Below are 57,671 nucleotides of genomic sequence, written 5' to 3'. Positions count from 1 at the left end.
AGGTGGTATTGGGCTGTAACGTATCCTTGATTTCCAGGGTAACGGTATGGAGCTTGGCTATTACAATGGGCGTTGCCTTCAGGGTGGGCGAAACGATCAGTTTATCGTTTACATTGTCCAGCTCCACATATTCATCAAAAATAAAAGACACTTTTTTACTCTTGAAATGAAGGGAGGAGTCACGCGGTGTTACCTGCAGCAGCACCGGGGGTAAGCTATCCCTGGGACCGCCACTGGGCGGCACAATGTTGGCGCATCGCGTAAATGTGATGGAAACGGTAATAAACATCAGCCAGAAAATCCAGCTCCTGATATATTGATTCATGTACCTGGTCGTATTAAGTAGGCTACAAACTTACGAACTCATTTAAAGAATTACGAATTTGCTACCTTCCGGATGGTAGATCCATCTATTTTCCTTAATCTTATACATGGCCAGCATTTATTCAATACAGTGTACCCAGGTAATTCCTGCCCCGCTGGAGGAGGTATGGAACTATTTTTCAAACCCGGCTAACCTGCAGCATATTACGCCTGCGGCTATGCGTTTTACCGTTACTTCGGCCCCTTATACCGGACAGGTGTATCCAGGACAGGTGATTATCTATAAAGTATCGCCGCTGGCGGGCATTCCGCTGGAGTGGATGACGGAAATTACGCATGTATCTTACCTTTCTTATTTTGTAGATGAACAAAGAGCAGGGCCTTACAGCATCTGGCACCATGAGCATCACTTTGAGCAGGTACCCGGCGGCGTTAAAATGACCGACCTGGTACATTACCGACTGCCCCTGGGCTGGTTGGGAAAGTTGGCGCATCGCCTGTTTGTAAAGCAACAGCTGGCATCGCTGTTTGAATACCGGCATAAAACCGTTGAAAAGATCTTTGGTCCACCGGTTTCATAGTACAGGTGGGTGATGAACCGCTCCTTTGCGGGATATCGGTATTAAAAAGGTAAAATTACCCACTGAGTGTTTACGGGTACCGGCCATCCATTCGGTAGCCGACCGCTGGGTATACCGGATAGTAGTCCGTTTTATTACAATCCCTACCCCATAATCTATCCCCGCTACCAACATCCGCATATGTGTACGTTGCTCGGCTTTCTGTGCGGCAAGCTGGCTGTCTGTGCTACTAAAAAGCCCTCCCTGTAGGAGGGCGTTGTAGGCAACAAAGTTCAGCTGAGGCCTGGCCATTATATATAACTGAAATTTACGGTGGGTGGCGGAGGCGAGGTCCCGGTGGCCAAAGTAAGGGTTAATCAGCCCATATCGTATATACAGGGAAGCTGTTACGCTATTCACCATTAACCCCAGTCTGGCAGTGCCGCCTCCTATAACTTCCAGGCTCTTGGCCGGGTTCCACAACATTGCTTCACAAGTGAAGTTGTAGTTGAGTAACGGGGCATTGGGCAACTGGTTGCTCCAGCCTTTAGGAGGCTGATAATTAATAACATGATGTACCAGCGTTTGCCCTTCTTTCGATAGTGCCCAGGGGCCCATCACTCCCAACAGGAATTCAGCATGGAAGCTACGTTTCCGGTCCGGATTATAGGAAGTAAGCCCATGGCTCACAAAGAGGCCTCCGGCATAATAAAAATCATCGGGTTGGTAAGTGGTAGCAGCAATGTCATTCGGCGTCATCGTTACCTGCATCACCTGCCAGCTAAACACGTTGATGGCATTTGGGCCCGCTTGGGGCAATATCCATTTATCAAGAAATACCGATGGCTTCTTTTTCATATAGCTGTACCCGATAGCGCTCCCATTGCTGTAGGCCCGGTCGGTGCCCCGCCCCCATAAATTAAAGTAATCATCATCCTCGTATATACGTATCTGTTTAGTAGCATCCTGCGTAATCTGTGCCGGTGCTGTTTCAGCTAAAACACAGAGCAGTAACCAAATGATACAGCATTTCATACGGTTGGCGTTGGCGTTAGTGTATAACCTCCTGGAAAGAAGGCCTGTTATTGTTGTGTGGTAATGGTTTTAGTCAGGTTGTCGCCGGTAAACAGCTTAAAAGTGTTTTTCCCTGTTTTAGGAATGGCTCCCAGCCATAGTGGTACGATAGCGGCGCTATTTTTATCCGGGCTGGAAGTGGCAACAAAGTGCATTTCTGCATTGTTGGTCATATCGTCGGAGGTAGCTGACTCCAGCTGTATCTGGGTATTGTAGTAGGTAGCGGGCATGGAGGCGGCCACCACCACCTGGGTACCAAAATCAGGCTGGTCAATGGTGTTATTCATGGTTTTGGCCATACCAAACAAGCTATCAAAAGACGCCTGGTTATCAATTAACCAAAAAGTAAGACTATCCGTTACCTTGATCGTATTTTTCAGGAAGTAGCCGGAAAGTGGCTTTACATCCAGTTGGCTGGAATTAATGGGTTGCACCGACAGGGTGGTATCGGTATCATTTCCTGCTTTTTTATTATTGCTGGCGCAGGAGATGATAGCCAATAAGGAGGCTGCCAACAGCGTAATTTTAATGTACATGGAGGACGATATTTATTACTTGTAATAACATTAAATTGCCCCGAATAGTTTTGCGGGAGATAGAGATTAACAGCCTTCCCGCATGTTAAGAGGTCGTTATCTTCGTATGCTCGTAATTGTTTTAGTAGCTATCAGAATACCTTGAATATTTCGAATGCGTCTTTCTGTAATTGTTCCCGGTGATCGGGATGGGCAATATTGATCAGTGCGTGCGCACGTTGTTGAAGGTTTTTCCCCAGCAGATGTGCGATACCATATTCTGTCACTACATAGTGTACATGCGCCCGCGTAGTTACCACGCTGGCGCCGGGTTGCAGTCGCGACACAATCCGGGACATACCTTTAGACGTAACGGATGGAATGGCGATAATGGGTTTTCCCTTTTCCGAAAGGGTAGCACCGCGCATAAAGTCCATTTGTCCGCCTACGCCGCTATATTGCCGGAACCCGATTGAATCGGCGCATACCTGCCCAAAAATATCTATTTCTATTGCACTGTTGATGGCAGTTACCCGGGGATTTTTCCGGATTGTAGCGGGATTGTTCACATATTCTACATCCATCAGCCGCATAATGAGATTGGTATCCATAAAATCGTACAGGCGTTGACTGCCAATGGCAAAGCTGGAAATGAGGAGGCCCGGATGTACCGATTTGTATTTGCCGGTAATAACGCCTTTTTTCACCAGGTCTATCACCCCATCGGAAAACATTTCCGTGTGTATACCCAGGTCTTTATGAGTGGTGAGGCATTGTAATACGGCATTGGGAATACCGCCAATACCCATCTGTAAAGTGGCCCGGTCTTCAATCAGGGAGGCCACATGGCGGCCTATGGCCAATTCTGTTTGATTGGGTGGGTTTATTTGTTGGGCGTAAATAGGGTAATCCACTTCCACAGCCGCATCAATCCGGGAAATGTGAATAACGCCGTCGCCAAGTACACGGGGCATATGAGGATTCACCTCTGCAATGATAATCTTAGCCATATCTATAGCCGCCTTGGTTACGTCGCAGGACACGCCCAGGGTGCAATAACCGTTTTTGTCGGGAGGGGATACTGAAATCATCGCTACATCAATGGGAAGTTCATTGCTCCTGAAATACCGGGGTATTTCGCTGAGAAACATAGGGATATAATTGGCCCGTCCCTCGTTAACGGCTTTGCGGATATTTTTACCTACAAAGAAGGTATCTACATAGAAAGCATGTACATGCTCAGGTTCGGCATAAGTAGCTTCCCATTCGGTATGAATACTTACCAGGCGTACCTTCTGCAGTTCGTGGCTGCGGGCTGTCATAGCTTTTACCAGTTCTCTTGGTGTAGCGGCGGCGGAATGAAGAAATACGGTATGCCCCGATTGTATAAGTGATACTGCGTTTGAGATAGTTGTGTAGGACATGTATATATTAGTTTGCTGCAAAATTATCGTGCAAAAAAAAAAGTAAATATGAGCAAAGTCATATTGTAGATTTGATTCTTGTCACTTGTTTCATGTCAACAAATAACCTATTGATTTGTTGGACAATGTGCTTAAATAACGGATATGGATATACTGAACTATCGTTGGGTGGAGGAGCCTGATGCAGTGGCCATCACGGAAGTTACTTTATTAAGTTACGGACAGTTTGAATCGGTGCTGGCGCCGGAGTATTGGACGCAAATGAAGCATAGCCTGTCTGATGATGCCAAGTTACGGGAGTTGATGCGCACTTCTGCCACCCTGGTATGTGAGGCGGGTAATCAACTGGCCGGGGTGTTATTCCTCACACCTTCCGGGTATCCGGCATACCCCTGTCCGGCAGAATGGGCTTATATCCGTCGTTTAGGGGTAGATCCCCGGCTCCGGGGACGTGGAATCGGACGTCGTTTAATGGAAATGGCTATTCAACAGGCGCGTGCCAATGGAGAGCAGTATCTGGGGCTACATACCAGCACTATTATGCCCGATGCCAGGCATTTATACGAGCAGTTGGGCTTTAGCATAGCCCGGGAACTAGCGCCTATTTTGGGGCAGCAGTATTGGTTGTATCATATGCTACTTTCATAAAAAGTTATCCATTTTAGCTCAATCGGTGGATAAATATTGATCATATGTTATGACACTTAGATGGGATATTTGGTCTATATTAGCAATCTAAAAAATCCGGTACACAACATCTTTGCGGCGAGGTTTGGCACATATAAGTGAGCAGGAGCTAATAGAACGCTTATTGGTGGAAGACCCAGCGGCGAGAGCATTGTTATATGACCGGTATGCAGGAGCATTATACAATATGGTATTGCAATTGGTACCCGTTAAACACAGGGCAAATGAAGTCATTGTAAAAGTATTTAACTGGGCCTTTCATCACATTGGAACGTTTCATTCATCCGGCTACCAAACGCTGTTTGCATGGCTGATGCGCAAAGCAAGAGAATTCGCCATTAAAGAAGTTGTACCGGAAAGCGCGTTAACCGGCACGGAACTAATAAAACAGGAAGAAGGTATTTTGCAACGGTTTTACCTGGTGCTACCAACAGATCAGCAGCAGGTGTTCAGGCTTTCTTATTTTAAAGGATTATCAATCGCAACGATAGCTCGCCTACTGGCTTTGCCGGAAGAGCAAATAAATGACATCCTGGGAGATGCTATGAGATCTTTCAGACAATTCCTAAAAGATACTTGGAACTAAAATTCTACATAGAAAGCGGTATTATCGAGTCCTTCGTGTTGGGCCTGGCTTCTGAAGCAGAAGTGGAAGAGCTGCAGCATATGAGAAGGCTTTATCCGGAACTCAATACGGAGGTGGAATTCGTTGAGCGCAGGCTGGAAAGAGCTGCATTTGATGAGCCCGTTTTGCCTCCTGCAGAAATCCGCGATCGTGTATTGCAGAAAATCCGCTGGGACCACAATAGCGGAGGCCATTTCGGCGATAATAATTCCAACTATACCTTTATCAATATCCAACCTAAAGACGGTGACCATATTACGGTACATCGTTGGTGGAAAATCTTCTTTATCATCTTCTTTATTATGTCCAAGGTTTTCCTGTTCCTGGCCATTTTTTACTATCTCAAATACCGTCAATCACAGGAACAGCGCAGCGACTTACTGCCTGCACATTATCAACAGGAGCAGGTACAAAGCAGGAGTTTGTAATTTTTACCTCCGAAAATCGTTATTTAAAAAAAATATAAATTTGACAATCCACCGAGGGGTGATTTACCGTATTTATAAATATGGTATTAATTAACCATATTTAATGGTGGCTGGTTTTTGTAAACTAAGGGTTTGAATATTAGCGACTATATCGAAAGTGGCATTATTGAGCGCTACGTGCTTGGCCTCACTTCACCAGACCAGGAAGAAGAGTTGTTACACCTGCGCCTCATTTACCCGCTGCTGGATATTGAAATTACTGCTGCTGAACTGAGGATTGAAGATAAATTACAAGAGGAGGGGCAAGTACCGCCTGATGAGCTGAGAACCTTGGTTTTACAACGCTTCAGAACCGATAAGAGGAAGGAAGAACAGACCTGGTGGAACTATAACACCCATGAGCCTACGAATCCCGGGAACACTTATATCCGCCTCGAGCCTTTCTGGAGCCGACGCATTACCGTGAGTATCTGGTGGAGATGCGGGTTTATCGCCATGGCAGTACTCACCATGTCATTGGCCGCCAGCACCTGGTACTTTCATCAGCGCGCCCAGCAACTGGAAGAGATATTAATAAAGCTCAAAGTGGCGGCCATCACTCACTCCACCGACATAACCCATTAATAACCCGGCTTCATTTGGTACGTTTATTGTAAATGCAGAACTTGCCGCCGTATTCGTGCTGTTATAAACCTTATTTGATAACTGCGTGTTGAATACTATGGCATTTAAACACACAAATTAATTTCCCATGAGAAAATTTTCATTTGCAGCATTACTGATGGCTATCGTGGCCGTTTTTGCATCTTCCTGCTCCCCTAAACAAGGCGTAACACAAGACATTACCAAAAGCTCCGTAAAGGGTAACTGGGTGCTGACTGATGTTAAATATGAAGGTATTCCGGATAACGCCAAGGTAACTGTATTCGACGAAGCCAGTGCAAAATGCTTTGTCGGTAGCCAATGGACACTCCCTGATAACTGGGCCGGCGGTTCCTACGCACTTTCTTCTACAGATAACGGGTGCAGCCCCGTTACACAGAAAATTGCCTGGACGCTCACCAAATCCAACGGCGTTACCCTGTTTGGCTTCAAGAAACTCTTCTCAGGCGATAAAGCCAAAAACGTAACAGAAGGATACCGCATGGAAGTAACCGGCGCGGGAAGCATGATGACCTGGAGAGCAAATGTGAACTTTGAAGGTAAAAACGCCGCTATTATCTATACACTGCAAAGGAAGTAATATAAATAAAAGCTAAAAAGCAAAAAGCTAAAAGCAAAAAGCTATGAAAGCGAATGCAGAATGCGATTTTTAATATCCGCAAAGACCATTCACTTTCATAGCTTTTTGCTTTTAGCTTTCTGCTTTTTGCCTCCTCCATTGTGTGCTATTAACGTTATATTTAGAAAGGAATCATAAAGCACCAATATGATGAGCACGCCGCATTCTCAAATTCAGTTCCTGGCCCATGCCAGCTTCCGGATTAATACCCCCGAAGGTCGCGTTATCCTGGTAGATCCCTGGTATACCAACAATCCATTTTTACCAACAGACATCGCGATCCCGGAACAGGTAGACCTGATCCTGATTACGCATGGTCATCGCGACCACCTTGACAGTAGAATAATAGAACTGATCCGTACCAAATCACCGAAAGTAATTGCCAATCCAATTGTACGCTATTACTTACAGGAACAGGGTGTGCCAGAACATACTTTTGAACAAATGAATGCTGGCGGCACCATATCCGTTATGGACCTTAAAATTACCATGACAAATGCTTTTCATTTTGCCCAGGTGAACCTGCCAGACGGCAAAATCGGCTATCCACATACTACCAACGGATTTATTATCTGGATGAGCGACGATATTTCTGTGTATTATTCCGGTGATACCTCCGTGTTTGCCGATATGGAATTATTAGGAGAGATATATGAACCGGATATTGCTATTTTGCCAATAGGCGACAGGTATACCATGGGGCCACTGGAAGCGGCTTTTGCTATTAGGTTGCTAAAAGTAAAACATGTGATTCCCTGTCACTATGGTACCATGTCCACCTTAACAGGCACGCCGGAGAAATTGAAAGCATTAACAGAAGACATTGCGCGCCTGGTCATTCATACACTCAAGCCAGGAGAAATACTGGATACTTCAGTGGTGAAGCCTGGAAGCCATTAGCGAAGCTATAGGAATGATTAAATAAGAATTATGTTACCCCTTGATACTGCACGCTTATTAATATATCCCTGCCGTTTGCCCTTGCTGACGCAGATCTATCTCCGTCATCCGGATGCCGGAGAAGTAATACAGGCACATATTCCGGACGAATGGCCACAGCAAGACCTGAGGGAGCAATTGCCGCATTTTATTGAGCTCCTGCAACATGACCCAGCCTCTTATCCCTGGATGCTCTGGATTATTGTGTCCAAAGCCGATAAAACAGTGTTGGGAGATATTGGATTCAAAGGACGGCCCGATAAAAACGGGGTCGTGGAAATAGGATACGCCCTGTTGCCACCTCACCGGGGACAAGGTTATATGAAGGAAGCCGCTACCGCGCTGGTAGCATGGGCTTTCCAGCAACCCCATGTCAGAAAACTGATAGCAGAATGCGATATTACCAACACATCTTCCAGGAAAATATTACAGCACCTGGGAATGAAAGAAACCATGACTTCGGGGGAAATGTTGCACTGGCACCTGCTTAATAAATAACGTAGGTAGATGCCCGTTATTCCGTCATGTTTTGCCGCGCAAACCGGATAAAAAGCTGGCAAAGCTTATCCTGCAAACCCTGTAGGTAAGTGAAATGGAGCTTTCTCACCAGCTTGAAGTTTTTTACCGGCAAAATGGTAAACTCTCCCAGCTCCAGTTCGCGCTGTACAGCCTGCAGGGAAATAAAGGCAGCACAGGGCGAATGGTGAAGGTATGATTTGATACTTTCTGTACTACCCATGTACATGGCTACATTCAGGTCGGTGATCTTTAATTTTAATCGTTTCAGCTCTTCGGTAATTACCTCGAGCGTACCAGAACCATGTTCCCGCATCAGCAGGGGAATGGTTTTCAGGTCGGTGGCGGTAAGGGGTTCTCCATTGCCATAACGGTGTTTTACATTTCCTACCAGCACAATTTCATCTTTCGCAAACTCTACGTATTTCAGTAATGGATTTTTGGAACTGCCCTCTATAATACCCAGCTGTATTGTTTTTTCAAACAGTGCCTGCTCAATCTGCTCGGTATTACCGTTGGTCAGGGATGTTTTTACATCCGGATAACGTTGGTTGAACTTGGCCAGCAGCGGCGGTATAAGGTATTGGGCAATGGTGGTGCTGGCCCCTATGGGCAGCAAACCACCCTGCATATGTTTTAGTTGATTGACGTCGTATTCCAGGTTGCGATAGTCGGTAAAAATGATTTCTGCGTGATGCATGACTAGCATACCGGCGCGGGTTAATTTAATTTTGTTGCCTATCCTTTCAAAGAGGGCCATTCCCAGTTGTTGTTCCAGCTCATGAATATGCTTGGTCACAGCAGGTTGGGAAATATATAACTCCTCTGCAGCTTTGGTAAAGCTTAGGCGTTTGGCGACGGTATGAAATACCCTGAGTCTGAAATCGAACATGCAATAAAAATACAAAATAACCTTACAACTCAGGCGGGGCAAAGCCAAAGTGTTTATAAATCTGTTGTCCCCGTGGCCCCATCAGGAATTCCATAAAGTCTTTTGCGGCCTGTGGATGGGGGGCTGATTTAAGAATACCTGCCCAATAAGTGGCCCTGATATTCTCTTTTTCAGGGATCTTCACCAGGCTTATGGGGTGCCCGATCATTTGCTGGTACCAGGCTTCGGTAAGCCATACCGGGCCGGCATCTGCCTGTTTATACAGGATACGCAGCGGGGTTTCCCGGTGATGAATTTTGGTCAGGTAAGTACTGCCTTTGGCGGTCTTATCTTTCATCACGGCTTCTTTCAAAGAGGGGCCACCGGCCTTTACATAGGCTTCTTCTATACGTTTCCCAATGCCTTCCCAGGCCGGGTTAGGCATGGCTACCCGTACATCTTTGCGGCCCAGGTCTTTCAACCCGCCAATCTTTTTCGGATTGCCCTTTTGTACCATAATGGCCAGCGTATTGTCGGCATAATTTCTTACCACAGAAAAGCTGTCCTTTAGCTGATCAATGCGGCTTTTGCCGGCAGTATAAATATCTGGCTGTATGGCTATACGAAGGTTACCCATCACCAGGGAGCCGGTAAGAATCTGCTGTGCCAGTATGCCTGGGGGCAACGTTTCCGCAAATACCCGTTGGTATTGAGGATATACCTGTTTGAAATCATGGATAAGCGAGTCTATCACCATAAACTGGTTGCCGGCAAAGAAAATAACCAGCTGAGGATCGATGATATCGCCGTACAGGTCCGGCGCATTGTCGATACCAGGTACGGTAAACGATACACCAGCGGCTGGTGGCGTATTCCAGGGCGGGTCAAACTGGTGATCCTGGGCATATAGTTCTCCGGCCAATAATACCATTACTATCAGCCATGTTGCAAAATACTTCATGTGTTTTCGTTTATGGGTGTACGTAATGCCAGCCTTCAGACTGTTTGATAATTAATTCGCCATTACCGCTGGGCGTATATTGAATGAAAGGAAAAAGCTCGTCTTTGGTGATATTCCTTTCCCGCATGGTGTTTTCGCATTCCACCAGGATAACGCCCTTATCCAGGAGGTCTTGCAGCAGCGATTCATAAGGCTTATCCTTTTTATAGGCAGTAATGCCACCGCCATGGGCTACCAGTTCTATAGTTACTTTATTTTGCAGGCGGGGATCCTCCAATGCATTCTTTATGTTACGCAATGTATTGCGAATTACTTTATCATCGTCACTGTTGAGCTGATAAACAGCTTTGTACTTTGATTTGCGCTGGCTCATGGCGTACTGGGTACCCAACAGGCTAAAAAGACAAAGGAGAAAAACTAACTTCTTCATAAGGCGTTTAATGTTTACGATTAATGTTGCATGGAAATATAGGGCCCGTATTTATGCCGTGTTTCAGAGTATTTGTCTGCATACGGACCAAATGGAAAATCAATAGGTTTTTGTTTGATGTCCTTCCAGTCGGCCGACTGGTCTTTATGCGGCCTTGGCTGGGAGTTAATAAAGGCAGCTACATCCCAGGCCTCTTCGTCAGAGAGCCTGGTGCTGTTGTAATCTACGCCAAAAGGCATATTATATTTTACATAACCCGCAAAGGTGCTCAGGCGATATAGGCCGGCGCCATCGTTGTAGCTATGGGGGCCCCACAGCGGCGGATACACGTAGGTAACACTATCAGGATTCTTTACGCCTTCTCCCTGGTTGCCATGGCAGGTTTTGCATTGCTGTGCATATACTTTAGCGCCATTTTCCGGGCTGGCTGCGCGCGACAGCAGCGCCAGTTTGGGAATGCCGCTACCGATGGGTTTTTCATCAGTAGTTACGCCGCTACCCAGCCATTCGATATAGGCTTTGATGGCGCCCATTTCCCGCGAATTGCTGTCTGGTGCAGTCCCATTCAGGCTGCGTTCAAAACAGTCGCTGATGCGCTTATTCAGCGTTTCCAGACTGTTGGATCTTGCCCTGAATTTAGGGTAGGAGCGGGCAGTGGTACTGTAGTTATTGCCGAAAGGTTTGGTGCCGGCCTGCAGGTGGCAGTTCTGGCAATTCATACCATTGGTGAGCGGGCGTATGCTTCCATTAGGCCCGAAGAACGTGGCTGTTTCGCGAATTAATGCCTGTCCGTAGAGCACGGTGATACCGGCTTCTCCGTTGGGCAGCGTGCTGGCGGCCGGCGGCTGCCAGGGCATAGCTGCTGGCTCGGATGCGACTGCTGTCGGGCCGGAATAGATAAGTGGGCGAACGGATAACAAATAGGTTTCTATACCTACCAATAATGCTAAAATAAGCAGGCATATCAGGGCTCCGGATAAGACCCGCTTATAACGTTGAACTTTTCTGGCTTCCATTTGAAATTACAGGTTGGTGGAATGATGCTACAAAGGTAGTCGTCCCCCAAAGCGATGTCAAATAACTAATAACTATTACTAATAACATTTAGTTATGGACACCTGGTAACAAAAACGTGAAGCGATAAAAGTAAGTAAAAATATTTTTAAAAGAAAACCCCGTACAGCAACGGCTGTACGGGGCTCTGGAAATTAATTATTTAGTGTTAGTCAGACGACCAGGTTATGCTTTTTTCTTGCCAGCGTTCTTGTTGTTTGATTTGTAACGCATGTCAGGAGTACCGTCTTTTTTAGTTGGACCTGCAGGAGCGGCAGCAGCTTTATTGGCTTTAAAGCGCTTATCAGGAGTACCATCTTTTTTGGTAGGACCAACGGCAGTAGCAGGAGTCGCAGGAGTAGCAGGAGTTGCAGCAGTGGCTTTTTTCTCTACTTTTTCAGCTTTCTTCTCAGCTTTTTCAGTTTTAGCCTTAGTTGCCTTTACTTCTTTTTTTGCTGCAGTTGCAGGTGCCTGTGCCATTACGGTGAAACCCATAAACATGGCCAGTAATCCGGTGAGGAGCTTTTTCATGATCAAATATGTTTTATGAAAATTTAAGCTTTTTTCTCCATTGCTGTATCCGCCAGGCTTTATTTTTAAGCAATATTTAATAATTAATTCTTATCTACCCACATGCCGTTTTCGCGGATCAGGTTAATAAGTTCATTCACCGCTACGTCGCTGTTAAGGCCTCTTTTCACGATTTCTTTTCCTCTGTACAGGGTAATTTTTCCTACACCGCTGCCTACATATCCGAAATCGGCATCGGCCATTTCACCGGGTCCATTCACGATACAGCCCATGATGGCTATCTTAACGCCTTTCAGGTGATGGGTTACTGCCCGTATCCTGGCAGTGGTTTCCTGTAGGTCAAACAGGGTGCGGCCGCAGGATGGGCAGGAGATATATTCTGTTTTGGAAATACGGGTGCGGGTAGCCTGTAAAATACCAAAGGCAATGTTGTTGAGCGAGGCCATTTCGCCAGCAACAGGCGACTGATTGGTCAGCCATATGCCATCGCCGAAACCATCCAGCAGGAGAGCGCCCGCTTCGGTAGCGTGGTGGATCAGGTGTTCATCGGCCGTAGGCTGTTGACTGATACTTTGTATGATTACCGGCACTTTGATATTGTCTGTCAGCAGAGAAATAAATAAATGCCTGATGGCCGCCATAGCGTTGCTGCCGGTAGCAGTGGCCACCAGTATGGTATTGGCGGCAATGGCCGGTTGCTGCAACTGGCGGAGTAATGACTCCTGGACAGCGTCACCGCTGTTACAGTCGTACTGTACAAAGTTCACCGGCGCAGTTTTACCATTGGCCAGGGCTTGTACATATTGTTCGGCGGTAAAGTAAGGTACTATTTCAGTGGAAGAAGCTGTATGCTGCCAGTGGTCAGCATCTACCACCACGCGAAGGGTGCCTGGCAAGCCGAAGCCAGGAACCTGTTTGCCGGTATATAAATAATCTGCTGCTGCATCTCCGATGTTCCATTTATCGCTGGGGGCATCGTATACATAGCCGATAGCCTGCAAGTGTTCTGGTGCAAGAGTGCCCTGCTGGCTGTAATCAGCTACTACCACCGGTACTTGTTTGTCGCCGGTATTTTCTACGGCCACGCTCTCTCGGCGTTGGTATTCAAACGGGGAGTAGGGTACCTGTGTAACTGGTTGGAGCGCAATGGTGTCCTGGCGGTTAGTATAGCGTTTCACGATATCCTTACATACCGGGAGTTCAAATTCAGGATCTTCTGTGAGAGATACGCGAATAGTATCACCTACGCCATCTTCGAGCAGCGTACCGATGCCGATAGCCGATTTAATGCGGCCATCTTCACCATCGCCGGCTTCAGTAACGCCCAGGTGCAGCGGGTAGCAGTGTCCCAGCTCCTGTTGCATGGTTTGTACCAGCAGGCGGTATGCCTGCACCATTACCTGCGGATTGCTGGCTTTCATGCTCAGCACTATATTGCGATAATGCAGATCTTCTGCGATGCGTAAGAATTCCATGGCGCTTTCCACCATACCCATGGGGGTATCGCCATAGCGGCTCATGATGCGGTCGCTCAGGGAACCATGGTTGGTGCCTATGCGCATAGCAGTACCGTATTCTTTACAGATCTTTACCAGCGGGGAAAAGCGTTCCCGGATACGGTCTATTTCTTCCTGGTATTCGCTGTCGGTATAATCAATCTGTTCAAATTTCTTTTTATCTACATAATTCCCGGGGTTTACACGCACTTTTTCCACGATACGGGCGGCAATTTCCGCGGCATTGGGGGTAAAGTGAATATCGGCCACCAGGGGAGTAGTATATCCTTGTTTGCGAAGTTCATTCTTGATAACCAATAAGTTATCCGCCTCTTTCTTACTGGGGGCGGTAATTCTTACCAGCTCAGCGCCTGCTTCAATACAGCGGATGGTTTGGGCTACAGTGGCCGCAGTATCCATGGTATCGGTGGTGGTCATTGTTTGAATGCGCACCGGGTTAAAGTTACCGATGATCAGATCCCCCACCTTCACTTCCAGGGTGGCCAGTCGCTTATATTCTGTTAAAGAGTTGCAATAGAGTTGCATACATTTTTGTTTTCCTGCGGAGCAAAGTTAGTAAACATGTAGGGTAAAAATTTGCTAAAAGTGGCGCTCCGAAAGCCGGCAATTTCCGCTACGGCTTAAAGCTACATTAAATTCCACGAACGGCGGAAGCAGGGAACCGGAAATAGGCGATAAAGGCGTAATTTCGGACTTCCATATGTTAGTGAATAAAAGCATAGATATTCCTTATCAGCAGCTACCTTTCAAAGGGCAGTTCAATGTAGCGCCATTGGGTACATTCCGCAATGAGCTTACTGACCAACCCCATCGCCACGATCACTTTCAGATTATCTGGATCACCAGGGGCAAAGGCAGACATATGGTGGATTTTGTTTGGTATGAAGTGGAAGATAATATGATTTTTCTGCTTCGTCCAGGACAGGTACATCAGCTGGACTGTGAGCGGGAAGGCCATTTCCTGTATTTCACGGAACAGTTCTATTTTACCAACAAACACGATAAGGAAACGCTCTACGACTTTACCAACTTATTCGATAACTGGCATGGATATGCTCCCATCACCATCAGCGACCATACCTCCACATCGTTGCATGGCCTGATTTCCCTCATGGCGCAGGAAAAAACCACGGCGCCTCATTGCAGCCAGGGGATTGTAAAACATTACCTCAACGCGTTCTTGTTGCTTATTGAGCGGGAAAAAAAACGCAATGCGGCTGAAACCATGATGCCTTTTACCCACGACGCCCGCGTAGTGCAACTACGCCGCCTGCTCGAACAACATTACAGAACAGAGCACCAGGTGGGTTTTTATGCCAACGCCTTTGCCCTTACGCCTAAAAGATTAAACGAAATCACCAAGGAAACGGCTGGCCGCACTGTTACCGAACTACTCCACGATCGTATTGTACTCGAATCCAAACGCAACCTGGCCTTTAGTCATAAAAGTGTCAAGGAGATCTGCTATGAGCTTGGATTTGAGGACCCTGCTTACTTTAGCCGGTTTTTTAAAAATAATACAGGTATCTCCCCACAGGATTTTCGGGACATGATGTTCAAATAGTCCAAGTCAATGGATAAATAGTCCTAACACCCTCCTTTTACCCCGGGGTATATTTGCGTACTTATTTGCCAACCCTTATCAACGGCAATTTTTAGACGCTATAGATTAATATATGAACATCTGGAAACCGCTTTTCCTGCTGGCATTGTCGGCAGGTTGCAGTACAGCGGCTGTGATGGGTCAAACCCGCCCGCTAACCCTGCAGGAAGCATTACAAACAGGCCTGAAAAATTATCAGTCCATTAAGGCTAAAGAAAACTATGCCAAAGCAGCTACAGAAAACATCAGCGCAGTTAAAAGAGAATATTTACCTGATCTGAATCTTGCCGCCCAGAATAGTTACGGTACCGTAAATGGAGAAAATGGCCCCACCTGGGGATATAAAGGCTGGACTACTGGCGCTTCGGGGCCAGCCATGACATCGCAAAACTGGAATGCCGCCTTCGGCGGATTATACCTGGCCAATATTAGTTGGGATGTGATCACTTTTGGTCGTCAACATGCCAAAGTACTGGCCGCCAAAGAACAACTGAATACCAACCAGGCCGACCTGGAACAGGAAAAATTTGAACAGCAGGTACGCATCGCCGGCGCCTATCTCAACCTGCTGGCAGCACAGCGGCTTAGAGGATCTATGGAATCTAACCTCAAGCGGGCGGAAGACCTCCGGCACCTCATCGTTTCCAGGGCTTTAAATGGCCTCACCGCAGGGGTAGACAGCTCTATTGCCAACGCAGAAGTATCCAAAGCACAGCTAACACTCATAGATGCCGTGAACTATGAAAATGCGCAACGTAATAAGCTCGCGGAAATGATGGATGTACCCGACCAGGATTTTACACTGGATACCACGTTCGTGACCAAAATTCCTAATCAGCTGCTGGAAACTGTATCAACACAGGATTCAGTGTCGCTAAAGGAGCAACCCTTGCTCCGCTTATTTGGCTCCAGGATATCACTGAGCGAAGCCAATCAACAGCTGCTCAGCAAAAATGCCATGCCCCGCCTGTCATTTATGGGAGTCATGCAAACCAGGGGCTCTGGCTTTGATTACGACTACGGCGTTGCCAACCCTTCGCATTTCAGCCAGGGGTACTGGTCAGGCGTAAAACCGCAGGTTGCCAACTATCTCGTTGGACTGAATCTTTCCTGGACAGTGACCGACCTGTGGCGCACCCATGCCCAGGTAGCCCGTCAGCATTACACTACAGAAGGACTTAAGAACGAATACAACCAAACATATAATCGTCTGCAACACCAGCTGCAATTGTCGGAACAACAGATAGAAAATGCGGTGAAGAAATACCGGGAAGCACCCATTGGCCTGAAAGCTGCCAGTGACGCCTTCTTACAGAAAAGTACGCTGTATGAAAACGGGTTATCCAATATCGCAGACCTGGCCCAGGCCCTTTATAATATTAATCGCGCAGAAACAGACCGCGATATTGCCTACAACGGCGTATGGCAGGCCATCCTGTATAAATCCGCTACTGTAGGGGATTTACAATTGTTTCTCAACCAGCTTTGAGTAGATGTGAAAGTGAGCGTTAAACAGCCAATCATCATTTTTTGAACAAGTATTTATGAACCTGATTAAAACCGCATTACAAAAGCCAATAGCCGTCATCGTAGTCGTGATGGGATTATTGTTTTTTGGTATTAAAGCAACGCGGGATATTAAGATAGATATTTTTCCCGACCTCAACCTGCCGGCCATTTACGTATCACAGCCCTATGGTGGTATGTCGCCGCAACAAATGGAAGGGTTTATTGCTACCAACTACCAGAACCTGTTCCTGTATGTAACCGGGGTAAGAGATATTGAGGCCAAGAACATACAAGGCCTTACCATGATTAAAATTTCTTTTTACGAAGGGACGAATATGGCGCAGGCGGCGGCGGAAGTGACTGCCATGGCCAATCGTGCATTTTCTGCGATGCCGGCCGGTACACAACCGCCTTTCATTATCCGTTTTGATGCTTCTACTTTACCCATCGGGCAGCTGGCGCTCAGTAGTCCCAAGCGCTCTAACAACGAACTGCAGGATCTGGCCATGACCGTGGTACGCCCATCTTTCAGCCGTATTGCGGGACTCACCTCCCCGGCGCCATTTGGAGGAAACTCCCGTACTATTGTGATTCATGTGGACCCGGAGCAGATGCGTAGTCACCATCTTACGGCCGATCAGGTCGTAGCTGCCATCAAAGACAATAACCAGATATCTCCTGCAGGTAACGTACGTATCGGAGATATTACCTACCTCACACCCACCAATACCGTTATCCGTACGGTAAAGGAATTTGAAAATATTCCGCTGGTTATGGGAGATGGGCCTACCGTGTTTGTAAGAGATGTGGCGAAGGTCGAAGATGCGGCAGATGTAACCACCAGCTACGCCGTGATCAACGGAAAACGCGCTGTTTATCTCCCCGTTATTAAAACCGCAGATGCCTCTACCTGGACGGTGGTAAACAACCTGAAAGCGGCATTGCCCAATATCCAGAAACTGCTGCCGGAAGATGTGAAAGTATCTTTTGTATTTGACCAGAGCGTGTATGTAATCAATGCAGTAAAAAGCCTGATCAGTGAGGGGGTTATAGGGGCGGTATTGACGGCTTTGATGGTGCTCTTGTTTTTGGGTGACCGCCGCAGCGCCTATATCGTTATCATTACCATCCCGGTTTCTATTATCGTTGGGGTAATGTTCCTGAAACTGGCCGGACAAACCATCAACATCATGACGTTGAGCGGATTAGCACTGGCTATTGGTATCCTGGTAGATGAGTCAACGGTAACCATTGAAAATATTCACCAGCACCTGGAAATGGGCAAAACGAAGGCCCAGGCGGTATGGCATGCATGCCAGGAAATAGCTTTTCCCAAGCTGTTGATCCTGTTTTGTATCCTGGCGGTATTTGCGCCTTCCTTTACTATGGTGGGCGTGCCCAGGTCGATGTTCATGCCATTGTCGCTGGCTATCGGGTTTTCTATGATCGCTTCCTACCTGCTATCGCAAACATTGGTACCCATCCTGGCCAACTGGATGCTAAAGGCAGAAAAATTCCAGCATCACGCCCGGCCACATGTGCATAGCGATGATCCGCATAAAACCGCGGGCTATATTGAAACAGAGATTGCCGATGAAAAACAGCACCAGCAAACCATTTCAGGCTTCGACCGGTTCAAGCTGCGTTTCATAAGCTGGCTGGAAACATTACTGAAAAGACGCAAACTGGTAATAGGTGCTTATTTTATTGGTATTATCGCCATTGTAGTGCTATGTGTAAGCGTTATAGGCCGTGATATATTACCTAAACTAAATAACGGGCAATTCCAGTTGCGCCTCCGGCAGTCAACTGGTACCCGGCTGGAACGGACGGAAACCATGGTTATTAAATCAACGGATATCCTGAAGGAGTTGGTGGGCGAAAAGAATATCGATATCACCTCCTCGTTCATTGGTACCCACCCATCGTCTTATTCTACCAATCCTATCTACCTGTTTATGGCTACTCCTAATGAAGCCGTACTTCAGGTAAATCTAAAAGAGGATTACAAGGTGAATATGGACGAGTTCAAGGAAAAGCTGCGTAAGCGTATCCACGAGCAAATGCCGGAAGTGAAGATGAGCTTTGAGCCGATAGACCTCACAGATAAAGTGATGAGCCAGGGAGCGTCTACTCCTATTGAAATTGCGGTAATGGGCAAAAATCTGAAAGAAAGTGTACCCTATGCAGAAAGAGTAATGGAAGAAATGAAGAAGATTCCTTACCTGCGGGATATACAGATTAACCAGCCTATGAATTATCCTGCTATCCGTATCAACATCGATCGTGAGCGGGCTGGTCAGTTGGGGGTAAGCATCACAGATATTGCCAAGTCATTAACGGCCTCTACTTCTTCCAGCCGCTTTACAGAAAAAAATAACTGGTTGGATGAACGTAATGCCACGTCGTATTTTGTGCAGATATCGGTACCTGAAAATGAAATGACTTCTATCAGTGATATGGCAGCCATTCCTATCAGCAAGGATAAAACCCGTCCTTCTTTGGGAGATGTGGCCACTTTAACACCCGATACGGTGGTCGGAGAGTATGATCGTATTGGCCCGGTAAGGATTGTATCTATCGGCGCTAATATTCATAAGAAAGATTTGGGCAAGGCATCTGAAGCGGTAGCAGCAGCAATAAAGAGAGCGGGTGAGCCTCCCCGTGGTATTTCCGTGGAGAAGCGCGGGCTAATGAACCTGTTGGACGATACACTGAACAGCCTGCAATCCGGTTTGCTGGTGGCTATTGTGGTGATCCTGTTACTCCTGGCAGCCAATTTCCAGTCGTTTAAAGTAGCATTGGTGGTAGTGTCTACCATCCCTGCGGTACTGGCAGGATCTTTAATTATGTTGCTGATCACAGGATCCACATTGAACCTGCAATCGTATATGGGTATTATCATGTCGGTGGGGGTGTCGGTAGCCAATGCAATCCTGTTGATTACCAACGCGGAAAAATTACGACTCGAGAACCATGATGCCCGCAGGTCGGCGCTGGAAGGAACGTCTATCCGTTTGCGTCCTATCCTGATGACCAGTATTGCGATGGTAGCCGGTATGATTCCAATGGCCTCCGGACTGGGTGAGGCCGGCGATCAAACCGCTCCGTTGGGACGCGCGGTTATTGGCGGCTTGATTGCCAGTACCATGGCTTCCCTGTTTATTCTGCCACTGATCTTCTCCTGGGTACAGCAGAAAACCAGTGTAAAATCAGTGTCGCTGGATCCCGAAGACGAAAACAGCGAGTATTATGTGCCAGGCGCTCCGCGCGTTTAATGAGTATAACTATAATGACTAAACGACATATCAATATCATGAACATAAATAAATACAGCCTGTCGTATACTGTGATGACGGCTGCTGCATTGCTGCCCCTTGGATTATTTTTCGCTTCCTGCCACAGCTCCCATGCAGAAGATGAGTCGGGCACTGAGAGTCACAGTGTGCAGGTAAAGGTGATTCATCTGCAGAAAAGCCAGCTGGACGCTTCTCTCCGGCTGCCAGGTGAAATAAAGCCCTTCCAGTTTGCCGACCTGTATGCCAAAGTGAATAGCTATGTGAAGAATGTAAATGTAGACCTGGGAAGCCAGGTAACAGCAGGGCAGGTTCTGGCTACCCTCGATGCGCCGGAAATGAATACACAGCTACTGGAAGCACAGTCCCGCCTTCATACCAAAGAAGCCATGTTTCGTGCCAGCAGGGCCACCTACGAACGTTTGCTGAAAACGAGCAAAGTGCCGGGAACTATTTCTCCCAATGACCTGGATATGGCCTTTGAAAAAATGAGCGCCGACAGTGCGGAACTGTTGTCTGCCCGTTCTTCTTATCACGAAGTGCAGCAAATGCTGGGCTACCTGGTGATCCGGGCACCTTTCAGCGGTGTTATCAGTCAGCGTAATGTGCACCCCGGAACTTATGTAGGCCCTGCCGGTAAGGGTTCCGATAAACCGTTGTTTCGCATAGAAGAACAACAAAAACTACGTTTATCCATTGCCGTTCCCGAAGTATATACAGAAGAAGCGCATCGGGCAGAAGATGTTCGCTTTACCGTAAAATCCCTGCCAGGCGATACTTTCACTGCAAAAGTGAGCCGTATAGCCGGTAGTCTGGATGTGAAACTCCGGTCTGAAACCCTGGAGATGGATGTGGCCAACAAAAACGCCCGGCTATTACCAGGTATGTATGCCGAGGTTCAAATGCCGCTACCCGGCAAAAAAGATGTCTATGTGGTGCCTAAGTCTGCCGTGGTAAGCAATTCAGAAAAAGTATTTGTGATCAAATCGGTGATGAATAAGGCAGTATGGACGCCGGTAAAATGCGGTAACGAATCGAACGGGAAGATAGAAGTATTCGGCGATTTATCGGATGATGATCAGCTGGTACAAAATGGTAGTGATGAAATAAAAGACGGAACACCTTTACAGGTGATAGCAAAATAATGTGTGTGTTTAAGGACGGGAATAGTTTGTGAACAGATGAATCAATTTGGTAGAAGAATCAATACAATGGTTGAACGGATCAAATAATGAAGCATCAATAAAATTGGCCTATATACGGTAATGTAAAGAGTGACCTATAGCAGGCAAACTATTTCCCGGATGAATGAGCTATCAGCGCTTCTGTAAAAGGAGGCGCTGTTGCTTTAAACCACAAAAAGAGAATTGTTACCAACGGGTAACAGTTGTAGGTTTAGGTAAAACGGCCGGAATAATCTTATTCCGGTTTTTTATTGCCTACCCTTTTGTGAAAAATAAAACCTCCCAAAGAACTACTCCGGGAGGTTGATATCGTTGAAAGATGGCTACCGATTACCAGTCTTTTTCTGCCTGCATCGGTTGTCCTTTTACTTTCTTGGCTTTATCCTGCAATTTCTTTTCTTCCTGCGACAATGCCTGTAATAAGCGTTCCGCTTCCTGCTTGCTCATTTTGCTGGGCTGTGGCTGCGGTTTCTGCTGTTCCTGGTCTTCTTTGTCTTTGTTCTGCTGGTCTTTGTTCTGATCTTTATTCTGATCCTTGTTTTTGTCCTTATCCTGCTGGTCTTTGTTTTGATCCTTTTTGTCCTGGTCTTTGTTCTTATCGTTCTTGTTCTGATCCTTATTTTTATCCTTATTCTTGTCTTTGTTTTTATCTTTGTTTTTGTCGTTACCGCCACCGCCTTGCTGTTGTTTTTTCAGCATAGCCTGGGCATATGCCAGGTTATAACGGGCATCTTCATCGGAAGGGTTGAGTTTTAGCGCTTGTTTGTAGGATTTAATACTTTCCTCCCATTTTTTTCCTTCCATGTAGGTGTTACCAATGTTGTAATCGGCATCGGATTTAAGGCCTTGTTTAGTACCCAGCTTCAGGCTATTGGCGTATTGGGTGCGGGCGTCATCATAGCGTTTTTGCTGGTATAGTGAATTGCCCAGGTTATAGCTGCCTACAGGTGATTGTGCATTTTGTTCTACCGCTTTTTTATAGGCTGCTTCAGCATCGGAAAACTGTTGTTTTTGATACAGTTCATTTCCCTTGCGGATGTATTTATTGGCGCCGTTTTGTGCAAACAGGCTAACGCCGGAAAGCAGGGCCACCGTGGTAATAAAACAATATTTTAAAAAAGTAATTTTCATGAGCCATTATTGTAATTAAGCCGCTGAGGCGGTATCTGAAGTACGTTTGTGCCGTACTTCAGGAATAAAAAATTCTATCAGCAGCAGCGCCAGGCATATGCCCAGGAAATATTGAAAATAGCTATTGTAGTCGGTGAAAACGTTTTCTCCAAATTCTTTCTGCTCCATGCTATCTATCTTGTTCACCAGTGTAGCCACTACATCATCTGTATTATTATCCAGGTGTTCATAGATGCCTTTGCCTGCGGCGGCAATAGATTTGAGTTCCGCTTCATTCAATTTAGAAATAACGGTTTTGCCTTCTCTGTCTTTTTTATAACCGCCGGTTTCCGGGTCGGGCAGCGGGGATCCAGAAGGGGAGCCAATGCCGATGGTGTTGGTAACTGCCCCATTTTCGAAGGCAGCTTTGGTACGCTGGATGGCGGTTTCGTCATGATCTTCCCCATCTGATATGATAATGAGGGCTTTATGCTTGCGTTCCTTTTTATTGAAAGCATCATCTGCCACCTGTATTGCCTGACCGATAGCGGTTCCCTGTGAGGGGATCATTTCGGGAGATACGGTACTGAGATACATTTTCGCAGCAGAATAATCTACGGTCAGCGGCATCTGGAGATAAGCATTGCCGGCAAATACCACCAGCCCAATCCGGTCGTTATCCAGTTTGTCCATTAATTTACTAACGAGCTGACGGGCTCGGGTAAGGCGGTCGGGTTGCACATCGGTAGCCAGCATACTTTTACTCACGTCCAGGGCTATCATCACGTCCACGCCCTTGCGGGTGATCTTTTCCATACGGCTGCCTTTCTGGAGGTTGGCAAGACCAACCACCCCAAAGAAAAAGGCCAGGAAAATAAGGAGGAACTTTACTATAAAGAGTTTACGGGAATAGCCGGTAAAAAGCTTTTCTACCAGTGCCTGGTCGCCAATACGGCGTATAGAACGGCGTTTCCACCAGGATACACCCAAAAAGGCCACCTGTAGTACCAGCAACAGTACCAAGGCCCATAAATACTCACTATGCTGAAATCGTAACATATTCGATTTTAAGATATCCGTTACCGGCAGTAAACCTGGTAAGGTATCAAAAATAATTTTTTTGTCACGTATTGCAAGCCGTTGGGTTGGGGTTTTATCGTTTTTTTAACGATCCGCAGTGTGGGAGCGGGAAACCTGGTAGTGGTTTGCAGGTCTTGTTGCCTGCAAACCACTGAAGTGCGGAAAATTACATTTCTCCTTTAAAATATCCGGCATCTGTCAGGATATCTTTCAGGATAGCCATGCGTACAGCAGGGATATCCACTTTGGGATCTTCTGTTTCTATATTAAGTATAAAGAAGGAGGGGTGCCTGTTTTCTTCTATCCAGCCTACTACCCAGCCCAGCTTTTTTACATCGGCATTGTCCCATCCGGTTTTATAGGACAGTTCATATTTCGGCGTTTTTTCCATGAGCATGACGTCCCGCACGGTTTTCATCGTGGTTTTGGCGAACGGCAGCTGGTCGAAATACAGCTTTTTGGCAAAACCCAGCTCTTCATCCGGAGAAACCAGCAGGGAGTTGTCCAGCCAGAAAGTATCTACCCGGCTGATTTTCATGTTGCCATATTTAATAGAATCCAACCACATTTTCATGGTAGGCTGACCAATACGGCGGGCTACTTCCTGGAAATAAGGGACGTTCGACTGTTTAAAAGCCTGCGCCATGCTCAGGTCCTGGATCACCATATTGGTATCCTTGATAGCACCGGTATGTACACCGATAAGAGACGTGAATATATCGAAGGATGCAGCTGGCTGAAAGCGTTTCTGGGCTCTTTCGAGATTGTATACCTGGAAGGTGCCCTGGCTATTGTTAAATAACATGAAAGTGCCTTCTACCTTGTATTGGGCGAAGTATTTTTCCCAGCCTTTTTCTTCTTTTACGTTATTGGGTGCGCAGGCCGCAAGCGACAAACCTATCGCTAATAACATCCAGCCAAACCGTTTCATCAGCATAAATGATTGAATTATGAGCTGCAAAAGTAGCAAAAAGCTGAAAGCATAAAGCAAAAAGCTATTGAGGCGAATGACCAGTGCGACTTTAATATCCGCAGCGATTCTACGCCTCAATAGCTTTTTGCTTTATGCTTTCAGCTTTTTCGTTTATTTAATAACTCCCAGTTCCTTACCCACCTTGGTGAAGGCGGCAATGGCCCTGTCGAGATGTTCCTGTTCATGACCAGCACTCAGTTGTACGCGGATGCGTGCCTGACCTTTCGGAACTACCGGGAAGAAGAAGCCGATAACGTAAATGCCTTCCTGCAAAAGTTTGTCGGCAAACTGGGCGCTTAATACGGCATCGTACAGCATTACCGGAACAATCGGATGATCGCCGGGTTTGATATCAAAACCAGCCTCCGTCATTTTAGTACGGAAGTATTTGGTGTTATATTCCAGTTTATCACGTAAGGCAGTAGTTTCACTCAGCATATCCAGCACTGCAATGGAGGCGCCTACTATGCTGGGGGCTACGGAATTGGAAAAGAGATAAGGACGGCTGCGCTGACGCAGGATGTCTATCACCTCTTTGCGACCGCTGGTAAATCCGCCGGAAGCACCACCGAGGGCCTTACCCAAAGTACCGGTAATAATGTCTACACGACCCATTACGCCTCTGTATTCGTGAGTACCACGGCCTGTTTTGCCCAGGAAGCCAGAGGAATGGCTCTCATCAGACATGACAATGGCGTTATATTTATCGGCCAGCTCGCAGATCTTATCCAGCTGGGCAATAGTACCATCCATACTGAAAGACCCGTCTGTTACGATGATACGGCTACGGCAATCTTTTGCTTCCTGGAGTTTTGCCTCCAGGTCGGCCATATTGTTGTGCTCGTAACGAAAACGCTGTGCTTTACACAAGCGCACGCCATCGATAATGGAAGCATGGTTCAAAGCATCGGATATAATGGCATCCTGTTCATTAAACAGGGGTTCAAATACGCCTCCATTGGCGTCGAAAGCAGCCACATATAAGATAGTATCTTCCGTCCCCAGGAATTTAGAAATCTTTTCTTCCAGCTCCCGGTGAATATCCTGTGTACCGCAAATGAAGCGTACACTACTCATCCCATAGCCATGGGTATCAATTGCTTCCTTGGCTGCTTTAATAACCGCCGGGTGAGAAGACAGGCCCAGGTAGTTATTGGCACAGAAATTTAGCACCGTTTTACCTCCCACCTGTATTTCAGCTCCCTGCGCTGATGTAATAATACGTTCTCTCTTATACAGGCCGGCCTTGTTGATATCGCCGAGTTCTTCCCGTAAACGGGTGATAAACTGCTCGTTCATAAAAATTCCAATGTTTAGATTGAATCTGACAATAAATGTATTACGATAATTGCTCGCGCAAATGAGTAACGGGTGGATAACCAAAAAGTTTGACCAAGGTGTAACATTTAGCCGTCACACTGCGTCATAGTACTATCATGATTATAAATGCCATGAAATGAAAAACTGATAAACGGCCTCTGGAAAAGAAATGCTAAAAGAGCATACTAGATAAAGGGTTGATTATTAGTTCAAATGACGTTACTACAACTGTGGAGGATTGAATTTTCGGACTTTAGAGCTGGTGTGGGTAACTATGATGGATTTGTCAATGATGGGTATTAAAGTATTTGTCGGATCTTAGCACTAAAATCCCGCACCACCGGAATGACGGAAAAGGAGTACAATAAATGCGTGGATCTGTATTCGGACAACCTGTTCCGCTTTATCGTTAAAAATCTGGAACACGCGGAAGACGCCAGGGACGTAGTACAGAATTCATTCGAAATATTGTGGAAACACTGTCAGGATGTGCCTTTTGAAAAGGCAAAGTCATACCTGTTTACAGTGGGCTACCACAATATGATCGACCATGTACGTAAGGTTAAGCGGGTTACACTGGTAGAACAATTCAAGGACGAAGAGAAAATTTCGGATCATAAAGTGCACAATGCCAAGGAAGTGATTGAAAAAGCATTGTCGAAATTGAGTGAAGTGCAGCGCTCCCTCGTAATGCTGAAGGATTATGAAGGGTACTCTTACGACGAAATTGGAGAAATGATGGGATTAAACCCTTCCCAGGTAAAAGTGTACCTGCATAGAGCCAGGATCCATCTTAAAAATTACCTGGTAAAGATGGAAAACGTAATATAAATAGTTTTATTTTATAAAATATTGATAATAAATAAAAATCTTGTCAATCGAGATTAACATATCAAACTACGAGTCGTTTCTGCTCAGCTACATCGATGGTGAGCTGAATGAAGCAGAACAGGCAGCCCTGGAACTTTTTCTCCGGGAGCATCCTCAATTCCTGCAGGAGCTGGAATTGCTGGAAGGCACGCGGCTGGTTCCGGATAAAACGCTCTCCTTTGATAATAAAGCTGCATTATACAGAAGCGGAGTTCCGGGATTGCCAGACATGGAAGAACTCATGCTGGGCTACATCGACGGAGAGTTGACAGCTGCGGAAGAGAAAGCACTACAAGAATACCTGGAGCAACACCCCGGCACCCAAAAGGAGCTGGCGTTATTACAGGCGACTAAATTAACACCCGATACCAGCCTGGTATTTACAGATAAAGCTTCCCTGTACCGGAGTAGTGAGCGCAAAACTGCACCCATTTACCGCCGCCTGGGGTGGATAGCGGCCGCCGCCGCAGTGGTAGCCGGCCTGGTTATCTGGCTGTTGCCAACAGGTAATCACCCTACCGGAGCGCCAGCCCTGGCAGATAAAGGAACGGTAACGGCTCCTAAGCCGGTTATCCCGGCTCCAACGGCCACACCAATCGCTGAAGCTCCCGTAGCCACACCATCAGTAACTGCTCCTGCAGCTCCCACCCCGCCAGCTTCGCCGCTGTTGGCCACCAATCATAAAAAGTTGGCTACCAGGGAAAGAAAAACAACAACTGCCGACGTAAAGGCAACACAGGAGCAAACCATCACTGCAGCTCCCAAAACAGATGTGCCGGTTATGTCACAACTGCCTCCACAGCGTAATTCAGTGGAAGAAGTAGTGGCGCAACACAGGCAGCAAACAGATAATATACCTAGTTCAACGGCCATTCATCCGGAAGTAAGTAACGAACCCATGCTGGCTGTCAACACTAAAATTCCGAATAGCGCCGGTATTAATAAAATAACGCCCGCTGAAACACCACAGCCAATTCAGGGTGAGCTGATTATGTCTGTAAGCGGCAGCGACAGTAAATTACTCGACAAAGTAACCAACGTAGCAAAGTTTTTCTCCCGTAAACGGAACAAACAATAAATCATGGTCATAGCATATGAAGCATAAAATTTTACTCATTTTGTTACTGGTATTATGTGGCGAATGGGCTCATGCGCAAAAGGCAGATACAAAAAACACTCCGGCTACCCCGGATACCATACAGATAAAAGGACTCATCATCATAAAAGGAAAGAATGATAAGGGACGTACCAGTTATAAATTTTATAATGATACAGCCTATGCCCGGCATAAGCTGAAGAAAAACCTGCAAACGAAATGGTTTGTATTTGACCTGGGATTCAATAACTATATTGATCGCAGTGACTATACAGGCGCCAGCTTTATCAATTATTATCCCAATAACAGCAATTATTATAATGGAGCAGTAGCCATGAACGCCGCAGCCCAGCGGTCATACGACTATTCCGCGGCCGGACTGGCCACCTTTGCCCCCCGGGAAGCCAGCGAACCTTTAACACCATCGGAATTTAAACTTATCACCGGAAAATCGATCAATTTCAATATCTGGTTGTTTGAACAGCGGCTTAATATAACAAAACACAAACTAAACTTGTTATACGCTTTAGGATTAGAAATGAATAACTATAGGTTTGCCCGCAGCATTACATATCTGCCGGGCTATCCTACACAAATAATCCGGGATACCGTAGAATTTTCAAAGAATAAGCTATTCGCCGAATATATATCCGTACCGGTAATGCTTAATTTTAATTCTAACCCCGCCCGCCCGAGCCGCGCGTTCCAGGCGAGTTTTGGTGTCTCTGGTGGTTATCTGCTCAAATCCCGGACAAAACAAATCAGCCAGGAAAGAGGTAAAGTGAGAAAAACTGATGACTTTAATCTCAACAAATGGCGTTTCGGTTTAACCAGTGAGTTAGGGTATGGTCCTGTGAAGTTGTATGCAAATTTTGCCCTCACGCCGTTGCATGATTATGGGTTACAACAATATCCGTTCTCAATCGGTATCCGGTTGAACGGTTTCTAAGCTCTATTTTAGCCAGTCCTAAATTGTATTTATGCGTTCTTTTGTTGCACTGATGACATGTATTGCCTGCATTGCATGGATTCATTCCTGTGAGAAGCGCCTTTTGGGTGTAAGACTTGAAAAAAATAACGAAAATAAGGTGGTGCCTTCGCCAGAAATATATGTAAAGATGGAGTCTCCAGCCAGACCTGCAAGTTATATTGCCCATACTGCCAGCCTGGTTACCCTGCCCACAAATCCTCCCCGGATCAGAAGCCATGCTAAAAAGCCCGATCATGCTCCCAGAGCATATGATTCCCTGTTGTTTCGCCAGGCCCTGGCAAAAGGAAAATATTTCCAGTATAACAACAATATTCCCTGAAATTATCCCTGAAATCATCCACTTGTTAAGATAATGACCGATTTAACAATCGGTTGCCCCCTCGTTTTATCTACCGCTCATACAATTCTCCCCATTTTTATATTTATTTATTTTTCACTTCCGGTATATTTGACAGACAAATTTCAAAAAACCAACTATTGTATGAGTCTTAAAAGAGTCGTATCACTATTCCTGTTTGCCTGCACTTTACAAACTGCAGGAGCCCAGGAAAAATATCAATGGAAAGAGGCTACTTCTGGTGGATACACCTACAAGTACATTTCCAATGACCCGATGAAGGCCCGTTTTTACACGTTGAAAAACGGATTGACCGTTATCCTGAGTGTCAATAAAAAAGATCCCAGAATCCAGACCTTGATCGGCACCCGCGCAGGTAGCGATAATGATCCGAAAGATCATACAGGCCTGGCCCACTACCTGGAGCACCTGTTGTTTAAAGGTACCCAGCAGTATGGTTCGCTCGACTGGGCAAAAGAAAAACCACTGATTGACAAAATCTCCGATTTGTACGATAAGTACAACAAAACGGTGGATCCTGCTGCGCGTAAAGTAGTTTATCATGAAATCGACAGCGTATCCGGTATCGCCGCCAAATATGCGATTGCCAACGAATACGATAAAATGATGACCGGTATGGGTGCCCAGGGCACCAATGCCCACACCTGGGTGGAAGAAACCATCTATGAAGAAGACATCCCGTCCAACGCCATCGATAAGTACCTGACCGTTCAGGCAGAACGCTTCCGCGACCCCGTTTTCCGCCTGTTCCATACAGAGCTGGAAGCCGTGTACGAAGAAAAAAACCGTGGATTGGATAATGATGGCCGCAAAGTATATGAAACCATGCTTGCTGCCTTGTTCCCAACGCATAACTACGGCCAACAGTCTACCATTGGTACCATTGAACACCTAAAGAATCCAAACCTGAAGGCGATTCGCCAGTTCTATAATGAGTACTATGTGCCTAACAATATGGCGGTAGTAATGGCGGGTGACTTTGACCCGGATTATGTAGTTAAGTTAATTGATCAGAAATTCGCTTATATGAAAGCTAAGCCGGTAAAGGAATACAAGCCTGTGCCGGAAGCCCCTATCAAAGCGCCGGTAGTGAAAGAAGTATTAGGCCCCGATGCTGAAAGCGTAGATATTGCCTTCAGAATGCCTGGCGCACTGGATACTAAATCTAACCTGGTATTGGGCGTAATGGGTTCTATTCTCCAAAATGGGAAAGCCGGTCTGCTCGACCTGAATATCAACAAACAACAAAAAGTGTTGAACGCCAGCGCAGGAGTAATGAGCCTGAAGGATTACTCCATCTTCTCCCTCAGCGGTAAAGCCAAACAAGGCCAAACCCTGGAAGATGTAAAGGCGTTGTTACTGGGGCAGCTGGAAATCCTGAAAAAAGGAGAATTCGATGAAACGTTGGTAAAAGCCATCGTTAACAATGCCAAGCTGAGCGAGCTCCAGGGATTGGAAAACAACAATAACCGCGCTACCTCCCTGATGGATGCTTTCATTAAAAGCCGGGCGCAGGATTGGGCACATGACGTAGCTTATGTAGATGATATGGGCACTGTTACAAAAAAACAAATCGTTGACTATGCCAATAAATACCTCAACGATAATTATGTGATCATCTACAAACGCAAAGGTGAAGATAAAAACATCCAGAAAGTAGAGAAGCCAGCTATTACACCAGTAGAAGTAAACAGAGAAGCACAATCTTCATTCCTGAAACAGGTAGCCGCTATGCCTGCCACCCCAGTAAAGCCACAGTGGCTGGATTATGAAAAAGACATCCAGAAAACTACAGTTGGTAATACTGATATGATGTACGTACAGAACAAAGACAACGGTCTGTTCCACCTGTACTATCGTTTCGATATGGGTAGCTGGAATAGTAAAAAGCTTCCGCTGGCAGCCCAATACCTGCAATTCCTGCGTACGGATAAATACACCTCCGAGCAGATCAGCAAAGAATTTTACAATATCGCCTGTAACTTCAGTATATCAGCCTCCACAGACAATACCACCATTTCTATCTCCGGTTTGCAGGATAACTTCGATAAAGCGGTTGCTTTATTTGAACACGTGATTGCTAACTGTAAGCCAGACGAAGCTGCTTTGGCTGCGCTGAAAGGTCGTTTACAGAAAGCCCGCGCAGATAGTAAACTGAATAAAGGCGCTATCATGAAAGGCGTGGTAAACTATGCCATGTATGGTGCTAAAAACCCATTCAATAACCAGTTGAGCCAGGCAGAACTGGATGCGATCACTGCTACAGAGTTGACCGATATCCTGCACGAGCTGCCTGCCTATAAGCATACTATCATTTATTGGGGACCTCAACCACTGGAGACAGCTGCTGCCGATGTGAAAAAATTACACACACTGCCCGCCAGCTTTAAAGTAGCACCAGCAGCGGTTAAGTTTGTAAAGGACAACCAGGCTCAAAACCAGGTACTGTTTGCTGATTACGATATGGTACAAACGGAAGTAAACTGGCTGAGAAATACCGATGTATATGATCCTGCTAAAACAGGCATAGTAACGCTGTTTAACAGCTACTTTGGCGGTGGAATGGGTTCCGTGGTATTCCAGACTATCCGTGAGTCTAAAGCATTGGCCTATTCTACTTATGCATTCCTGGCATCACCGGATAAGAAGAGTGAACGCTATTCTGCCATCGCTTACGTAGGCAGCCAGGCCGATAAAATGAATGATGCGATCACCGGCATGAATGAATTGCTGAATGATATTCCTCGTTCCGATAAACTGTTGGAAACAGCCAAGGAAAGCATGAAACAGGATATCGAAACAGAGCGTATCACAAACGACGGTATTATTTTCAGCTACCTGGCGGCACAAAAGCTGGGACTGAACACAGATATCCGTAAGCAGGTGTATGAGTCTATTGATAAAATGAATTTCGATGAAGTGAAGAAATTCCATGATGAATATCTCGCTCATAAACCATATACTTATTGCATCGTTGCTTCTGAGAAGAAGGTGGGCGAAGAGCTGAAGAAATATGGAGCAGTGAAGAAACTCTCCCTGGAAGAGATTTTCGGCTACTAACAGTATCTGCTTCTCCTCCTACAAAAACTAAAAGGCACAAGGCATAACGCTTTGTGCCTTTTAATTTTTGTAGGATGTAACAAGACAATAAATCTTTATTCCGTTACGTTATCTGCATATTTATTACTCCTATGAAGAAGTGTTGTCATTACTGGCTAACGGTTATCCTGTTGCTGTTGCCATTAAGTGGATTTATCAACGAACCAGATTTATATAATGTAAGGTTAAATGCTGCCAACGTCGATCCGGATAAAGTTTTCCTGCTGATAGATAAAAGCGACTACCGCTTGTATGTTTATGAAGATGTTACGTTGAGAAAGATCTACAAAGTTGTATTTGGTAACCGTGACCAAACGGATAAACAAACTGAAGGCGATCGCAGAACGCCTGAAGGCACCTTTCATATTTTAACAAAAAGAGTAGATAAAAGCTGGAGCCGTTTTATGTTGCTGGATTATCCCAATGAGAGTTCCTGGGCTAAGTTCCACCAACGGCAATCGGATGGGCTGGTATCTGCCAATGCCACAATTGGTGGGGCAATTGGTATTCATGGTGTGGAATATGCTTCCGGTATCAGGGATAGTTATGTAGATAGCAGGATCAACTGGACTCTCGGTTGTATCAGCATGAAAAACGCCGATGTCAACGAATTATATGATGTGCTAAAAGTAGGTACGCCTGTTGTAATACGTAGGTAAGATTTTTGCTGTTTCTCCATTAGGTGCCTCCTGGTGGCAGCCAGCAGATGTAAATTTGTAATCATTAATTATAAAGGATTGCATCTAGTGACGCGGTTTTACTGTGTCATGATTCCAATATAAAATGGCGGGTAGGATCCTGTGAAGAGCGTGCACCACTCGTATGGTGCACGCTTTTTTATTGTAAGAAGGCAGTTACCTCTCTCATCCAGGCATCGTTGTCTTTCCCGCAAAACGACTGGTGGCCTGCATTAGGAAATATATACAATTTCTTCTGGGTGGTGCCGAGGTGAGAAAATACCTCGTTAGTTTCATGAGTCATTACCCGGATATCTTTTTGACCGTAAAAATATAATACGGGCATATGTATCCGGCGGGCATAGCTTTCCGGCTTAAACCCAGCTCCCCAGAATCCTTGCTCTATTCCGCCCCAGAAGGTAAGGATTTGCGATAAGGGGAATACCGGCAGGTGTACGGCTCTCATGCGACTTTTTACGGCGTCTGTCAGCGTGGAAAAAGGGCATTGGATGATGAGCTTCTGCGGGGTAAGCCCATATTCAGGAACGGCCTTCAGAATGGCCGCTGCGCCCATGCTCACTCCCCAGAGTACAACAGGCTGGGTTGTTTTTTGCTTTACATAATCCCACGCCAGCTTTACATCTTCCGCTTCCTTAAATCCTACGCTGCAGGTAAGACCCTCGCTGTTGCCATGCCCACGGAAATCGAGCAGAAAGGTATTGTAGCCGAGAGACCTGAAGCGATCAGCTTCGGGTAATAGGGAGCCTTTATTGCCATTATAGCCATGAAACAGGATAACAGTACCTGCAGGATTCTTGGTGGGTATCCACCAGCCTTCCAGGGATAACCCGTGGACAGTATGAAGGTGCACGGTGCTATAAGGAACAGTAGGATATTGTGTGGTAGCAGATTTGGAGATCCGGACGCCAAACAGGATAATACCTAGCTTTTCCCCGGCGCTCATCTGCTCCGGTAGCTTATTTTTTTTGCCGCCATCGTCATAGAAATGGGTAAACTTCCAGGCGTGGAAGGCGCCAATGATATTGAGAAGTATAAACAGGTAAAGCAGCGTCCAGCCGGCCTTTTTGAGAAAACGTTTCATGGGTCCATCTTATAACGAAGGGATGCAGAAAATCATTCCTGCATCCCTTTCTCAGAAACTATTAAAATGGCTTATAGTCTGCCGTTCTTGATTTCATCTACAACAGCCGGATCCAGCAGGGTCGAGGTGTCGCCCAGGTTATCCAGGTCGTTTTCGGCTATCTTGCGCAGGATACGGCGCATGATTTTGCCGGAACGTGTTTTGGGTAAACCGCCTACAATCTGTATTTTATCCGGCTTGGCGATAGGCCCAATAATGCGGCTAACGGTTTGTGCGATATCTTTTTTAGTGAGTTCTGCATCGTGCGTTAAGCGCTCCATGATCACATACGCATAAATGCCCTGCCCCTTAATATCGTGAGGATATCCCACTACAGCGCTTTCCACTACGCCGGCGTGCATGTTGATGGCGTTTTCTACTTCCGCAGTACCAATACGGTGACCGCTTACGTTGAGTACATCATCTACACGGCCGGTAATCTTATAGTACCCGTCTTCATCTCTTAAACAGCCATCGCCTGTGAAGTACATGTTTTCGTAAGTAGAGAAGTAAGTTTTACGGAAACGTTCATGATCGCCGTACGTGCTGCGGAGCATACCTGGCCATGGGAATTTGATACAGAGATTGCCGCTTACGCCATTTCCTTTGAGTTCCTTACCGGTTTCGTCTACCAGGATAGGCTGTACGCCAGGAAGCGGCAGAGTGGCGTAGCCTGGTTTTTCTTTCGTAATGCCGGCTATCGGGGTAATCATGATACCACCGGTTTCAGTTTGCCACCAGGTGTCCACAATCGGGCATTTACCTTTACCGATGTTATCTTTAAACCAATGCCAGGCCTCTTCGTTAATAGGTTCACCTACGCTACCCAATTTACGGAGGGAGCTGAGGTCTTTATGATTAACAGGACCGAGGCCATAGCTCATCAGGCTGCGTATAGCCGTAGGAGCGGTATACAATATATTTACACGGAATTTGTCTACAATTTCCCACAGTCTTCCTGCATCGGGATAAGTAGGTACCCCTTCAAACATGAGAGTGGTAGCACCAGCGCTGAGCGGGCCATAGGCGATGTAGCTGTGGCCGGTGATCCAGCCGATATCTGCGGTACAGAAGTATACTTCTCCCGGTTGATACTGGAAGGTATTTACAAAGGTATAGTTGGCATATACCATATAGCCGGCACAGGTATGTACTACGCCTTTGGGCTTGCCGGTAGAACCGGAAGTATAGAGAATGAACAGCAGGTCTTCTGCATCCATTTCTTCTGCCGGGCAGGGAGGATTTCCCATGGTTTCTACCTGCTTGATTTCATCTTCCCACCACATGTCTCTGCCTTTCAGCATACTAACCGGGGTGCGGGTACGGGTACAAACAATTACTTTCTTTACAGATGGGCAGGCCATCAGGGCGTCGTCCATTACCGATTTCAGCGGAATATCTTTAGCGCCGCGATAAGCGCCATCACAGGTGATAACGAGGCTGCACTGGGCGTCCTGGATCCTGTCGGCGATCGATTGAGCGCTGAATCCTCCAAATACTACAGAGTGTACAGCACCGATGCGGGCGCAGGCCAATACAGCAATAGCCAGTTCAGGAATCATTCCCATGTAAATGCATACGCGATCGCCTTTCTTAACTCCATTGTTCTTTAACACATTGGCAAACTGGCAAACTTTATTGTATAAGTCGCGGTAAGTGATCACGCGGTGGCGTTCTTCCGGATCGTTGGGCTCCCAGATGATGGCCGGAGTATTGCCCAATGTGCCCAGGTGACGATCCAGGCAGTTTTCCGTAATATTTAGTTTAGCGCCGGTAAACCATTTGATATCCGGGTCTTTGAAATTCCAGTCCAATACCTTATCCCACTTGCGACGCCAGTAAAAATGGTCTGCTACATTGGCCCAAAAGCCTTCGGGGTCAATGACACTTTGTTGATAAGCCTGTTGATAATCTTCGATACTCTTAATCTGGTATGGGTACGACATAGCACCGTATTTGTTTATTGGTTAAGTACAAGCATTTTCCTAACGGGGTTTAAATTTAAGAAAAACCAGGTGGTTTAATAGAAATAATCTAAAAAAACATGTTAAAAGCGGATTATTTTTCAATGTAAGACTTCAGGTATTTGTAAATCTCTGGCGCTGTAGGGTTATCCGGTGTGCTTAACTGCAGGTAGCGTTTATAGTATTTCGTAGCCAGGGGTTTATTGTGGAGGTGGAGGTCGTAAATACGACCAATGCTATACTGGCGCAGCGGTTTACGGGAAAGATAATAGGCCGTGTCCAGTTGGGCAATAGCTGTTTTATATTGCTGTAGTCCTTCATAGTTGACAGATTTACCGCTGAAATAGCCATCCAGACTTTTAGACGTGGCGAGGTCAATACAGGTTTGCAGCAGTTCATTGCTGGCGGTGTAGTTTTTTAGTGCAGTATAGGAGAGGGCTGCATAATACATTATGTTTTCCGACTGGCCCCTGTTGGCGGTCATATATTCATGTATACCGATGCACTCCTGGTATTTTTTAAGGGTATACCAGGCAGCGGCTACTACGCTGAAGGTAATTTTCCTTTCCCAGCCACTCTTCTGCCAGGCGGGCTGCCACTTTGGGATCGGCGGAATTGAGGTGATAAGCCTTTTGGAGCCATACAAAAGCGGTATCGAATTGTTGGATGGCGTAGCAGGCAAAACTAAGTTGTTTACAGGCAACAGCATTATTGGGTTGCATCCTGGTAATGTACCGGTAATGCGGGATAGCTGCCAGGGGGTTTTCCATTTGCATGGCAATACTAGCCAGGTACTGACGTGCGGTGAGGTTGTTGCTATCCAGCTGCAGTACTTTTTCATAGGCGGCGCCGGCATCTTTTGTTTTCCCGGAGAGATAATAAGTATAGGCGAGTAGCGATAACTGCGAAATATTGTTTTCCTGCACCCTTGGTTGCAGGTAGCTAATGGCCTGATCGTATTCCTGGTTTTGCAGGTATTCCATCAGTTGGTAGCGGTCAATAGGCTGCTGGCCCAGTACCGTTTCTAAAGAGCATAGCAGTAGCAGCAGCGCTATGCCGCGGGTTAGAAGGGTATACATAAACATCCTTTCTCTTTTTAAAACTAATAATTTAGTTTTAAAAAGAAAAACTTAGTTAAGAAAGAAAATAAATAATAAAGCCTTGTAATCCCGGGATGGGGTACAAGGCTTTATTATATGAGGATACCATTTAGGAGTAAGTTTCTACAGACAGCGAATGAAATATTACCTCATATTATTTAGAAGATCGCTGGTACTTTTCGAAGTACTCTTGTCCCAATGCGTACACCTCGTCCATTACTTCAATGATTTTTTGCTTTTCAGCGTTGCTGAGTGCAGGAATAATCTTGCCTTTCTCATTAGGATTTGGTTTGTCTTTACCGCGCATTTTACGATAAAAAGTAGGTGTACTCCAATTGCATTCTTCACACACTCTTTCTCTAAAGGCCACCGGGAGTCCGGAGAGTTTTGTGTGAATGTCAAGCAGAACATTCAGTGATTCTTTGCTCATAATGGGTATTATTTTCTAATTATTGGTTATGGTTAACAAAAAAGATTGATGATTATTTTAAGCATATAAAACAATATTTTATGTGTAAACAAATGTATTCATAATCGTGCAATTTATAATGATAAAACATTACTTTCTTTAAAAAAAATAATGCCTCATGTAATGTAGTGCTGTAAAGGGTTTGGAGCTATTTGTAAGGGTTGGTTGATGTGTATCGTTTACACAATAATTGTCAGCCATTTTATTGTAATTATCACTACGATTTTTATGTTGTCATATTGATAAATGTTTGTTGTTGTTTTATTGCGTATATACGTTGCCGTTATATAATTGTTATGGTTGATTAACGTTGCCGATAAGCGTATATTTTTTTGTTAAATTGATATATTTATTTACAAAATGAAATATTAATTGTTAAATTATACGATAATACAACAGGGGCCATCCTGTCTGTAGCATCATAATTTAAAACATAAAGGATGCAGTCGAGCCTGATACACATGGGACACCGCTTGAAGCAGATACTGAAGCAAAAGAAGATAAAGATCGTAGACTTTGCTGCCATGGCCGGTTTTACCAACCAGATAGCCCATTATCATTTGCGTAAGAATGATATGAAACGTGCTACCATGGAGCGTTTCTGCACATTAATAGATATTACCCCCGATGAGTTTATGCGGTGGAATGGCGCTATGCAACTTAGTCAGGGCAAAAATATCCACCATGGCGACCGTTTACAGCAGATTATTGCTGAAAAAGGTCTGAATAAGAGTAAACTGGCAGGCCGCCTGGATATGAGCCGTCGTACTATGTACAATCTATTCGAAAAAGAAAGCTTCTCGCCCGATGAACTGGAGCGTGTAGCCAAGGGGTTGGACATGACGGTAGATGGCTTCCTGAATCCTGGTACGGTACAGGAATCAAGGGTTACCGACAGTGAAGAAATGATGCTGATGAGGGAGAAGTATTACAAATTGCTGGAAGAGCACACCCAGTTACTGAAAAGCTATGCCTCCATAAAAGATGAGTTGTTACAGGTCAAAAAGGAAATAACCACACTGCGTAAACAAAAAGATTAAAGAAATACACCGATTACTATAATGATATTCATTTACAGTAAATCGGGGTTTTCTTTAATAGGTAACCTGCACTGGCCGACCGTTAGGCTGCTACCTCACTTAATTCAAAAAATGTTGCCACTTCCTCCCAGTTGTTTAAACGTTTATAGTCGGTCAACGGTAAGTTATGCGGAGCGCTAAATAATAGGGGAGTGCCCTTGAATGAACGCAGGTTTTTATCATGGTCATCTATCATGTAATCCGCTTCCACAATAGTTTTTGATCCGCAGAACACAATATTCCGCCAGTGGATAAACGGGAAGTGCTCATTCAGCCAGGCCAGTTTCTCCGCCAGCGAAAAAGGGAATTCCATCGCTGCAGAAACAATAAATACTTCATGTTCCGCAGCCAGGGCCTTTACCACTTCCTGGCTGCCTTTCATCACAGGGATGCTCCGGAAAAAGCCAGGTGTATTTAACATTTTTACCATTACTCCTTCCGGGAACACACTGCCTTCCGGCACACTATCCAAACGCCTGGGATCTATCACTTCCCCGTAATCCTTCGCGTACACTGCTAATACATGTTGTTGGAGGTCCGCCATTACATTGTCCATGTCGATCGCTATTCTTGCCATAATTTGCTGTTTTTTGCAAAGTTATGCCATATGTTGCAAATTATTGCATAATCTTTCATAATTTTGCACAAAATGGCAAATATGTTAAGAGAGGAAAGGCTGGAATATATCCTGAAGAAGCTGCAAACAGATCATAAAGTGCTGCAGGCAGAACTCAGCAGCGATTTGCAGGTGTCGGAAGATACGGTAAGGAGAGACCTCGAATCTCTCGCCCAAAACGGGCAACTGATCAAAGTACGGGGAGGGGCTATTCCCCATTCTCCCAATCCTTATTCGTTCAAGGAGCGTATACAATACCATGAAGAGGATAAAAGACATATTGCCACCAAAGCCTTGTCATTCCTGCGTAATGGACAAACCATTATGCTCGATGGAGGCACTTCCACTTTAATGCTGGCCAAGTTAATTCCCGCAAACCTGCACCTGACGGTTATTACCAACAGTGTTCCGATTGTATCGCAGTTGATGGACCATCCTGGTATTGAACTGATCTTTACGGGCGGATTAATTGGCAAAAACTCGCAAACCTCCGGCGGTATGGATACCATTCGTATGCTCGAGAAATTGCGGGCCGACATTTGCTTTCTGGGTATTTGCAGTCTCCATCCTGTTGCCGGCGTAACCGGCCTGGACCTTGGGGAGGCAGATGTTAAAAGCGTGATGGTGGAATCGGCCAACAAGGCCATTGCACTGGCCACCAGCGATAAAATGGGTACGGCGGAACCTTTTAAAGTATGTGATATTACAGGTTTGGATACCATTATTACGGATAATCCGGACCTGCCTTCATTAAAGCCGTATATCAACCTGGGAATCCAGGTAATCTGATTATTTAAATTTTTATCTTGACAAAGATGTTACAGGATTTATCGATGGTGGCGATGAACAAGAGAGCAACGCGTATTGCTGTCAGTGCTTTATTTTTCCTTACCGGTTTATGCTTTTCCAGCTGGGCTTCCCGTATACCGGATATCCAGCAAGCCCTGGGCTTAAATGATGCAGGACTGGGGAGCCTGTTACTGGCATTGCCGGTTGGATCCCTGATTTCCCTCCCTGTGGCGGGTATATTGGTATCAAAATATGGCAGCCGGCAGGTGTTATTAATTGCCGGCGTGGCTTACGCCGCTGTATTACCTGCCCTTGGCCTGGCCCATCACGCATGGGAACTAAGTATTTTCCTGGTATTGTTTGGCTTCTGCGGCAATATCGCCAATATCGCGGTAAACACGCAGGCAGTAGGTGTAGAGGTGATGTATGGTCGTTCTATTATGGCATCCTTTCACGGCTTGTGGAGCGTAGCCGGGTTTACCGGTGCCGCCATAGGGGCTGGCATGTCGGGGCTACACCTGGCGCCGGTATATCACTTCTTAATCATTGCCGGTATCGCCTGGACGTTGATTGTATTAACGATGAACAGGCTGGTAACTACCGTGCCCAATGAAAATAGCGCACCTTCTCTCTTTGGAAAACCAGACGCTTTCCTAATTACGTTGGGCATTATTGCTATGTGTTCAATGATCTGTGAAGGAACGATGTTCGACTGGAGTGGTGTATACTTCCGTAGAGTGATAGTAGTGAAGGATGGTTTATCCGGTGCTGGCTATGCTGCATTTATGAGTACCATGGCGTCCGGACGCTTTATTGCCGACAGGCTTACCACCAGGCTGGGTGTGAAGAAGATGCTGTTGATCAGCGGAAGCCTTACCGCTGCCGGGCTACTGGTAGCCGTTATTTTCCCTTATTTCTACACAGCTATGTTTGGCTTTATGCTGGTAGGCGCCGGCGTATCGGCGGTAGTACCGCTGGTATACAGCGCGGCCGGTAAATCAAAAACATTGTCTCCCGGTATGGCGTTGGCTACCGTATCCACTATCGGCTACCTGGGGTTCCTCTTTGGCCCGCCACTGATTGGATTTGTGGCGCAAGCGACCAACCTGGGAATAGCCTTCACCATGATTGCTGTAATGGGAGCGGCTATCGCCGTTATGTCTGCCAGGATAAAATTATAAACTCAAACCGCCACTGCTCCGCTTTTGCGGGGCAGTGTGCTGAAGGAAAGCTCCTCCTCACGATAATCCACCAATAGTAAGTATTCCCCGGTGGCTGGAAGTGCTGGCGGCAGTTGCATGCCGGCAAGTGCTGTCAGCAGAGGTTCGGGTGAATGATCAAAAGGGACCAGTCTTACCAAGGGGTGTAGTGTTTCTTCGTCCGCAGGTGTATGCAGTAAGGCTTCTTTAGGCAAAAATTTCAGGTCATTAATAGCCAGTTCCATTAACAAAATCTCCTGCAGATAAGGGTTTTCGAGGCTCCCCGTAGTTATCTTCTCCAGTAAAAAATCACCAAATACATTGATCTCCCGCTTAAACTGCAAATCAGATTTATAGCAAATACTCCAAAATTCCTCAACAAACGGCATCAATGATGCGCCTAATAAAAAACAGGTATAGGGAAGCATCGTGTAGATAGGCGTGATCCTGTTTACACGATATAGGGTGCAGCTCACAGACATGCCGGGTTGGCGTACTACAGTTTGTAAACGCAGTTGCTCGCGGGGCGTAAGGTCATACCGGGAGAGAATTTCCGCCGGCTGCTCCCGTAACGCCAGGCACAATTGCGGGGAGGCAATTAAATCTGTGATCGCTTTCTGAAAGGAGAGAAGTGACATATCATCAGGTATGATAAAGGTTCCAGGCTGCCTTCGCCCGGTTTAGTTCGCGGGTAACCCCCTCAAACTGCAACAGGTGAAAGTAAGATTCATGAAATTCAAAGGTAATGCCGCATAGGTTATGCACTAACGGTAACGTATAATCGAGCAGGTCCCACACCTCCGGCGGACAAGGGCCTGCATGAGAATCTGTATACATACCAGCCATTTCGTTGCCGCCGGCAATATGGATTTCGATCACTTTATCCAGCTGTAGCTGGTTAATAAATTCCTTTGGATCAAAATGGTGATTGACAGCATTGGTATACACGTTGTGGATATCGAGCAATAAGCCACAGGAGGTACGATCTGATAACTCATTCAGGAAGGCAGTTTCACTGAGCTCCTGCTCCGGCAAATCGATAAAGTATACATTGTTCTCTATCAGGAAAGGCGTACTGATAGCTCGTTTAATGGCATTGATACGGCCACTGATCATATCCAGTACTTCATAATCGTAGGGCACCGGTACTGCCAGGCCTGCATTATGTTCTTCCTGTTGATCGTTATGCACTTTTACAAAAGACAGGTGATCGCTATGCCATTTAAATGCATAACGCTGATGCCATTCCTGCATTTTCTGAAGGTACATTTTATCAAAAATGCCGGCGCTGCCAAGCGAGTAAGATATATTATGAGCGGTTAATGGGTAAGCGGCAGCGATTTTATCCAGCACTATCATCCAGGATTCAATCTCTTCAAATCTTTCCTGCTGGCGGTTTCCACGATCTGTCCAGAACATATCGGGAATGATCTCCACGTAATCGCATATCCCCGGGCAGGCTTCCAGGTATAGCTCCAGGGAGGGGTTGTATAACAGCCCTACGCCCAGCTGGGGAATAGATTGGCGGTACAGGTGGCCTGTACGGGCAGATGATGTTACTTGTGACATGACAGGAGTGTTTAAATACCGTCCCGGCATAGGCCAGGACGGCATCACCAGATTAATGTTGTGCAGCGGTTGCCTTGGAAATAGCCATTTTTTCCAGGTCTACGTTAATCACTTCTTCCAGCTTTTCCCGGATATTGAAGTGTACGCCAGACAGGCAGGCCTGGCAACCGCGGGGGTTAATTTGTCTCAGCACCAATGCCTGTAATTTGGTGACATCTTCCAGTTTAGTGCCTTTGGGAACGGTAAGGTCGACATGACCATTAGCGCCGTAATGAACTTCAGCTGTACGCATGATGTTTGATTTTTGGGGTGTGAAATGTATGTTGAAAAAGATGAAAAACGATTCTTTGGGGTAAAGCTGCTGTATTTACTGTGCCAGTCTATTTGAGGTGGACAGTAAAGGTAGGAGAATAAATGGACATCTGGATAAGTATTTATACGGGAAATGAGCGGCCGTAATGTTACTTGTCAGCGGATGTTTCCTATGTTGCAGTAGATTTTCGATGACAGCTGTTTTTTGGAATAACTTGTTAACACGTATCCGGAGATAGAATTTCCCGGTCAATGCGTCTTCCTAATTAATAGTGAGCAGGAGGTCTGCCAAATGCCTCATCCTGTAAATAATAGAGCAGGGAAGTACTGCCCTGATTATTTCAGTTGAGGTTTTACATGTCAACAAATGATGGGGCGTATTCATCCATTCGCAGCCATTATTAAACAGACTAATTATTCGATATGAAACTAAATATTTTGACATTCTTCGAAAAAATTCTACAGAAATGAAATTTATTTCTGGTTATAATTTTCAAATCACGTAACTTTGCACGATTTTTTTGGTCCCTCACACGGCATAAAGATCAATTTGGTTTTTCATTTTCAATAGATTACACAAATGCCAAAAGACTCATCTATCAAATCTGTTCTCATTATCGGTTCTGGACCCATTATTATTGGTCAGGCTTGCGAATTTGATTATTCCGGATCTCAGGCAGCACGTTCGCTGCGGGAAGAAGGAATTAAAGTGATATTGATTAATTCCAACCCGGCTACCATCATGACGGATCCAATGATGGCCGATAAGGTTTATTTGCTGCCACTGACCGTGGAAAGCATTGAGCAGATCCTGGAAGAAAACCAGATAGATGCCGTATTACCCACCATGGGCGGCCAAACTGCGCTGAACCTTTGCAAGGAAGTAGACGAACTCGGAATTTGGGAAAAGAACAATGTTCGCCTGATCGGGGTTGACATTAAAGCAATTGATAAGGCAGAAGATCGTGAACAGTTCCGTCAGTGGATGATCCAACTGGGTATCCCGGTGGCGCCTGCCAGAACAGCTAACTCTTTCCTCGAAGGAAAAGAATTTGCACAGGAAATAGGCTTCCCGCTGGTAATCCGTCCTTCCTTTACCCTGGGTGGTACCGGCGGTGGATTTGTACACAGCAAAGAAGACCTGGACGAAGCGCTGGACCGTGGTTTGAAAGCTTCCCCCATCCATGAAGTACTGGTAGAAAAAGCAGTACTGGGATGGAAAGAATATGAACTGGAACTGCTGCGCGACAAGAATGATAACGTGGTTATCATTTGCACCGTGGAAAACCTCGACCCGATGGGTATTCACACGGGTGATTCCATTACGGTGGCACCTGCTATGACCCTGAGCGATACTGCTTTCCAGGAAATGCGTAATAAAGCGATGATGATGATGCGCGACCTGGGCAACTTTGCCGGTGGTTGTAACGTACAGTTTTCGCTAAACCCGGAAACAGAAGAGCTGATTGCTATTGAAATCAACCCTCGTGTGAGCCGTTCCTCTGCGCTGGCCTCTAAAGCAACCGGTTACCCGATTGCAAAAATTGCTGCCAAACTGGCTATCGGTTATACACTGGATGAACTGGAAAACCAGATCACCAAAACTACTTCTGCCTTCTTTGAACCAGCACTGGACTACGTGATCGTAAAAATGCCACGCTGGAACTTCGATAAATTTAAAGGAGCTGATGACACCCTGGGTCTGCAAATGAAATCAGTAGGAGAGGTAATGTCTATCGGACGTACCTTCCCTGAAGCATTACAGAAAGCTTGTCAGAGCCTCGAAAACGATGCACTCGGTCTGGGCTACTATGGTAAATCCCTCCTGAAGAGTGAGCAATTGATTGAGAAATTAAAACGCCCCACCTGGGATCGTATTTTCCGTATCAAAGATGCTTTGATGGCGGGAGTTTCCGTAAAACATATTCACCAGCTGACTTATATCGACCGCTGGTTCCTGCACCAGATCCAGGATATCGTGAACCTGGAAAAACAATTGCTGGAGCTCGACCTGCAGAGTGTTTCAGTAGAAATGCTGAAAGATGCCAAAAAAATGGGCTTCTCCGATATGCAACTGGCGATACTGTTTGGTGATTGCGATGAAGATGAAGTATACGCTAAGCGTAAGGAGCTGGGCATTACCCGTACTTTCAAAATGGTAGATACCTGCAGCGCGGAGTTTGAAGCAAAAACACCTTACTTCTACTCTACGTTCGATACCGAAAATGAAAGCAAGGTAACCGATAAGAAGAAAATCATTGTACTGGGGTCTGGTCCTAACAGAATCGGGCAGGGTATTGAGTTCGACTACTGCTGTACACACGGTTTGCAGGCGATCCAGGATTGCGGTTATGAAGCCATCATGGTAAACTGTAACCCTGAAACGGTTTCCACCGACTTCGACATGGCCGATAAATTATACTTCGAACCGGTATTCTGGGAAAATCTCTGGGAAATCATTGAGCTGGAAAAACCCGAAGGCGTGATTGTGCAGCTGGGTGGACAAACTGCACTGAAACTGGCTAAACGCCTGGAAGAAAAAGGTGTGAAAATCATCGGCACCTCTTTCGACAACATGGATATTGCGGAAGACCGCGGTCGTTTCTCCGATATGCTGAAAGAACTGGGTATCCCTTATCCTAAATATGGTACGGCTTACAATACAGACGACGCGATAGAAGTGGCGAAAGAAGTAGGTTACCCGGTACTGGTGCGTCCTTCTTATGTGTTAGGAGGTCAGCGTATGAGAATCGTCATCAACGAAGAAGAGCTGGAAGAATCTGTACTGAGCCTGTTAAGACACTTGCCTGGTAACAAGATATTGATCGATCACTTCCTGGATCGTTGTCAGGAAGCAGAAATAGATGGCATCTTCGACGGTACTGATTTCCATGTAATGGGTGTAATGGAGCATATTGAACCGGCAGGTATTCACAGTGGCGATAGTCATGCGTTGTTACCGGCTTTCAACTTGTCGCCGATCGAAGTAACCACCATGGAATATTACGCAGAAAAGATTGCGCGTGCACTGAATATCCAGGGCTTGATCAATATACAGTTTGCGATCAAAGATGGCAATGTATATGTGATTGAAGCTAACCCGCGTGCTTCCCGTACTACGCCATTTATTGCTAAAGCTTACCAGGTGCCTTACCTGAACATTGCTACCAAAGTGATGATTGGCGCCAATAAGTTGAAGGACTTTAACATTGAAAAGAAACTTACCGGTTTTGCTATCAAGGAACCTGTATTCTCTTTCAACAAGTTCCCGGGCGTAAACAAGGAACTGGGACCTGAAATGAAATCAACCGGAGAAGCAATACGCTTCATCAAAGATCTGCGCGATCCATATTTCAGACAACTCTTCAAGGAAAAGAGTATGTACCTGAGTAAATAATATTGTTAGCTAACTGTTAACGAAAAGCCCTCTACGCCGTGGCGTGGAGGGCTTTTTATATGAAGTAAGGTTGTCAAAACAACAGAGCCTGATAAAAATCAGGCTCCTTCTTTTCCCTCAAAATAACCATTAAAGACACGACTATTGAATCTTGATACAATTCATATAGCGTGACCGGTAATGCATTTTACAAATAATATTATATTTAAAAGAGATGTTAACTAATCAATAACAGATGAAATAATATATAATATTTTAATAAATGAATATTAATATATTAAATAAGAGGCTTTTGTAACCGATTTCAGCCATTTTTTACATTACAAGAGGAAGTTTCCAAGACATCATATAAAGATATTATCTCTTAACTAAACCGTTTTTAACATTTTTAAAACACTTTGCAGGCTGTTAAAAGTTAGGTTTGTTTTTGATAAAAGTTAACCCCCACATGCATTTTGAGTCTACGGCATTTACCGTGATGTGCTGGAAACCAGCGCCCTTCTTACGCCTTATTTTCCCCTTCCTGGCAGGAATAAGTATACAACTTTACACGGAGTTGCCGCCGCTTTTGTTGCTATGCACAGTGACTGTTTGTGCCTGCTGTGCATGGCTGTTTCGCTATCTGCCTGTACAATGGCGTTTTAAACAGGCATGGTTGCCCGGTATGCTGCTGCAGGTGAGTATGGCAGGGGGTGGCGCCTTACTCTTGTATAAGGCAGATATACGGCATCAGCAGGGCTTTTTCCAGGATATCAGAACGGATACCTCCCTCGTTTTATTGCAGATAGAAGAACCGTTGCAACCCAAAGCAAAATCATTTAAATCCACTGCCAGGGTCATAGCGCTGTATGTACAATACAGATGGATGCCTGCAAAAGGCAATTTGCTGCTTTATATCGCCCGGGATACTATGCGGCCGCTACTTGTGTATGGAGACCGGCTTGTTGTCCGTAAAAAGCCGGAATTGATCCGGAGCAACGGCAATCCCGGGGGCTTCAACTATCAGCAATATTGTGTATCTCAACAGCTTTATCAGCAGCTTTATTTACAGGCGGCCGACTACTACAAATTATCCCGTATGGGTGGCAGCAGCGTAAATCGTTGGTTGCTGCACGCGAGAGATTACTGTTTATCTTGTTTTAGAAGATATATAGGGGCAGGGCCGGAAGCCGGGATGGCAGAAGCATTACTGATAGGATACCGGCAGGATCTGGATAAGGCAGTGGTGCAGGATTATAGTAACACCGGGATTGTACACATTATTGCTATTTCCGGAATGCACCTGGCGCTGTTGTATGGCACGCTCCTTTGGTGTTTGCGCTGGTTGCCACCTGGTAAATGGACGGGTATATTGAAGGCTATTCTTATTTTGGGAGTGCTATGGGGATTTGCCCTGCTTACCGGGGCGTCGGCTTCTGTGCTCCGTTCCGCGGTGATGTTTACCGGCATAACGCTTGGCCGTTTTGTATTGGAGCGTTACAGCAGCATCTATAATATGCTGGCTGCATCCGCGTTCCTGTTATTGGCTTATCAGCCATACCTGGCCATAGATGCCGGTTTCCAGTTGTCATACCTGGCAGTACTCAGCATTTTGCTTTTCTATCAGCCCTTATACGAATTGTGGAACATCAAGAGGAAGTGGATGATAATACTCTGGCAGATGATGTCGGTGTCGCTGGCCGCACAATTGATGACTACGCCGGTGAGCCTGTTTTACTTTCACCAGTTTCCCAATTACTTTTTATTGGCTAACCTCATGGCAGTGCCATTATCTACTGTAATTATTTATGGAGAAGTGATACTATTAGGACTTTCTCCATTCCCGGTATTGGCGACGTTTGCAGGACTGGTCATCCGGTTCCTCATTTTTGCCATGAATAGTTGTGTAAGATGGTTAGGTACGCTACCCTATGCGCTTGTCACCAATATCCATTGTTCACTGGCACTCACAATATGTTTGTATGTGCTGCTAGCAGGAATTGCCCTATGGTGGCTCAGTGGCTGGCGCCCAGGCGCCTTGCTGGCAGCGTTAAGCCTGTGGGGATGCCTGGTTACACGGGCGGCATGGCTTACCCGGGTACAGCAACAATCTAAAATTATTGTATATAACGTACCCGCCTATACGGCAGTTGACTGTATATATGGGCAACAAGCCCGGTTTATTGGCGATGACAGCATCTGGCAAACGGCTGGCGCCCAAACTTTGCTGGCCGCCAGAAATGAGATGGGCATACATGCAGGTGTTCCAAAAGGCTTTCAGCAGTACCAGCATTACAGTTGCTTTTATGGAAGAAGCCTATTGATTATTGATAGCACCTTGCCACGAAAAGTGCCTGGGAGGAAGTTGCAGGCTGATTATATCCTGCTTACCCATAATCCCAGGGTAGATATTAACAAGCTGGATAGTCTGTATGACTACCAGCTACTCATTTTTGCCGCCAACAATTATGCAAAACGGATATCGCACTGGAAACAGGATTGCGAAGCGACAGGGCGTCGTTACTACGTTGTTGGGGAACAGGGAGCTTTTGTAGCCGAACTAAGGTAACGGAGGAAGAACATAGAAAGATAGATATCAGCCAATACACGACTTGGGATTTCGCTATCCATGTATTGGCTGATATTTGTCTTTCCGGTCTTTACAAGGCCTTTTAAAGCTTTGTTTGTAGCTTGCTTTCCAGTTCGTCGATTTTCTTCTGCATCCGAATCAGGTGTAAGGTCATTTCCTCCACTTTTTCCAGTAACAACCTGTTCATCTCTCCAACATCATATCCATTTTCTGCCACTTCTTTGGCTGTAGGGATACCAGGAAGATGTTTATTCGCTTTGATGAATTTTTCGGTTTCATAAAGCGGCATAACGGTATAGTCGTCGTGGAATACATAATCTGCCCAGGTGGAGGATTGGGTTACTTTTATTTTTCTTGCCCCCAGTAGTCCTTCTACGGCTAATTTACAAGCACCGGGATTAACGGTTCCTATGCCCACACTGCCACCGCCGGTTGCCATAATAATGTTGCCTTTGGATGCGGTGTTAATGTACATTTTGTTATCAGTGCCGGCAGAATTGGTTTCGAGCACAAGGTAACCTTCGTTGCTACCCCGGATTCTTCCGCCGGTGGGAGCGCCAAAAGTAGTCCATTCATTATACGCGTTACCAAGAACGGCTGCCAGCTTAATTCCGTTAGCCGTGTCGGTGGCGGTGGCAACCACATCTAAAGGCGCCCGGGGAGAGCCATTATTGATCCCAACACGCCCGGATTGGGTCCAGATGCCATTTCCGGGGAATGAAACAGTGCCGCCAAATTTGTTATAGTAAGTGATTTCAGTTTGCTGTGTAGCAGAAGCGGAAATAGCCTCGTCTACCAAGCTCCATCCCTGATAACTGGATGCAACGTCCATCGCCAGACCTTTTGCGAAAGCCCTGATAGCAAAGCGTTGAAAATAGTCTTTACTATCAATGAAAATTATCACCTTACCGTTTTCATTGGCGAGGTACAAGCGTGGAGTATAAGCTCCAAATGACGAGGCTCGCACACTCTGGAAGATATTGTCATAAACATAGAAATTAATGATCAGCCCAATAGGCGATGATGTGCCATAGTTGTAACCTTCCAGGATAATGGTAGGCATTTCCACACCATTACTGAATGGTAAATTAGTTTTGATTTTAACCCCATTGGTTGGATTAGCGCCTCGGGCATAAGTAACGACGGTATCACAAAAGATCTGAGCCTTTACGGCAGAAAATATGCTTGTAAAGAAAAATAATAAGAGGATTTTTTTCATATAGGGAGTTGTTTTAAACGGGTACAAACGAGCTACAGTAATGTCAAGGTATAAACTTTATGAGTATCTAAGCAGTTATCAGCGAACAAGTTACCCACATTTTTGAGATTTTTTAGTGCCCAGCTCCAATTCTACGGGGTAGAAGAATGGAAAAATGATTGTTACGTGTTAACTTTGCGCTTCTTTTCGGTTCCAGACCAGGGGACCTATGTTATTAATTTCTAATGTTTTCCATTCATGCAAAAGCAAATTAAATCAGCTTTGATCTCCGTTTTCTATAAAGATAACCTGGAGAACATTGTTAAAAAGTTAGGTGAACAAGGTGTTACCATTTACTCTACCGGCGGTACGCAAAAATTTATTGAAGACCTGGGGGTGAAATGTGTGGCAGTTGAAGACCTGACCGCTTACCCTTCTATTTTAGGGGGACGTGTAAAAACCCTGCACCCTAAAGTGTTTGGTGGTATTCTGGCCCGTCGCGATAACCCGCAGGACCTGGAGCAGCTGAAGGAATACCAGATCCCGGAAATAGACCTGGTAATCGTAGACCTGTACCCTTTTGAGGAAACTGTAAAGAGTACCAGCGTAGAACAAACAATCATTGAGAAAATTGATATAGGTGGTGTTTCCCTGATCCGTGCAGCCGGCAAAAACTACAAAGATGTAGTGATTGTAGCTTCCAAAGATCAGTATGCCGACCTGGAAAAGGTATTAACCGATAACAATGGGGCTACTTCTATTGAGGACCGCAGAAGCTTTGCTGCTAAGGCCTTTGAAGTATGTGCTCACTATGATGTAGCGATTTCACAATATTTCCTGAACAACGAGCCCGGAGCGAACTTCCAACTGTCTGTTCCGGAAGGGCAGGTAAACCGTTACGGTGAAAACCCACATCAACGGGGTGTTTTCTACGGTAACCTCACCGAAATATTCAACAAACTACATGGTAAGGAATTATCCTTCAACAACTTGGTAGATGTAGACGCAGCCTGCCAACTGATCCAGGAGTTTGAAGCCACCACTTTTGCCGTTATCAAGCATACCAACGTATGCGGTATTGCCTCCCGCGCCACCCTGAAAGAGGCCTGGGAAGCAGCATTGGCAGGTGATAAGGAAAGTGCTTTCGGCGGCGTACTGGTTACCAATAAGATCATTGATAAAACCACCGCGGAATCTATCAGCGAAATATTCTTTGAAATCCTGATCGCACCTGGCTTTGATGCGGATGCGCTGACCGTATTACAGGCTAGAAAGAACCGCATCTTACTGGAACAAAAGCAGCCGGTGAAGAGCAAATACATGTTCAAAAATGTACTGAACGGCGTATTACTGCAGGATAGCGATAACGGTAATTACAAAGAATGGAATGAAGTAGGCGCTCGTCCGGCTACTGAAGCAGAGAAATCTGACCTGGAATTTGCCAACATCGTATGTAAACACCTGAAATCAAACGCTATCGCGCTGGTAAAGGATAAACAACTGATTGGTAAAGGCTGTGGCCAGACTTCCCGTATCGATGCTTTACGTCACGCCATCGAAAAGGCAGGACAGTTCAACTTTGATCTGAAAGGCGCCGTAATGGCTTCTGATGCCTTCTTCCCATTCAACGACTGCGTAAGCATTGCGCACGAACAGGGCATTAACGCGGTAATTCAGCCTGGTGGCTCAGTAAGGGACAGTGACTCCATTGAATTCTGCAAAGAACACGATATGGTGATGGTAATGACGGGCATGCGTCATTTCAGACACTAATAAAAGCATATAAAACAATAAATTTGGAAGCGCTGGAATTCTCCGGCGCTTTCTGGTTTTAATAGCTTAATATTCGAAAAAAAATAATAGTATTGTTGCTTTGTAAACCAATAGTATGCTACCGCTAAGCGGCAAAAGCCGGCGGCCACCCAATGTCCTTTATTCAGCAAAATATCATGCAGGATGCAGCAGATGCAGATTTGATCCGGGAGTATAAAGCTTCCGGCAAACTGGATTTTCTTGCTGCCCTTTACCAGCGTTATATGAACCTGGTATATGGGGTATGCCTGAAATATTTTGATGAAGAAGCCAGTAAGGATGCGGTAATGCAGATCTTTGAGGAGCTTATAGATAAGTTGAAGGTGCATGAGGTACATCATTTCAAAAGCTGGTTACACGTGCTGAGCCGTAACCACTGCCTGATGAAGCTAAGAGCCATGAAAAACAAGGAATCCCGGCAGGTGCCTATAGATGATTACCCTGTTGTGGAAAATGAGGAAATAGGGCATCATGTGAACGGAATAACGCTGGAGGACAATCTCCAGAGCATGGAAAAGTGCCTGGAAACCTTGCCGGAAGAGCAGAAGCGCAGTGTGGACCTGTTTTACCTGCAGGAGAAAAGCTACCGGGAGGTAAGTGTTATTACCGGTTACGAAATGAATAAGGTGAAAAGCTATATCCAGAACGGAAAGCGTAACCTGAAAATATGTATGGAGCAACAAAATGTCTGACAAGCGACCACATATCAAACCGGAAGAGCTGGCTGGCTTGATCCGCCAATACCTGGCGGGAGAGCTGGACGATAAAGCGATGCACGACCTGGAGCGGCAGGCGCTTGACGACCCGTTCCTGGCCGATGCCCTTGATGGGTATGCCCAGCATTCACCGGATCAACAGGCGCAACAGGCAGATCTTACCGCCAGGTTGGCTCAGCGGATAGCTCCTGAAAAGGGAAAGGTCAGGGCGTTGTACTATCGATGGGCCGCTGCCGCTGCTATCCTGTTACTTATGTTTTCCGCCGGTTGGTTCCTCTGGAATCAGCAAAAAGTAGCCCCTCCGATTGCGGGTATACCTGCTGCGCCAGCGCCGGCAGCCGATTCTGCTATACCATCACCGGCGCCAAGTACAGATAAATTAGCCAATGCCGATAAAATTGCCCCGGAAACCTCCCGGGCATCGCAAGTATTATCTAAAAACAGGGAAAACATGCCTGCTGAGTTATCATCCACTCATGACGAGGTACAGGAAGCAGCACCTGCGATAACGCCTCCGTCTCCCACAGTGGCTGCTGCGCCGGCACCTGTCGCAGCACCGGCATTAAAATCGGCTAGTCCGGCTACCTTGGCTCCCGGCGCGACTCCCGCGAAGCCTACTGGCCGCAGCGAAGGTGATCAGGGGTTTATATCTGATTTATACAAAAAAAAGCAACAGACAGATACCTCCTTATTGGGCAATGTAACTTTGTTAAATAATAAGGACAAAGCGCTACATGAGGTAGTGGTGATGGGGTACGGTACACAGAAAAAGGAATCTTCATCTGCTAACGTGATGATTCGTGGCGTTAGTCCGGATTCAGGTTTGCAGAGGGCGCTGCAAGGGAAGGTGGCCGGAGTGGCTATTGGACAGGAATCAAATGCGCTTAATGACGTGGTGGTAGTTGGGTATGGCCGCAATGAAGATGCGGAAGATCCGGGCTACCGCGCACCTTCGCCGGTAATAGGCCTTACTGCTTTTGAGAATTATCTGCGTACCAAAACCGTTAACCCGGAAAACAAATATAATGGTGTTGTACGTGTAGCCTTTACTGTTATGCCTGACGGATCATTGCAGCACTTCAGGATACTGCGTCATTTAAACGAGGCATGTGATGCAGAGGCTATCAGGGTTATTAAAGAAGGACCGTCGTGGACGCCAGCGTCAGACGGGAAGCCTGCCAAGGTCAAAGTAAAGGTGAAATTCAGCGAAAAAAAGAACTAGCCTTTATTCCGCTCTTTCCATTGCTGATTGAAGGATTTAGCGGCAAATACCGGTAGTTCCCGGTTATCTCCCCAGCTTTTGGCAAAAAAACGGCGTAACAGGAAATTCTTCATTTTTCCGCTGGCCATATTCATCATTTTGCGACTGCCACAGCCCTGTTTCCATAAATACCAGGCAAATTTTTCTCCGCCGGAAGTATAATTTTCTTCCACCGCTTTTTGCCGGTTATGTAACAAAAGTTCGTGCAGGTTGATACGCACCGGGCATACTTCTGTACAGTTGCCGCAAAGGGAAGAGGCAAAGCTCAGGTGTATGTAGGAATCCATTCCTTTCAGATGGGGCGTAATAACAGAGCCAATAGGGCCGCTATAAGTGGCTGCATAAGTATGGCCGCCAATGTTTTTATAAACGGGGCAGGCATTGAGGCAGGAGCCGCAGCGAATGCAATACAGGCTTTCGCGGGCGGTAGTATCCTGGAGGATATTGGTGCGGCCGTTGTCCATCAGGATCACATACATCTCTTCAGGGCCGTCGGTTTCTCCTTCCTGGCGGGGACCACTGAAAATGCTGTTGTAGGCGGTTACCTGTTGCCCGGTGCCATAGGTGGCCAGTAGCGGCCAGAAAAGGCCCAGGTCGGCTATGGAAGGCAATACTTTTTCGATGCCAACCAGTACAATATGCGTTTTGGGAAAAGCAGTGGTGAGGCGTGCGTTGCCTTCATTTTCTGTAACAGCCACCGAGCCGGTATCCGCCAGGATAAAGTTGGCGCCGGTGATGCCGATTTCTGCTTCCAGGTATTTGTGCCGGAGTTTATCGCGGGCTACGAGGGTAAGTTGTTCCGGCGTAAGGCCCGGATCAGTACCCAGTTTTTCTGCAAACAGGCGGGCTACATCTTCCTTGCTCTTGTGCATGGCTGGTGTAACGATATGATAAGGAGGTTCTCCGTCGAGTTGTTGGATGTATTCGCCCAGGTCGGTTTCCACACATTCAATCCCATTGCTTTCCATAAAGGCGTTGAGATGTACTTCTTCGGTGGCCATGGACTTGCTTTTCACAATGCTCTTGCATTGTTTGGCCTGACAGATGGCCAGAATTTCCTGTTGTACCTGTTCTGCTGTTTCAGCCCAGATCACTTTACCCCCGCGCCGCGTGAAGTTTTGCTCAAACTCTTCCAGGAGATTATCAAGATGCTCGATGGCTCTCCACTTTATATTTTTAGCTCTTTCGCGCGCAATAGCCAGGTCTGCAAACTGCTGTTTACCGGCTTTTACGGCTGTATTATATTTGCCTATATTGAAATTGATCGTCTGCCGGTGGCCCAGATCGGCCGCTTTTTTATCACTTTCTTCGAGAAAAGTAGATGCTATTTGATGCATAAGCAAGCAATATTCCTGATTAAAGATAGTTAAATCTCAAAATGATTTACTCGTGTTCTTTTCTTGCAATTTTATCCAGCACTTCATAAAATTCCGTGCCGTATTTTCTGATCAAAGCATCCTTGAGGAACCGGTATACGGGTACCTGTAAGGTTTTACCGTTTTTGCAGGCAGGCTTGCAAACATCCCAGCGGTCGTAATTCACCGCTTCAAAGGTTTCGTATTTTTTAATACGAATGGGGTAGAGGTGGCAGGAGATAGGTTTTTTAAAGTCCACTACGCCGTCGTTATAGGCTTTTTCTATACCGCAACCAACAACACCATGATCGTCTATGGTAGCGTAGGCACAGATGCCTTTGTTAACGATGGGCGTCACATAGCCGTATTCGTCATCAGTGGTATTGGTACCGGTATGTTCAATTTCCTGTATTCCTTCCGCCCGCAGGTAGGATTTAATTTGCGGGTAAATTTTCTTCAGTGTTTTTACTTCCGTTTTATCAAGCGGGGCGCCGCAGTCGCCCGCCACACAGCAGGCGCCTTTACAGGCGGAGAGATTGCAAACGAATTGCTCTTCAATTACTTCGTCACTTATGTATTTATCGTCAATGATGATCATCGGGAAATGGTCTTTCGCCTGAATTGTGTAACAGACAATCTTAATAAGACCACAAAGTTACAGTATTACGGGCTTATCTCCAGCGGAGGGTTTCCACCATGTGCCACATATCCTGTTCCAGGAATTTGTAAACAGGGGCAAGTGAATCGGCATTGGGGGTAGCATCGAAATAGAGGGCTCCCCGGAGAAAGTGATGGAGGGAATCGGTGGCGAAAAACTGTTTGGACGAGGCGGCATTGCCTCCTACTTCATAGAAGGTACCATTGACGTGGTTGGGCGTATGAATCGCATTTTCGTCAATATATTCGGCCTTGTAGGTGTGTTTATAGGTCATTTTAAAGGCATCATCTACCAGTTTACGGAAGGTATTGTTGCCTGGTCCAATGATTTTATAGCTCAGGTAAATCTTTCCATTGAGGGAGGGGAAGTCTACGTTGATCCAGTAAGGATTTTCGGGAGCTTCTCCAAAGAAGGAGGTATCCTTTACGATATTGGCGTATGCGGGATATTCAAATGTATAGGGGTATCCTGGCATATCGAATTTGCGGTACTGTCTTTCCGGCAATTTTATCAGGAAATAGCCCCTAGGTTTAGGTGTGGGCACATTTTCACAGGCGGTAAACAGTAATATGAACAGGGATACCAGGGCGAGGGCCCTTGCTTTTACATCTGGCATTTTAGGCGTATTTAGCAGGCGGTTATACTTATTCAGCGGCATCCGGCCTGATGGTGACCTGTACTTTCTGGATGCGCATTTTATTCACTTCCAGTACAGTAAAATCAAAGTTATTGTAGTTAATAACGCTGTTTTCTTCCGGAAATTTTCCGGCCAGCTCTAATATGAGGCCGCCAAGGGAGTCGCTTTCGCCTTTTACTGCTTCAAAGGTTTCGGGAGTGATGTTCATGATGCGGCAGGCATCGTTCAGCATGGTTTTGCCTTCAAATACGTAGGTGAAGTTATCTACTTTGCTGTAGTTGAATTCTTCTTCATCGAATTCGTCTTTGATATCGCCAATTACTTCCTCCATGATATCTTCCAGTGTAACAATACCGGAAGTACCGCCGAATTCATCCACCACTACGGCAAAGTGCATGCGTCTGCTCTGGAATTCAGAGAGCAGGTCTTCAATTAATTTATGGCCATGTACAAAGAAAGGCTGGCGCATCACTTCATGCCAGTCAAAGCTGTCGCCTTTATCGAGGTGAGGCAGCAGGTCTTTGGTATGGATGACGCCAACGATATTGTCGAGATTATCTTTATATACGGGTAACCTGGAGTAGTGGAGGTCAGCCACCCGTTTGATGATGTCGGAGAAGGAGTTGTCGTATTCTACCCCGTTTACATCGAGGCGGCCCCGCATAATCTGTTTTACGGTGATGTTTCCGAATTTAAGGATGCCTTTCAGGATATTTTTTTCTTCCTGAGAGGCGGTAGGGTCTACGCTCATTTCAATGGCTTCGTCAATTTCCTGGTAATTGACCGGGCCGGCGCCGCGATGAAAGAGGCTGGCTTCCAGGCTGCCGCTGAGGCTTACAAAGAAGTCGCTTACCGGTTCCATGGTGGCATGGATCAGGCTTACAAACCAGGCGAAATAGGTAGCAAACCGGATATTATTCTGGGCTG

General features: G+C 46.0%; 54 protein-coding genes (2 of these 54 running past the window's edge). 26 read left to right on the top strand and 28 right to left on the bottom strand.

Features of this window, described 5'->3' with window-relative positions:
• Window positions 1–325 carry the start of an Ig-like domain-containing protein gene (locus tag FHW36_RS02205; protein WP_145661562.1) on the bottom strand. It extends 1,136 nt beyond the left edge of the window, so the window shows 325 of its 1,461 coding nt (coding positions 1–325); the start codon lies at window positions 323–325; the stop codon falls past the left edge of the window.
• Between the two features lie 106 nt (window positions 326–431).
• Here FHW36_RS02205 and FHW36_RS02200 point away from each other — a divergent pair, with 106 nt between their 5' ends.
• Window positions 432–905 carry an SRPBCC family protein gene (locus FHW36_RS02200; RefSeq protein ID WP_145661559.1) on the top strand — a complete coding sequence of 158 codons (474 nt, stop codon included), beginning with the start codon at window positions 432–434 and terminating at the stop codon, window positions 903–905.
• Here the strand turns inward: FHW36_RS02200 and FHW36_RS02195 are convergent.
• From FHW36_RS02195 to FHW36_RS02185, 3 genes are all read right to left on the bottom strand, one after another.
• Window positions 900–1,919, bottom strand: coding sequence for a lipid A deacylase LpxR family protein (locus FHW36_RS02195; RefSeq protein WP_145661556.1), 1,020 nt, complete (start codon window positions 1,917–1,919; stop codon window positions 900–902). The genes FHW36_RS02200 and FHW36_RS02195 overlap by 6 nt on opposite strands.
• Window positions 1,920–1,966: 47 nt before the next feature.
• Window positions 1,967–2,494, bottom strand: a complete 528-nt coding sequence (locus FHW36_RS02190; RefSeq protein ID WP_145661553.1) for a hypothetical protein — start codon at window positions 2,492–2,494, stop codon at window positions 1,967–1,969.
• Window positions 2,495–2,625: 131 nt separating this feature from the next.
• Window positions 2,626–3,897: an acetyl-CoA hydrolase/transferase family protein gene (locus FHW36_RS02185; protein WP_145661550.1), complete on the bottom strand. Its 1,272-nt coding sequence runs from the start codon at window positions 3,895–3,897 to the stop codon at window positions 2,626–2,628.
• A gap of 144 nt (window positions 3,898–4,041) precedes the next feature.
• On the opposite strand from FHW36_RS02185, the gene FHW36_RS02180 reads away from it, so the two are divergent.
• The 7 genes from FHW36_RS02180 (at window position 4,042) to FHW36_RS02150 (ending at window position 8,356) form a co-directional block, all read left to right on the top strand.
• A complete protein-coding gene (locus FHW36_RS02180) occupies window positions 4,042–4,545 on the top strand; it encodes a GNAT family N-acetyltransferase (RefSeq protein WP_145661544.1) in 504 nt (167 codons plus the stop codon).
• A 124-nt stretch (window positions 4,546–4,669) separates the two neighbouring features.
• The gene (locus FHW36_RS02175; RefSeq protein ID WP_145661537.1) at window positions 4,670–5,170 is read left to right on the top strand and encodes an RNA polymerase sigma factor; all 501 of its coding nucleotides are present in this window, start codon (window positions 4,670–4,672) and stop codon (window positions 5,168–5,170) included.
• Window positions 5,161–5,637, top strand: a complete 477-nt coding sequence (locus tag FHW36_RS02170) for a hypothetical protein (protein ID WP_145661532.1) — start codon at window positions 5,161–5,163, stop codon at window positions 5,635–5,637. Before FHW36_RS02175 ends, FHW36_RS02170 begins: the two co-directional genes overlap by 10 nt.
• A 132-nt stretch (window positions 5,638–5,769) precedes the next feature.
• Window positions 5,770–6,261 carry a hypothetical protein gene (locus tag FHW36_RS02165; protein ID WP_145661528.1) on the top strand — a complete coding sequence of 164 codons (492 nt, stop codon included), beginning with the start codon at window positions 5,770–5,772 and terminating at the stop codon, window positions 6,259–6,261.
• 127 nt (window positions 6,262–6,388) lie between these two features.
• Window positions 6,389–6,880 carry a lipocalin family protein gene (locus FHW36_RS02160; RefSeq protein ID WP_145661525.1) on the top strand — a complete coding sequence of 164 codons (492 nt, stop codon included), beginning with the start codon at window positions 6,389–6,391 and terminating at the stop codon, window positions 6,878–6,880.
• Window positions 6,881–7,066: 186 nt separating this feature from the next.
• A complete protein-coding gene (locus FHW36_RS02155; protein ID WP_145661522.1) occupies window positions 7,067–7,819 on the top strand; it encodes a metal-dependent hydrolase in 753 nt (250 codons plus the stop codon).
• A gap of 30 nt (window positions 7,820–7,849) precedes the next feature.
• Window positions 7,850–8,356 carry a GNAT family N-acetyltransferase gene (locus FHW36_RS02150; protein ID WP_145661519.1) on the top strand — a complete coding sequence of 169 codons (507 nt, stop codon included), beginning with the start codon at window positions 7,850–7,852 and terminating at the stop codon, window positions 8,354–8,356.
• A 16-nt stretch (window positions 8,357–8,372) separates the two neighbouring features.
• On the opposite strand, the gene FHW36_RS02145 is transcribed toward FHW36_RS02150, so the two are convergent.
• From FHW36_RS02145 to ispG, 6 genes are all read right to left on the bottom strand, one after another.
• A complete protein-coding gene (locus tag FHW36_RS02145) occupies window positions 8,373–9,266 on the bottom strand; it encodes a LysR substrate-binding domain-containing protein (RefSeq protein WP_145661516.1) in 894 nt (297 codons plus the stop codon).
• Between the two features lie 22 nt (window positions 9,267–9,288).
• Entirely contained in the window at window positions 9,289–10,206 is a 918-nt protein-coding gene (locus FHW36_RS02140) for a molybdate ABC transporter substrate-binding protein (protein ID WP_145661513.1), read from the bottom strand.
• 10 nt (window positions 10,207–10,216) lie between these two features.
• A complete protein-coding gene (locus FHW36_RS02135; protein ID WP_145661510.1) occupies window positions 10,217–10,636 on the bottom strand; it encodes a DsrE family protein in 420 nt (139 codons plus the stop codon).
• Between the two features lie 20 nt (window positions 10,637–10,656).
• On the bottom strand, window positions 10,657–11,652 hold the full coding sequence (locus FHW36_RS02130) for a c-type cytochrome (RefSeq protein ID WP_145661508.1): 996 nt from the start codon (window positions 11,650–11,652) through the stop codon (window positions 10,657–10,659).
• 223 nt (window positions 11,653–11,875) lie between these two features.
• Window positions 11,876–12,220: a hypothetical protein gene (locus FHW36_RS02125; protein WP_145661505.1), complete on the bottom strand. Its 345-nt coding sequence runs from the start codon at window positions 12,218–12,220 to the stop codon at window positions 11,876–11,878.
• 83 nt (window positions 12,221–12,303) lie between these two features.
• A complete protein-coding gene (ispG, locus tag FHW36_RS02120; protein WP_145661502.1) occupies window positions 12,304–14,262 on the bottom strand; it encodes a (E)-4-hydroxy-3-methylbut-2-enyl-diphosphate synthase in 1,959 nt (652 codons plus the stop codon).
• A gap of 175 nt (window positions 14,263–14,437) precedes the next feature.
• On the opposite strand from ispG, the gene FHW36_RS02115 reads away from it, so the two are divergent.
• From FHW36_RS02115 to FHW36_RS02100, 4 genes are all read left to right on the top strand, one after another.
• Complete coding sequence (locus FHW36_RS02115; RefSeq protein ID WP_145661500.1) at window positions 14,438–15,301, top strand: helix-turn-helix domain-containing protein; 864 nt, start codon at window positions 14,438–14,440, stop codon at window positions 15,299–15,301.
• A 112-nt stretch (window positions 15,302–15,413) separates the two neighbouring features.
• On the top strand, window positions 15,414–16,829 hold the full coding sequence (locus FHW36_RS02110; protein WP_145661497.1) for a TolC family protein: 1,416 nt from the start codon (window positions 15,414–15,416) through the stop codon (window positions 16,827–16,829).
• Window positions 16,830–16,884: 55 nt separating this feature from the next.
• On the top strand, window positions 16,885–20,127 hold the full coding sequence (locus FHW36_RS02105) for an efflux RND transporter permease subunit (RefSeq protein ID WP_145661494.1): 3,243 nt from the start codon (window positions 16,885–16,887) through the stop codon (window positions 20,125–20,127).
• A 38-nt stretch (window positions 20,128–20,165) separates the two neighbouring features.
• A complete protein-coding gene (locus FHW36_RS02100) occupies window positions 20,166–21,290 on the top strand; it encodes an efflux RND transporter periplasmic adaptor subunit (protein WP_222428977.1) in 1,125 nt (374 codons plus the stop codon).
• Window positions 21,291–21,659: 369 nt separating this feature from the next.
• Here the strand turns inward: FHW36_RS02100 and FHW36_RS02095 are convergent, their stop codons facing one another.
• From FHW36_RS02095 to kbl, 4 genes are all read right to left on the bottom strand, one after another.
• Window positions 21,660–22,460: a tetratricopeptide repeat protein gene (locus FHW36_RS02095; RefSeq protein WP_145661491.1), complete on the bottom strand. Its 801-nt coding sequence runs from the start codon at window positions 22,458–22,460 to the stop codon at window positions 21,660–21,662.
• A 15-nt stretch (window positions 22,461–22,475) separates the two neighbouring features.
• Complete coding sequence (locus FHW36_RS02090; protein WP_145661488.1) at window positions 22,476–23,498, bottom strand: VWA domain-containing protein; 1,023 nt, start codon at window positions 23,496–23,498, stop codon at window positions 22,476–22,478.
• A gap of 187 nt (window positions 23,499–23,685) precedes the next feature.
• On the bottom strand, window positions 23,686–24,456 hold the full coding sequence (locus FHW36_RS02085; protein WP_246121042.1) for a penicillin-binding transpeptidase domain-containing protein: 771 nt from the start codon (window positions 24,454–24,456) through the stop codon (window positions 23,686–23,688).
• Between the two features lie 147 nt (window positions 24,457–24,603).
• Window positions 24,604–25,791: a glycine C-acetyltransferase gene (gene kbl / locus FHW36_RS02080; RefSeq protein ID WP_145661485.1), complete on the bottom strand. Its 1,188-nt coding sequence runs from the start codon at window positions 25,789–25,791 to the stop codon at window positions 24,604–24,606.
• Between the two features lie 366 nt (window positions 25,792–26,157).
• On the opposite strand from kbl, the gene FHW36_RS02075 reads away from it, so the two are divergent.
• From FHW36_RS02075 to FHW36_RS02050, 6 genes are all read left to right on the top strand, one after another.
• A complete protein-coding gene (locus FHW36_RS02075) occupies window positions 26,158–26,643 on the top strand; it encodes an RNA polymerase sigma factor (RefSeq protein WP_145661482.1) in 486 nt (161 codons plus the stop codon).
• A 40-nt stretch (window positions 26,644–26,683) separates the two neighbouring features.
• Window positions 26,684–27,760, top strand: coding sequence for an anti-sigma factor family protein (locus FHW36_RS02070; RefSeq protein WP_145661480.1), 1,077 nt, complete (start codon window positions 26,684–26,686; stop codon window positions 27,758–27,760).
• Between the two features lie 16 nt (window positions 27,761–27,776).
• On the top strand, window positions 27,777–28,727 hold the full coding sequence (locus tag FHW36_RS02065; RefSeq protein ID WP_145661477.1) for an outer membrane beta-barrel protein: 951 nt from the start codon (window positions 27,777–27,779) through the stop codon (window positions 28,725–28,727).
• 31 nt (window positions 28,728–28,758) lie between these two features.
• Window positions 28,759–29,088, top strand: coding sequence for a hypothetical protein (locus FHW36_RS02060; RefSeq protein ID WP_145661474.1), 330 nt, complete (start codon window positions 28,759–28,761; stop codon window positions 29,086–29,088).
• Window positions 29,089–29,250: 162 nt separating this feature from the next.
• Window positions 29,251–32,187: a M16 family metallopeptidase gene (locus tag FHW36_RS02055; RefSeq protein ID WP_145661471.1), complete on the top strand. Its 2,937-nt coding sequence runs from the start codon at window positions 29,251–29,253 to the stop codon at window positions 32,185–32,187.
• Between the two features lie 131 nt (window positions 32,188–32,318).
• Window positions 32,319–32,885, top strand: coding sequence for a L,D-transpeptidase family protein (locus tag FHW36_RS02050; protein WP_145661468.1), 567 nt, complete (start codon window positions 32,319–32,321; stop codon window positions 32,883–32,885).
• 178 nt (window positions 32,886–33,063) lie between these two features.
• Here the strand turns inward: FHW36_RS02050 and FHW36_RS02045 are convergent, their stop codons facing one another.
• The 5 genes from FHW36_RS02045 to FHW36_RS02025 form a co-directional block, all read right to left on the bottom strand.
• A complete protein-coding gene (locus tag FHW36_RS02045; protein WP_145661466.1) occupies window positions 33,064–34,005 on the bottom strand; it encodes an alpha/beta hydrolase in 942 nt (313 codons plus the stop codon).
• 71 nt (window positions 34,006–34,076) lie between these two features.
• On the bottom strand, window positions 34,077–35,990 hold the full coding sequence (acs, locus tag FHW36_RS02040; RefSeq protein WP_145661463.1) for an acetate--CoA ligase: 1,914 nt from the start codon (window positions 35,988–35,990) through the stop codon (window positions 34,077–34,079).
• Between the two features lie 112 nt (window positions 35,991–36,102).
• Window positions 36,103–36,492, bottom strand: a complete 390-nt coding sequence (locus tag FHW36_RS02035) for a hypothetical protein (RefSeq protein WP_145661460.1) — start codon at window positions 36,490–36,492, stop codon at window positions 36,103–36,105.
• A gap of 34 nt (window positions 36,493–36,526) precedes the next feature.
• Window positions 36,527–37,087, bottom strand: a complete 561-nt coding sequence (locus FHW36_RS02030; protein WP_145661458.1) for a tetratricopeptide repeat protein — start codon at window positions 37,085–37,087, stop codon at window positions 36,527–36,529.
• Window positions 37,088–37,262: 175 nt separating this feature from the next.
• A complete protein-coding gene (locus FHW36_RS02025) occupies window positions 37,263–37,538 on the bottom strand; it encodes a hypothetical protein (protein WP_145661455.1) in 276 nt (91 codons plus the stop codon).
• A gap of 479 nt (window positions 37,539–38,017) precedes the next feature.
• On the opposite strand from FHW36_RS02025, the gene FHW36_RS02020 reads away from it, so the two are divergent.
• Complete coding sequence (locus FHW36_RS02020; protein ID WP_145661452.1) at window positions 38,018–38,617, top strand: helix-turn-helix domain-containing protein; 600 nt, start codon at window positions 38,018–38,020, stop codon at window positions 38,615–38,617.
• A gap of 82 nt (window positions 38,618–38,699) precedes the next feature.
• Here the strand turns inward: FHW36_RS02020 and FHW36_RS02015 are convergent, their stop codons facing one another.
• Window positions 38,700–39,233 (bottom strand): 5' nucleotidase, NT5C type, encoded by a 534-nt coding sequence (locus FHW36_RS02015; protein ID WP_145661448.1) that lies wholly within the window; start codon window positions 39,231–39,233, stop codon window positions 38,700–38,702.
• Between the two features lie 81 nt (window positions 39,234–39,314).
• Here FHW36_RS02015 and FHW36_RS02010 point away from each other — a divergent pair, with 81 nt between their 5' ends.
• Window positions 39,315–40,061: a DeoR/GlpR family DNA-binding transcription regulator gene (locus FHW36_RS02010; RefSeq protein ID WP_145661445.1), complete on the top strand. Its 747-nt coding sequence runs from the start codon at window positions 39,315–39,317 to the stop codon at window positions 40,059–40,061.
• A gap of 26 nt (window positions 40,062–40,087) precedes the next feature.
• On the top strand, window positions 40,088–41,242 hold the full coding sequence (locus FHW36_RS02005) for an MFS transporter (RefSeq protein WP_145665218.1): 1,155 nt from the start codon (window positions 40,088–40,090) through the stop codon (window positions 41,240–41,242).
• Between the two features lie 2 nt (window positions 41,243–41,244).
• Here the strand turns inward: FHW36_RS02005 and FHW36_RS02000 are convergent, their stop codons facing one another.
• From FHW36_RS02000 to FHW36_RS01990, 3 genes are read right to left on the bottom strand one after another with little or no spacing between them, the layout of a single operon-like run.
• Window positions 41,245–41,898, bottom strand: a complete 654-nt coding sequence (locus FHW36_RS02000) for a hypothetical protein (protein ID WP_145661442.1) — start codon at window positions 41,896–41,898, stop codon at window positions 41,245–41,247.
• A gap of 4 nt (window positions 41,899–41,902) precedes the next feature.
• Window positions 41,903–42,829: a DUF692 domain-containing protein gene (locus tag FHW36_RS01995; protein ID WP_186452273.1), complete on the bottom strand. Its 927-nt coding sequence runs from the start codon at window positions 42,827–42,829 to the stop codon at window positions 41,903–41,905.
• A 52-nt stretch (window positions 42,830–42,881) separates the two neighbouring features.
• Window positions 42,882–43,121, bottom strand: a complete 240-nt coding sequence (locus tag FHW36_RS01990; RefSeq protein ID WP_145661436.1) for a hypothetical protein — start codon at window positions 43,119–43,121, stop codon at window positions 42,882–42,884.
• 600 nt (window positions 43,122–43,721) lie between these two features.
• Between FHW36_RS01990 and carB the strand changes: the two genes are divergently transcribed.
• Entirely contained in the window at window positions 43,722–46,538 is a 2,817-nt protein-coding gene (gene carB, locus FHW36_RS01985) for a carbamoyl-phosphate synthase large subunit (RefSeq protein WP_145661433.1), read from the top strand.
• 448 nt (window positions 46,539–46,986) lie between these two features.
• Window positions 46,987–49,086, top strand: coding sequence for a ComEC/Rec2 family competence protein (locus FHW36_RS01980; protein WP_145661430.1), 2,100 nt, complete (start codon window positions 46,987–46,989; stop codon window positions 49,084–49,086).
• A 103-nt stretch (window positions 49,087–49,189) separates the two neighbouring features.
• Here the strand turns inward: FHW36_RS01980 and FHW36_RS01975 are convergent, their stop codons facing one another.
• Window positions 49,190–50,326, bottom strand: coding sequence for a hypothetical protein (locus FHW36_RS01975; protein WP_145661427.1), 1,137 nt, complete (start codon window positions 50,324–50,326; stop codon window positions 49,190–49,192).
• 237 nt (window positions 50,327–50,563) lie between these two features.
• On the opposite strand from FHW36_RS01975, the gene purH reads away from it, so the two are divergent.
• From purH to FHW36_RS01960, 3 genes are all read left to right on the top strand, one after another.
• Window positions 50,564–52,078, top strand: coding sequence for a bifunctional phosphoribosylaminoimidazolecarboxamide formyltransferase/IMP cyclohydrolase (gene purH / locus FHW36_RS01970; RefSeq protein WP_145661424.1), 1,515 nt, complete (start codon window positions 50,564–50,566; stop codon window positions 52,076–52,078).
• 152 nt (window positions 52,079–52,230) lie between these two features.
• Entirely contained in the window at window positions 52,231–52,809 is a 579-nt protein-coding gene (locus tag FHW36_RS01965; RefSeq protein ID WP_145661422.1) for an RNA polymerase sigma factor, read from the top strand.
• Entirely contained in the window at window positions 52,802–54,055 is a 1,254-nt protein-coding gene (locus FHW36_RS01960) for an energy transducer TonB (RefSeq protein ID WP_145661419.1), read from the top strand. The genes FHW36_RS01965 and FHW36_RS01960 overlap by 8 nt, the downstream gene beginning before the upstream one ends.
• On the opposite strand, the gene FHW36_RS01955 is transcribed toward FHW36_RS01960, so the two are convergent.
• From FHW36_RS01955 to gldE, 4 genes are all read right to left on the bottom strand, one after another.
• Entirely contained in the window at window positions 54,052–55,431 is a 1,380-nt protein-coding gene (locus FHW36_RS01955; RefSeq protein WP_145661416.1) for a LutB/LldF family L-lactate oxidation iron-sulfur protein, read from the bottom strand. The genes FHW36_RS01960 and FHW36_RS01955 overlap by 4 nt on opposite strands.
• A gap of 46 nt (window positions 55,432–55,477) precedes the next feature.
• A complete protein-coding gene (locus tag FHW36_RS01950) occupies window positions 55,478–56,047 on the bottom strand; it encodes a DUF3109 family protein (RefSeq protein WP_145661414.1) in 570 nt (189 codons plus the stop codon).
• Window positions 56,048–56,120: 73 nt separating this feature from the next.
• Window positions 56,121–56,723 carry a gliding motility lipoprotein GldD gene (gene gldD, locus FHW36_RS01945; RefSeq protein WP_145661411.1) on the bottom strand — a complete coding sequence of 201 codons (603 nt, stop codon included), beginning with the start codon at window positions 56,721–56,723 and terminating at the stop codon, window positions 56,121–56,123.
• A gap of 28 nt (window positions 56,724–56,751) precedes the next feature.
• On the bottom strand, window positions 56,752–57,671 hold the 3' portion of the coding sequence (gene gldE, locus FHW36_RS01940) for a gliding motility-associated protein GldE (RefSeq protein ID WP_246121041.1). It continues 418 nt past the right edge of the window; the window shows 920 of its 1,338 coding nt (coding positions 419–1,338); the start codon falls outside the window, past its right edge; it ends in the stop codon at window positions 56,752–56,754.

Source organism: Chitinophaga polysaccharea (genome assembly GCF_007829335.1).
In the GTDB taxonomy this organism is placed as follows: Bacteria; Bacteroidota; Bacteroidia; order Chitinophagales; family Chitinophagaceae; genus Chitinophaga; species Chitinophaga polysaccharea_B.
This window is presented reverse-complemented; position numbering and strand designations above follow the sequence as displayed.

What these genes read in the sequence shown, in the direction of transcription:
- FHW36_RS02200 (WP_145661559.1), top strand. Translation starts at nt 432, where the DNA reads ATGGCCAGCATTTATTCAATACAGTGTACCCAGGTAATTCCTGCCCCG.
- FHW36_RS02195 (WP_145661556.1), bottom strand. Translation starts at nt 1,919, where the DNA reads ATGAAATGCTGTATCATTTGGTTACTGCTCTGTGTTTTAGCTGAAACA.
- FHW36_RS02190 (WP_145661553.1), bottom strand. Translation starts at nt 2,494, where the DNA reads ATGTACATTAAAATTACGCTGTTGGCAGCCTCCTTATTGGCTATCATC.
- FHW36_RS02185 (WP_145661550.1), bottom strand. Translation starts at nt 3,897, where the DNA reads ATGTCCTACACAACTATCTCAAACGCAGTATCACTTATACAATCGGGG.
- FHW36_RS02180 (WP_145661544.1), top strand. Translation starts at nt 4,042, where the DNA reads ATGGATATACTGAACTATCGTTGGGTGGAGGAGCCTGATGCAGTGGCC.
- FHW36_RS02160 (WP_145661525.1), top strand. Translation starts at nt 6,389, where the DNA reads ATGAGAAAATTTTCATTTGCAGCATTACTGATGGCTATCGTGGCCGTT.
- FHW36_RS02155 (WP_145661522.1), top strand. Translation starts at nt 7,067, where the DNA reads ATGATGAGCACGCCGCATTCTCAAATTCAGTTCCTGGCCCATGCCAGC.
- FHW36_RS02150 (WP_145661519.1), top strand. Translation starts at nt 7,850, where the DNA reads ATGTTACCCCTTGATACTGCACGCTTATTAATATATCCCTGCCGTTTG.
- FHW36_RS02145 (WP_145661516.1), bottom strand. Translation starts at nt 9,266, where the DNA reads ATGTTCGATTTCAGACTCAGGGTATTTCATACCGTCGCCAAACGCCTA.
- FHW36_RS02140 (WP_145661513.1), bottom strand. Translation starts at nt 10,206, where the DNA reads ATGAAGTATTTTGCAACATGGCTGATAGTAATGGTATTATTGGCCGGA.
- FHW36_RS02135 (WP_145661510.1), bottom strand. Translation starts at nt 10,636, where the DNA reads ATGAAGAAGTTAGTTTTTCTCCTTTGTCTTTTTAGCCTGTTGGGTACC.
- FHW36_RS02130 (WP_145661508.1), bottom strand. Translation starts at nt 11,652, where the DNA reads ATGGAAGCCAGAAAAGTTCAACGTTATAAGCGGGTCTTATCCGGAGCC.
- FHW36_RS02125 (WP_145661505.1), bottom strand. Translation starts at nt 12,220, where the DNA reads ATGAAAAAGCTCCTCACCGGATTACTGGCCATGTTTATGGGTTTCACC.
- ispG (WP_145661502.1), bottom strand. Translation starts at nt 14,262, where the DNA reads ATGCAACTCTATTGCAACTCTTTAACAGAATATAAGCGACTGGCCACC.
- FHW36_RS02115 (WP_145661500.1), top strand. Translation starts at nt 14,438, where the DNA reads ATGTTAGTGAATAAAAGCATAGATATTCCTTATCAGCAGCTACCTTTC.
- FHW36_RS02110 (WP_145661497.1), top strand. Translation starts at nt 15,414, where the DNA reads ATGAACATCTGGAAACCGCTTTTCCTGCTGGCATTGTCGGCAGGTTGC.
- FHW36_RS02105 (WP_145661494.1), top strand. Translation starts at nt 16,885, where the DNA reads ATGAACCTGATTAAAACCGCATTACAAAAGCCAATAGCCGTCATCGTA.
- FHW36_RS02100 (WP_222428977.1), top strand. Translation starts at nt 20,166, where the DNA reads ATGAACATAAATAAATACAGCCTGTCGTATACTGTGATGACGGCTGCT.
- FHW36_RS02095 (WP_145661491.1), bottom strand. Translation starts at nt 22,460, where the DNA reads ATGAAAATTACTTTTTTAAAATATTGTTTTATTACCACGGTGGCCCTG.
- FHW36_RS02090 (WP_145661488.1), bottom strand. Translation starts at nt 23,498, where the DNA reads ATGTTACGATTTCAGCATAGTGAGTATTTATGGGCCTTGGTACTGTTG.
- FHW36_RS02085 (WP_246121042.1), bottom strand. Translation starts at nt 24,456, where the DNA reads ATGCTGATGAAACGGTTTGGCTGGATGTTATTAGCGATAGGTTTGTCG.
- kbl (WP_145661485.1), bottom strand. Translation starts at nt 25,791, where the DNA reads ATGAACGAGCAGTTTATCACCCGTTTACGGGAAGAACTCGGCGATATC.
- FHW36_RS02075 (WP_145661482.1), top strand. Translation starts at nt 26,158, where the DNA reads ATGACGGAAAAGGAGTACAATAAATGCGTGGATCTGTATTCGGACAAC.
- FHW36_RS02065 (WP_145661477.1), top strand. Translation starts at nt 27,777, where the DNA reads ATGAAGCATAAAATTTTACTCATTTTGTTACTGGTATTATGTGGCGAA.
- FHW36_RS02060 (WP_145661474.1), top strand. Translation starts at nt 28,759, where the DNA reads ATGCGTTCTTTTGTTGCACTGATGACATGTATTGCCTGCATTGCATGG.
- FHW36_RS02055 (WP_145661471.1), top strand. Translation starts at nt 29,251, where the DNA reads ATGAGTCTTAAAAGAGTCGTATCACTATTCCTGTTTGCCTGCACTTTA.
- FHW36_RS02050 (WP_145661468.1), top strand. Translation starts at nt 32,319, where the DNA reads ATGAAGAAGTGTTGTCATTACTGGCTAACGGTTATCCTGTTGCTGTTG.
- FHW36_RS02045 (WP_145661466.1), bottom strand. Translation starts at nt 34,005, where the DNA reads ATGAAACGTTTTCTCAAAAAGGCCGGCTGGACGCTGCTTTACCTGTTT.
- acs (WP_145661463.1), bottom strand. Translation starts at nt 35,990, where the DNA reads ATGTCGTACCCATACCAGATTAAGAGTATCGAAGATTATCAACAGGCT.
- FHW36_RS02035 (WP_145661460.1), bottom strand. Translation starts at nt 36,492, where the DNA reads ATGACCGCCAACAGGGGCCAGTCGGAAAACATAATGTATTATGCAGCC.
- FHW36_RS02030 (WP_145661458.1), bottom strand. Translation starts at nt 37,087, where the DNA reads ATGTATACCCTTCTAACCCGCGGCATAGCGCTGCTGCTACTGCTATGC.
- FHW36_RS02025 (WP_145661455.1), bottom strand. Translation starts at nt 37,538, where the DNA reads ATGAGCAAAGAATCACTGAATGTTCTGCTTGACATTCACACAAAACTC.
- FHW36_RS02020 (WP_145661452.1), top strand. Translation starts at nt 38,018, where the DNA reads ATGCAGTCGAGCCTGATACACATGGGACACCGCTTGAAGCAGATACTG.
- FHW36_RS02015 (WP_145661448.1), bottom strand. Translation starts at nt 39,233, where the DNA reads ATGGCAAGAATAGCGATCGACATGGACAATGTAATGGCGGACCTCCAA.
- FHW36_RS02010 (WP_145661445.1), top strand. Translation starts at nt 39,315, where the DNA reads ATGTTAAGAGAGGAAAGGCTGGAATATATCCTGAAGAAGCTGCAAACA.
- FHW36_RS02005 (WP_145665218.1), top strand. Translation starts at nt 40,088, where the DNA reads ATGTTACAGGATTTATCGATGGTGGCGATGAACAAGAGAGCAACGCGT.
- FHW36_RS02000 (WP_145661442.1), bottom strand. Translation starts at nt 41,898, where the DNA reads ATGTCACTTCTCTCCTTTCAGAAAGCGATCACAGATTTAATTGCCTCC.
- FHW36_RS01995 (WP_186452273.1), bottom strand. Translation starts at nt 42,829, where the DNA reads ATGTCACAAGTAACATCATCTGCCCGTACAGGCCACCTGTACCGCCAA.
- FHW36_RS01990 (WP_145661436.1), bottom strand. Translation starts at nt 43,121, where the DNA reads ATGCGTACAGCTGAAGTTCATTACGGCGCTAATGGTCATGTCGACCTT.
- carB (WP_145661433.1), top strand. Translation starts at nt 43,722, where the DNA reads ATGCCAAAAGACTCATCTATCAAATCTGTTCTCATTATCGGTTCTGGA.
- FHW36_RS01980 (WP_145661430.1), top strand. Translation starts at nt 46,987, where the DNA reads ATGCATTTTGAGTCTACGGCATTTACCGTGATGTGCTGGAAACCAGCG.
- FHW36_RS01975 (WP_145661427.1), bottom strand. Translation starts at nt 50,326, where the DNA reads ATGAAAAAAATCCTCTTATTATTTTTCTTTACAAGCATATTTTCTGCC.
- purH (WP_145661424.1), top strand. Translation starts at nt 50,564, where the DNA reads ATGCAAAAGCAAATTAAATCAGCTTTGATCTCCGTTTTCTATAAAGAT.
- FHW36_RS01965 (WP_145661422.1), top strand. Translation starts at nt 52,231, where the DNA reads ATGTCCTTTATTCAGCAAAATATCATGCAGGATGCAGCAGATGCAGAT.
- FHW36_RS01960 (WP_145661419.1), top strand. Translation starts at nt 52,802, where the DNA reads ATGTCTGACAAGCGACCACATATCAAACCGGAAGAGCTGGCTGGCTTG.
- FHW36_RS01955 (WP_145661416.1), bottom strand. Translation starts at nt 55,431, where the DNA reads ATGCATCAAATAGCATCTACTTTTCTCGAAGAAAGTGATAAAAAAGCG.
- FHW36_RS01950 (WP_145661414.1), bottom strand. Translation starts at nt 56,047, where the DNA reads ATGATCATCATTGACGATAAATACATAAGTGACGAAGTAATTGAAGAG.
- gldD (WP_145661411.1), bottom strand. Translation starts at nt 56,723, where the DNA reads ATGCCAGATGTAAAAGCAAGGGCCCTCGCCCTGGTATCCCTGTTCATA.